Source organism: Kitasatospora sp. NPDC030952, from assembly GCF_055571335.1.
The window spans coordinates 159,292-215,635 of record NZ_JBVIFM010000008.1; the positions used below are offsets into that span (position 1 = coordinate 159,292).

At 73.9% G+C, this 56,344-nt stretch carries 49 protein-coding genes (1 of these 49 cut by a window edge); 18 read left to right on the plus strand and 31 right to left on the minus strand.

Annotation, left to right across the window (positions count from 1 at the left end; genetic code table 11):
* Window positions 1-42: 42 nt before the first annotated feature.
* Window positions 43-555 (plus strand): GNAT family N-acetyltransferase, encoded by a 513-nt coding sequence (locus ACZ47G_RS16750; RefSeq protein WP_465743269.1) that lies wholly within the window; start codon window positions 43-45, stop codon window positions 553-555.
* Here ACZ47G_RS16750 and ACZ47G_RS16755 read toward each other — a convergent pair.
* The gene (locus tag ACZ47G_RS16755) at window positions 528-761 is read right to left on the minus strand and encodes a hypothetical protein (protein ID WP_465743271.1); all 234 of its coding nucleotides are present in this window, start codon (window positions 759-761) and stop codon (window positions 528-530) included. The two genes, ACZ47G_RS16750 and ACZ47G_RS16755, sit on opposite strands and share 28 nt — an antisense overlap.
* Before the next feature lie 121 nt (window positions 762-882).
* Here ACZ47G_RS16755 and ACZ47G_RS16760 point away from each other — a divergent pair, with 121 nt between their 5' ends.
* Window positions 883-1,878, plus strand: a complete 996-nt coding sequence (locus ACZ47G_RS16760; protein WP_465743273.1) for a hypothetical protein — start codon at window positions 883-885, stop codon at window positions 1,876-1,878.
* Between the two features lie 57 nt (window positions 1,879-1,935).
* Here the strand turns inward: ACZ47G_RS16760 and ACZ47G_RS16765 are convergent, their stop codons facing one another.
* From ACZ47G_RS16765 to ACZ47G_RS16780, 4 genes are all read right to left on the minus strand, one after another.
* A complete protein-coding gene (locus ACZ47G_RS16765) occupies window positions 1,936-4,686 on the minus strand; it encodes an alkaline phosphatase family protein (protein ID WP_465743275.1) in 2,751 nt (916 codons plus the stop codon).
* Window positions 4,687-4,810: 124 nt separating this feature from the next.
* Window positions 4,811-6,184: an ABC transporter permease gene (locus ACZ47G_RS16770; protein ID WP_465743277.1), complete on the minus strand. Its 1,374-nt coding sequence runs from the start codon at window positions 6,182-6,184 to the stop codon at window positions 4,811-4,813.
* Window positions 6,181-7,128, minus strand: coding sequence for an ABC transporter ATP-binding protein (locus ACZ47G_RS16775; protein ID WP_465743279.1), 948 nt, complete (start codon window positions 7,126-7,128; stop codon window positions 6,181-6,183). Before ACZ47G_RS16775 ends, ACZ47G_RS16770 begins: the two co-directional genes overlap by 4 nt.
* Before the next feature lie 251 nt (window positions 7,129-7,379).
* Window positions 7,380-8,822 carry an aldehyde dehydrogenase gene (locus tag ACZ47G_RS16780; protein WP_465743281.1) on the minus strand — a complete coding sequence of 481 codons (1,443 nt, stop codon included), beginning with the start codon at window positions 8,820-8,822 and terminating at the stop codon, window positions 7,380-7,382.
* Window positions 8,823-9,064: 242 nt separating this feature from the next.
* Between ACZ47G_RS16780 and ACZ47G_RS16785 the strand changes: the two genes are divergently transcribed.
* Entirely contained in the window at window positions 9,065-9,496 is a 432-nt protein-coding gene (locus ACZ47G_RS16785) for an Ohr family peroxiredoxin (RefSeq protein ID WP_465743283.1), read from the plus strand.
* A 114-nt stretch (window positions 9,497-9,610) separates the two neighbouring features.
* Here the strand turns inward: ACZ47G_RS16785 and ACZ47G_RS16790 are convergent, their stop codons facing one another.
* A complete protein-coding gene (locus ACZ47G_RS16790; protein ID WP_465743511.1) occupies window positions 9,611-10,162 on the minus strand; it encodes a CGNR zinc finger domain-containing protein in 552 nt (183 codons plus the stop codon).
* A 164-nt stretch (window positions 10,163-10,326) separates the two neighbouring features.
* Here ACZ47G_RS16790 and ACZ47G_RS16795 point away from each other — a divergent pair, with 164 nt between their 5' ends.
* Together ACZ47G_RS16795 and ACZ47G_RS16800 are read left to right on the plus strand one after the other, a co-directional pair.
* Complete coding sequence (locus tag ACZ47G_RS16795) at window positions 10,327-11,391, plus strand: alpha/beta fold hydrolase (RefSeq protein ID WP_465743285.1); 1,065 nt, start codon at window positions 10,327-10,329, stop codon at window positions 11,389-11,391.
* Between the two features lie 290 nt (window positions 11,392-11,681).
* A complete protein-coding gene (locus ACZ47G_RS16800; protein WP_465743287.1) occupies window positions 11,682-13,325 on the plus strand; it encodes an ABC-F family ATP-binding cassette domain-containing protein in 1,644 nt (547 codons plus the stop codon).
* Between the two features lie 56 nt (window positions 13,326-13,381).
* Here ACZ47G_RS16800 and ACZ47G_RS16805 read toward each other — a convergent pair whose 3' ends face one another.
* The 8 genes from ACZ47G_RS16805 to ACZ47G_RS16840 form a co-directional block, all read right to left on the minus strand.
* Window positions 13,382-14,167: a MerR family transcriptional regulator gene (locus ACZ47G_RS16805; RefSeq protein ID WP_465743289.1), complete on the minus strand. Its 786-nt coding sequence runs from the start codon at window positions 14,165-14,167 to the stop codon at window positions 13,382-13,384.
* A gap of 109 nt (window positions 14,168-14,276) precedes the next feature.
* Complete coding sequence (locus ACZ47G_RS16810; RefSeq protein ID WP_465743291.1) at window positions 14,277-15,380, minus strand: serine hydrolase domain-containing protein; 1,104 nt, start codon at window positions 15,378-15,380, stop codon at window positions 14,277-14,279.
* Window positions 15,381-15,553: 173 nt separating this feature from the next.
* Entirely contained in the window at window positions 15,554-16,015 is a 462-nt protein-coding gene (locus ACZ47G_RS16815) for a hypothetical protein (protein ID WP_465743293.1), read from the minus strand.
* A 138-nt stretch (window positions 16,016-16,153) separates the two neighbouring features.
* Window positions 16,154-18,064 carry an Ig domain-containing protein gene (locus ACZ47G_RS16820; protein WP_465743295.1) on the minus strand — a complete coding sequence of 637 codons (1,911 nt, stop codon included), beginning with the start codon at window positions 18,062-18,064 and terminating at the stop codon, window positions 16,154-16,156.
* Window positions 18,065-18,432: 368 nt separating this feature from the next.
* Window positions 18,433-19,245, minus strand: a complete 813-nt coding sequence (locus tag ACZ47G_RS16825; protein ID WP_465743297.1) for an ABC transporter permease — start codon at window positions 19,243-19,245, stop codon at window positions 18,433-18,435.
* A 12-nt stretch (window positions 19,246-19,257) separates the two neighbouring features.
* Window positions 19,258-20,202: an ABC transporter permease gene (locus ACZ47G_RS16830; RefSeq protein ID WP_465743299.1), complete on the minus strand. Its 945-nt coding sequence runs from the start codon at window positions 20,200-20,202 to the stop codon at window positions 19,258-19,260.
* Window positions 20,202-21,398 carry an ABC transporter substrate-binding protein gene (locus tag ACZ47G_RS16835; RefSeq protein WP_465743302.1) on the minus strand — a complete coding sequence of 399 codons (1,197 nt, stop codon included), beginning with the start codon at window positions 21,396-21,398 and terminating at the stop codon, window positions 20,202-20,204. Before ACZ47G_RS16835 ends, ACZ47G_RS16830 begins: the two co-directional genes overlap by 1 nt.
* Window positions 21,399-21,521: 123 nt before the next feature.
* Window positions 21,522-22,595 (minus strand): ABC transporter ATP-binding protein, encoded by a 1,074-nt coding sequence (locus tag ACZ47G_RS16840; RefSeq protein WP_465743304.1) that lies wholly within the window; start codon window positions 22,593-22,595, stop codon window positions 21,522-21,524.
* 148 nt (window positions 22,596-22,743) lie between these two features.
* On the opposite strand from ACZ47G_RS16840, the gene ACZ47G_RS16845 reads away from it, so the two are divergent.
* From ACZ47G_RS16845 to ACZ47G_RS16870, 6 genes are all read left to right on the plus strand, one after another.
* Window positions 22,744-24,405, plus strand: a complete 1,662-nt coding sequence (locus ACZ47G_RS16845; protein WP_465743306.1) for a PucR family transcriptional regulator — start codon at window positions 22,744-22,746, stop codon at window positions 24,403-24,405.
* Window positions 24,406-24,579: 174 nt separating this feature from the next.
* On the plus strand, window positions 24,580-25,977 hold the full coding sequence (locus ACZ47G_RS16850; protein WP_465743308.1) for an NAD(P)/FAD-dependent oxidoreductase: 1,398 nt from the start codon (window positions 24,580-24,582) through the stop codon (window positions 25,975-25,977).
* A 92-nt stretch (window positions 25,978-26,069) separates the two neighbouring features.
* Complete coding sequence (locus ACZ47G_RS16855) at window positions 26,070-26,564, plus strand: nuclear transport factor 2 family protein (protein WP_465743310.1); 495 nt, start codon at window positions 26,070-26,072, stop codon at window positions 26,562-26,564.
* A 289-nt stretch (window positions 26,565-26,853) separates the two neighbouring features.
* The gene (locus ACZ47G_RS16860) at window positions 26,854-27,666 is read left to right on the plus strand and encodes an ABC transporter ATP-binding protein (protein ID WP_465743312.1); all 813 of its coding nucleotides are present in this window, start codon (window positions 26,854-26,856) and stop codon (window positions 27,664-27,666) included.
* Window positions 27,660-30,128, plus strand: a complete 2,469-nt coding sequence (locus ACZ47G_RS16865) for an ABC transporter permease (protein WP_465743314.1) — start codon at window positions 27,660-27,662, stop codon at window positions 30,126-30,128. Before ACZ47G_RS16860 ends, ACZ47G_RS16865 begins: the two co-directional genes overlap by 7 nt.
* Window positions 30,129-30,254: 126 nt before the next feature.
* Window positions 30,255-31,067: an SAM-dependent methyltransferase gene (locus ACZ47G_RS16870; RefSeq protein ID WP_465743316.1), complete on the plus strand. Its 813-nt coding sequence runs from the start codon at window positions 30,255-30,257 to the stop codon at window positions 31,065-31,067.
* Between the two features lie 203 nt (window positions 31,068-31,270).
* On the opposite strand, the gene ACZ47G_RS16875 is transcribed toward ACZ47G_RS16870, so the two are convergent.
* Entirely contained in the window at window positions 31,271-33,010 is a 1,740-nt protein-coding gene (locus tag ACZ47G_RS16875; protein ID WP_465743318.1) for a carbohydrate binding domain-containing protein, read from the minus strand.
* Window positions 33,011-33,215: 205 nt separating this feature from the next.
* Entirely contained in the window at window positions 33,216-34,109 is an 894-nt protein-coding gene (locus ACZ47G_RS16880) for a helix-turn-helix transcriptional regulator (protein ID WP_465743320.1), read from the minus strand.
* 177 nt (window positions 34,110-34,286) lie between these two features.
* Between ACZ47G_RS16880 and ACZ47G_RS16885 the strand changes: the two genes are divergently transcribed.
* Window positions 34,287-35,207: an alpha/beta hydrolase gene (locus tag ACZ47G_RS16885; protein ID WP_465743322.1), complete on the plus strand. Its 921-nt coding sequence runs from the start codon at window positions 34,287-34,289 to the stop codon at window positions 35,205-35,207.
* A 28-nt stretch (window positions 35,208-35,235) separates the two neighbouring features.
* Here the strand turns inward: ACZ47G_RS16885 and ACZ47G_RS16890 are convergent, their stop codons facing one another.
* A complete protein-coding gene (locus tag ACZ47G_RS16890) occupies window positions 35,236-36,117 on the minus strand; it encodes an SDR family oxidoreductase (RefSeq protein WP_465743324.1) in 882 nt (293 codons plus the stop codon).
* Between the two features lie 83 nt (window positions 36,118-36,200).
* On the opposite strand from ACZ47G_RS16890, the gene ACZ47G_RS16895 reads away from it, so the two are divergent.
* A complete protein-coding gene (locus tag ACZ47G_RS16895; RefSeq protein ID WP_465743326.1) occupies window positions 36,201-36,782 on the plus strand; it encodes a TetR/AcrR family transcriptional regulator in 582 nt (193 codons plus the stop codon).
* A gap of 103 nt (window positions 36,783-36,885) precedes the next feature.
* Here the strand turns inward: ACZ47G_RS16895 and ACZ47G_RS16900 are convergent, their stop codons facing one another.
* The gene (locus tag ACZ47G_RS16900; protein ID WP_465743328.1) at window positions 36,886-37,017 is read right to left on the minus strand and encodes a hypothetical protein; all 132 of its coding nucleotides are present in this window, start codon (window positions 37,015-37,017) and stop codon (window positions 36,886-36,888) included.
* 145 nt (window positions 37,018-37,162) lie between these two features.
* Here ACZ47G_RS16900 and ACZ47G_RS16905 point away from each other — a divergent pair, with 145 nt between their 5' ends.
* Together ACZ47G_RS16905 and ACZ47G_RS16910 are read left to right on the plus strand one after the other, a co-directional pair.
* Window positions 37,163-37,591, plus strand: coding sequence for an SRPBCC family protein (locus ACZ47G_RS16905; protein ID WP_465743330.1), 429 nt, complete (start codon window positions 37,163-37,165; stop codon window positions 37,589-37,591).
* A gap of 384 nt (window positions 37,592-37,975) precedes the next feature.
* Window positions 37,976-39,637, plus strand: a complete 1,662-nt coding sequence (locus tag ACZ47G_RS16910) for an ABC-F family ATP-binding cassette domain-containing protein (protein ID WP_465743332.1) — start codon at window positions 37,976-37,978, stop codon at window positions 39,635-39,637.
* A 228-nt stretch (window positions 39,638-39,865) separates the two neighbouring features.
* On the opposite strand, the gene ACZ47G_RS16915 is transcribed toward ACZ47G_RS16910, so the two are convergent.
* From ACZ47G_RS16915 to ACZ47G_RS16925, 3 genes are all read right to left on the minus strand, one after another.
* Window positions 39,866-40,237 carry a hypothetical protein gene (locus tag ACZ47G_RS16915; RefSeq protein ID WP_465743334.1) on the minus strand — a complete coding sequence of 124 codons (372 nt, stop codon included), beginning with the start codon at window positions 40,235-40,237 and terminating at the stop codon, window positions 39,866-39,868.
* A 141-nt stretch (window positions 40,238-40,378) separates the two neighbouring features.
* Window positions 40,379-41,158 (minus strand): alpha/beta hydrolase, encoded by a 780-nt coding sequence (locus ACZ47G_RS16920; RefSeq protein WP_465743335.1) that lies wholly within the window; start codon window positions 41,156-41,158, stop codon window positions 40,379-40,381.
* Window positions 41,159-41,348: 190 nt separating this feature from the next.
* Window positions 41,349-41,909 carry a TetR/AcrR family transcriptional regulator gene (locus ACZ47G_RS16925; RefSeq protein WP_465743337.1) on the minus strand — a complete coding sequence of 187 codons (561 nt, stop codon included), beginning with the start codon at window positions 41,907-41,909 and terminating at the stop codon, window positions 41,349-41,351.
* A gap of 179 nt (window positions 41,910-42,088) precedes the next feature.
* On the opposite strand from ACZ47G_RS16925, the gene ACZ47G_RS16930 reads away from it, so the two are divergent.
* The 3 genes from ACZ47G_RS16930 to ACZ47G_RS16940 all read left to right on the plus strand — a co-directional run bounded on the left by ACZ47G_RS16930 (window position 42,089) and on the right by ACZ47G_RS16940 (window position 45,958).
* A complete protein-coding gene (locus tag ACZ47G_RS16930; protein WP_465743339.1) occupies window positions 42,089-44,932 on the plus strand; it encodes a helix-turn-helix transcriptional regulator in 2,844 nt (947 codons plus the stop codon).
* A 94-nt stretch (window positions 44,933-45,026) separates the two neighbouring features.
* Window positions 45,027-45,191, plus strand: coding sequence for a hypothetical protein (locus ACZ47G_RS16935; RefSeq protein WP_465743341.1), 165 nt, complete (start codon window positions 45,027-45,029; stop codon window positions 45,189-45,191).
* A gap of 137 nt (window positions 45,192-45,328) precedes the next feature.
* On the plus strand, window positions 45,329-45,958 hold the full coding sequence (locus tag ACZ47G_RS16940) for a phosphatase PAP2 family protein (protein ID WP_465743343.1): 630 nt from the start codon (window positions 45,329-45,331) through the stop codon (window positions 45,956-45,958).
* 7 nt (window positions 45,959-45,965) lie between these two features.
* Here ACZ47G_RS16940 and ACZ47G_RS16945 read toward each other — a convergent pair whose 3' ends face one another.
* The 10 genes in view from ACZ47G_RS16945 to ACZ47G_RS16990 are tightly spaced (at most 7 nt apart) and all read right to left on the minus strand, a layout consistent with a single transcriptional unit that may run on beyond the window.
* A complete protein-coding gene (locus ACZ47G_RS16945; RefSeq protein ID WP_465743345.1) occupies window positions 45,966-47,300 on the minus strand; it encodes a glutamate-1-semialdehyde 2,1-aminomutase in 1,335 nt (444 codons plus the stop codon).
* Between the two features lie 7 nt (window positions 47,301-47,307).
* A complete protein-coding gene (locus ACZ47G_RS16950) occupies window positions 47,308-47,859 on the minus strand; it encodes a dTDP-4-dehydrorhamnose 3,5-epimerase family protein (protein ID WP_465743346.1) in 552 nt (183 codons plus the stop codon).
* On the minus strand, window positions 47,856-49,106 hold the full coding sequence (locus tag ACZ47G_RS16955; protein WP_465743348.1) for a polysaccharide pyruvyl transferase family protein: 1,251 nt from the start codon (window positions 49,104-49,106) through the stop codon (window positions 47,856-47,858). The genes ACZ47G_RS16950 and ACZ47G_RS16955 overlap by 4 nt, the downstream gene beginning before the upstream one ends.
* Window positions 49,103-50,050, minus strand: coding sequence for a glycosyltransferase family 2 protein (locus ACZ47G_RS16960; protein ID WP_465743350.1), 948 nt, complete (start codon window positions 50,048-50,050; stop codon window positions 49,103-49,105). Before ACZ47G_RS16960 ends, ACZ47G_RS16955 begins: the two co-directional genes overlap by 4 nt.
* Entirely contained in the window at window positions 50,047-51,369 is a 1,323-nt protein-coding gene (locus tag ACZ47G_RS16965; protein ID WP_465743352.1) for a hypothetical protein, read from the minus strand. Before ACZ47G_RS16965 ends, ACZ47G_RS16960 begins: the two co-directional genes overlap by 4 nt.
* A gap of 5 nt (window positions 51,370-51,374) precedes the next feature.
* Window positions 51,375-52,658, minus strand: a complete 1,284-nt coding sequence (locus ACZ47G_RS16970) for a DUF4910 domain-containing protein (protein ID WP_465743354.1) — start codon at window positions 52,656-52,658, stop codon at window positions 51,375-51,377.
* The gene (locus ACZ47G_RS16975; protein WP_465743356.1) at window positions 52,646-53,671 is read right to left on the minus strand and encodes an NAD-dependent epimerase/dehydratase family protein; all 1,026 of its coding nucleotides are present in this window, start codon (window positions 53,669-53,671) and stop codon (window positions 52,646-52,648) included. The genes ACZ47G_RS16970 and ACZ47G_RS16975 overlap by 13 nt, the downstream gene beginning before the upstream one ends.
* Before the next feature lie 3 nt (window positions 53,672-53,674).
* Entirely contained in the window at window positions 53,675-54,322 is a 648-nt protein-coding gene (locus tag ACZ47G_RS16980) for a PIG-L deacetylase family protein (RefSeq protein WP_465743358.1), read from the minus strand.
* Window positions 54,319-55,116, minus strand: coding sequence for a glycosyltransferase family protein (locus ACZ47G_RS16985; RefSeq protein ID WP_380455545.1), 798 nt, complete (start codon window positions 55,114-55,116; stop codon window positions 54,319-54,321). Before ACZ47G_RS16985 ends, ACZ47G_RS16980 begins: the two co-directional genes overlap by 4 nt.
* Window positions 55,113-56,344 carry the 3' portion of a methyltransferase domain-containing protein gene (locus ACZ47G_RS16990; RefSeq protein WP_465743361.1) on the minus strand. Its footprint extends 4 nt past the window's final position, so 1,232 of the gene's 1,236 nt are visible here — the last part of the coding sequence; its start codon lies beyond the right edge, outside the window; it ends in the stop codon at window positions 55,113-55,115. The genes ACZ47G_RS16985 and ACZ47G_RS16990 overlap by 4 nt, the downstream gene beginning before the upstream one ends.

The following is a 56,344-nucleotide window of genomic DNA, read 5'->3' on the forward strand; positions in this document are numbered from 1 at the left end:
GGTAAACGACTTGCCCTCCCTTTGTTGGGGCCCTCCTTGGTCGTGGCAACCCCCCCCTTGGGGGGGGGCCCCCCCCCCCCCCCCCCCACGCCGACCGACCTGCCCGCGCTCGCCCGCCTGTGCGCCGCCCACGCCGCCTTCGAACGCGCCGACGCAGAAGCCGTACCCGCCGACCTCGCCGTCCGTCTGGAACCCGCGCTGTTCTCGGCCGAGCCCCGAGCCTGGTGCCTGGTGGTCGACCACGACGGCGAACTGACCGGCTACGCCAGCTACTCCCGGGAGTTCTCCACCTGGCAGGCCGCCGACTACGTCCACCTGGACTGCCTCTTCGTCACCGAAGCCCACCGGGGCGGGGGCTGGGGGCGCGCCCTGCTCGACGCCGTGACGGACGCGGCAGCAGCCCTGGGCGCCGCAGAGGTGCAGTGGCAGACGCCCGACTGGAACGCCGACGCCATCCGCTTCTACCACCGTGTGGGAGCCCAGGCCCGCCCCAAGGTCAGGTTCTCGCTCGCCACCCGCCCGACGGCTCAGCCGCCCAGCTCGTACCGGACGTAGTCCGGGTGGGCCGCGCCGAGCTCGATGTGGTGCTCGTCGAGCCCGTTCACGATCCGCAGGCGGTCCCCGCCGAACCCGGACTCCACCGCCTCGGACCACATGACGCCGCAGTCCGGCGCCCCGACCCGGACGGCCCCGCTGTCCGTGTTCCCGGCGCAGGTGCAGGGGTACACGCTGGTGTCGGCCGTGGCGCGGCCGAACTGCACTGCGCAGTCAAATGACTGATGCTCCGCGTGCGTCGGACCGGGGACAGTGGGCGTCGACGGCCGGAGGGCGCTTCGCCCCGGCCGTCCGTCCCCCCATGGTTCTCTCTTCCAAGGAATCCCCATGTCTTCCATCCGCGCCAAGTGGCGCATGGCCGCCGTCACCGCGACGACCGCACTCGCCGTGATGATGTTCTCCACTTCCCCGGCGTCCGCCGCGGTGTTCGGCGAAAGCACCACGTGGGCCAGTGAGATCGAGGACAACGTCCCCGTCCGGGCGAACGGCTTCATGGACGAGGCCCGCGCCGACAACGGCGATCTCCTCCAGGTGTGGCGCGGCTACGACAACCCCGGCATGTACATCGCGCTGGACCACGGCCGCCCGATCCGCATGGCCGGCGAGACCAATGCCAGCCCGCAGATCGTCTACATGGGCGGGGCCCAGTTCGTGCTGTTCCACACCGGCACGAACGGGTTCATCTTCTACATGGTCCTCACCGTGAACCAGGCCAACAACGGCCAGCGCTACCTGCGGTTCGGCGCCTGGCAGCAGGTCCCGAACAACGCCCAGACCAACAACGGCCGCCCCGTGGCCATCGCCGCCCTGCCCCACAACAACGTCGCACTGGCGTTCCACGGCGCCAACAGCGATGAGATCTGGAGCATGACCTACTACGTCCCGAGCAACCTCTGGGGCGACCCGACCCGCGTCCCCGGCGCCACCAGCCAGTCCTCCCCGGCGCTGGCCTACAGCCCCGCCAACGGCCTGCTGCTGATGGCCTACCGGGGGCTGGACAACCGGGTGAACGTCATCCGCACGTACTTCCCCTTCGCCAACTGGTTCGGGCGGTCGATCCTCGACGGCGTCCAGACCGACTCGGAGCCGGCCATCGCCATGGCGCCGGCCGGCTGGGGTCAGGTCGCCGTCCGGCAGCAGGGGTCGGGCATCCTGTACCTGGAGGACGTCCAGGACACCGGCGGGCACGGCGACTGGAGCCGCGAGGCCATCGGCTTCGCCTCGGCGTACGGCCCGCGGCTCATCATGGACGCCTTCCGGGCCTACCTGGTCGCGACGAACTTCAACGGTTACGTCCAGTGGAAGCAGTCCCGCCAGTACTGAGCCCGATCGGCGGCCCGTGGCCGACGCCCGGGGCGTCGACTACGGGCCGGCCGGGTGTCAGCCGTCGTTCTCGGCGGAGGGGATGTAGGCGCCGGGGACGTCGGCGGGGGCGTGGATGGCGTTCTCGCCCGGGTAGGGCTCGGTCCAGTTGTGGGTCTGGTACCAGGTCAGGTGGTTCATCTGGGCCGGATTGGCGCGGTCGGGCGCGGCGTTCGGGCCGGTCAGGTGCTGCTGGGACCTCCAGGTGTCCCACTGGGCGGCGACGCCCTGCTCGGCGGCCGGCGGGGCGGCGGTGACGGGCGCGGCGGCCGCGGTGCGGTCCTGGGCGCCGGGGACGTCCACGCCGCAGGAGGGCGGGGTCTTCAGACCGTCGGTCAGCGAGGTGCGGTTGGGCACCGCGGTGAACGGGGTGTAGTCAGGCTTGTCGGTGAAGGCGGTGGCCATCGGGGTGGCCGCGCTGTCCTTCTGGTTCATCGGGTGGATCCCGAGGATCTGCTCGATGGTGCGGACCATGGTGATCTGCGAGTAGTACCGGCTGTCGACGGCGCCGTGCTGAGCCCAGGGGCTGATGATCTGGATCGGGGCGCGGTGGCCGTCGACGTGGTCCAGGCCGGCCTGGGAGTCGTCCTCGACCACGAAGATCGCGGAGTCCTTCCAGTACTCGCTGTGCGAGATCTCCTGGACGATCCTGCCGACCGCCAGGTCGTTGTCGGCGACCTGCGCGGCCGGGGCGGCCGGGCCGCCGGTGTGGTCGCTGGACAGCCACAGCATGTTGAGGTTCGCCGGGCCGTTCTGCTCGAAGTCCTGCTTCCAGATCTGGTAGCGGTACTGGTCCGGGACGTCGAGGTCGAACTTGGGGAAGCCGGGCACCGACGCGTCGTTGAGCGAGGGGATCGGCGAGGAGGAGTTGAGCGGGTAGGCGGTGTCGTCGCCGGTCGCGTCCATGTTCTTGGCGTCGCAGTACAGGTTCTGCCAGTTCGCGCCGTCGGGCTTGGTCAGGAACTGGTGGAACTCGCCGAAGTCGCGCACGTCCTGGCCGACCGCCTGGGCGCCGGTCCACAGGAAGCCCGAGCGCTGGTGGCCCAGGGCGTCGTCCTCGGTGTCGTAGCTGCGCTCGTACTCGCCGGCCGAGGACTCGGTGTACTCCGGATTGTCGGCCTGCATCAGCCAGTTGTGGCCCTCGGCGGAGTTGGTGCCGATGTCGTAGGTGTTGTCGTAGAGCCCGAACTGCTTGGCCAGCGCCTGCTGGTTGGGCGTCACGTTGGCGCCGAACTGGGCGAGCTTCGGGTCGCCGTTGCCCTTGCCGATGTCGCCGAAGACCTGGTCGTACGTCCGGTTCTCCTTGACGATCATGAAGACGTGCTTGATCGTCGACGGGTCGCCGATCCGGGCCGGCACCGCGACCGGCTTCGCCTTGCGCCGGTCGGCGGTCTGGACGGCGCCCTTGGTCCAGCCGTTCTGCCGGAAGACCTTGTCGGTCTGGGAGCGGATCTCCTTGTCGCCCGGGAGGGTGAACCAGGTCAGGCTGGAGGTGGTGTCGTGGGTGTTGTGGGCGCCGGTGGAGTTGGGGCGGCGGGCGTCGATGCCGCGGGTGTTGGAGACGACCACCTTGTTGCCGACGGTGGTGACCTCCGCCGGGAAGTAGTCGGTGGGCAGCAGGCCGACGTAGCTCACCGGCTCCTGGGCGCCGGCGAAGCGGTACACCGCGACGGCGTTGGCACGGCCGAGGGTGACCAGCAGGCGTCCGTCGTCGGTGAGGGTCACGGCGGTGGGCTCGTAGCCCACCGAGGCCTCCGGCCAGGGCTTGGTGGAGATCCGCTGCACCACCTTGTCCCGGGCGGCGTCGATCACGGACACCTGGTCGGAGGAGGTGTCCGCGACGAAGACCGTCCCGTTCTTGGCGTACACGGCCGTCGGGTGCAGGCCGACGTCGATGCTCCCGACAGCGGCGGACGGGTTCGAGAGGTCGATCACGCTGACGGTGCCGGAGGTCGCCGCGCCGGTGTCCGGGTCGGCCGGCACCTGGGTGCCGTAGGAGTTGAGGGTGTCGTCGTCGGGGGTGGCGGCGCGCCCGCCCTCGTTGCTGACGTACAGCTTGTGGCCGACCTGGGCGATGCCGCGCGGCGCGGTGCCGGTCGTCCAGCTCTGGCCGAGCTTGCCGGTCGCCGCGTCGATCGCGACCACCCGGTTCTGGCCGTTGACCGCCGCGTAGACGGTCGAGCCGTCGGCGGAGAACACCGCGCCGGAGGCCAGCGCGTGCTTGTCCCCGTCGGCCGGGATGGCGATCTTCACCGGGTCGGCCAGCGAGCCGTCGGCGTTCACGGTGAACCTGGTGTAGCCGTCGAGCTGGCCCAGCCACAGCTGCTTGCCGTCGGGCGAGTAGACCGGGGCCTCCTGGCCGACCGAGCCGTCGGTCAGGTGGAGGTCGGCGGTCTTGGCCTTGCCGGCGCGCTGCTGCACCTTGTTGGTCCTGAGGTCCACCACGACCAGCGAGGCGTCGCCGTCGGCCAGCGAGGCGGCCAGGTGGGTGCCGTCCGGGCTGACCCGGGAGCCCATGATCTTGCCGTTGTCGATGACCAGCCGGTCGCCGTACGGGGCGATGTACTGGTCGCTGGATATCACCTGGCCGTCGGCGGTGACCTGGCCGACCTGGTCGGTGCCGAACTGGTGGGTGGCCGCGAAGGCCGTGCCGGTGGCCACGGCCACCGCCGTGATGCACGCCGTGGCCAGGGTGGCCCGGCGGCCGGCCCGGCGGCCGAGGAGCGCCGGGTGCTCCTTCTGGTCACGTCGACGACGCGTTACCTGCATGGCGTCAGCCCTTCGTTGTGATCGGTTGCGCGGAGTGGGTGCGTTGCGGTGCAGTGCGTTGCGTTGCAGTGCGTTGCGTTGCGGTGCGGTGCGGCGGGAGCCAGGTGCGGGCCGGCCGGTGCGGTCAGTCCGTCGAGGAGTCGAGCAGGTCGATCCGGCCGTCGAACTGCCACAGCGGGTTCGGGGCGTCGCCGGTCGCGGTGTGCACCAGGAAGTAGCCGTTCACTTCCTTGGGCCCGTCTCCGTCGGCCATCACCCGCCCGTCCGAGGCGACGTCCAGCTGGTAGATCGCGGTCCCGGGGGCGGTCGTGCCGGGCAGGTGCCAGGTGACCACGCAGCGCCAGTCGTTGCCCGGGCCCTCCGGATCGACCTGGCCGTCACCGCGGTTGCAGTCCGCGCTGACCCGCAGGTCGGCCTCGGTGACGGCGGGGCGGTGCAACTGCTCGGTCTGCAGCCGGTAGAGGTGCGCGAACACGGTGGCCACCGACCGCTGCACCTTCGCCTGGGTGATCCCCGACCCGGTCGAGGGCGCGGCCACCGCGACCGCGCCGGTGCCCAGCGCGAGCAGCCCGGCCAGCGGCAGCACCCCGAAGGTGAGCGCGCGGCGCTTCTCGCCGTCCTCGCTGCCGGTGGTGAAGTCCCGCCGGACGAACAGCCGGTAGGCCGCCGCGGTCGCCACCGCGGCCCACACCAGGCTCACCGCGACGGCGATCAGCAGCTCCGCCGGCCGGTTCGGGTCGGCGAACAGCCCGTTCCAGGAGACGAAGACGTAGCCGGGCAGCGCCAGCCGCAGCGCCACCGGCAGCGGCAGCGTCTGGGCGAGCTGCATGGCGACGGCGGACAGTGCGGGGACGAGCAGGCCCATCGGGGAGCGGCCCAGGACGACGGAGCCGAGCAGTCCGAGCGCCGCCAGCGCCAGCGTGGGCGCCAGCGCGGCCGCCCAGGCCAGCAGGACGCTCGTGGCGGCGTCGGACGGTGCCAGCTGGTGCCCGTCGACGCCGACCAGCGGCTGGTTGCCGACCGCCGCCAGCCCGCCCGCCGTGCCGGAGGCCACCAGCCCGGCGACCAGCAGCACGATCACGGTGGCGCTCGCCAGGGTCTTGGCGAGGAAGATCCGCCGCGGCGAGCGGACCGCCACCAGCAGGTGCCGCCAGGTGCCGAGCCGGTCCTCGGCGGCAAACACGTCGCCCGCGACCACGGAGGTCAGCAGCGGCAGCGCCCAGGAGCCGGCGAAGCCCAGCACCACCAGCGGGCCGGCCCAGCCGGTGGCGTGCATCCAGCGGCCGAACAGGGTGTCGGAGGGCAGCGTCCCCTGCTGGGCGACCGCGGCCACGAACAGCCCGGGCAGCGCCCAACAGGCCAGTACCAGCAGCCGGATCCGCCACTGCGAGACCAGCTTGACCAGCTCGAAGCGGTACACCCGGCCCACCGGGACCCGACCCGCCCCGGGCGCGGCGGCGGCACCGGCCACCGCCTCCCCGGCCATGACCGTGCTCATCGCCCACCCTCCTGCTGCTGCTCGGTGAGGGCGAGGTACGCGGCCTCCAGCGGCGACACCACGGGCGCCACCTCGCGCACCCGTACGCCCTCCTGCACCATCGCGGCCACCAACTGCTCGACGGCCGGCCCGGCGGCGCGCACCACCAGCGCCTCCGTGCCGCGCCACGCTCCCGCGTCGTCCACCACCCGCACGCCCGCGGTGCCGTCGGCCACCCGCCGGGCGGTCCGCAGGTCGGAGGTGAGCAGCCGGTGCTCCAGCTCCCGGGTCCCGGCCGCCAGCTTGCCCAGCGGGCCGGAGAAGCGGACCCGGCCGGTCGCGAGGATGGTCACCTCGGAGCAGAGCGCCTCCAGGTCGTCCATCCGGTGGCTGGACAGCACGATGGTGACGCCGCTGTCGGCGAGTCGGCGCAGCGCGCCGTGGACGTGCTGCTTGCCCGCCGGGTCGAGGCCGTTGGAGGGCTCGTCGAGCACCAGCAGCCGGGGTTCGGTGAGCAGGGCGGCGGCCAGGCCGAGCCGCTGGCGCATGCCCAGCGAGAAGCCGCGCACCCGGTCGTCGGCGACGTCCGTCAGCCCGACCTCGGCGAGCACCTCGTCGATCCGGCCGGGCCCGGTCCGCAGGCCGCGCAGCGCCGCCAGTGCCGCCAGGTTCTTCCGTGCGGTCAGCGAGGGGTACAGGCCCGGCCCGTCGACGAACCCGGCCACGCCGTCCGGCGCCGCCAGCGCCCGGCCGACCGGTCTGCCCAGTACCTCCAGCTCGCCGTCGTCGGCGACGGCCAGCCCGAGCAGCAGCCCGAGCAGGGTGGTCTTGCCAGCACCGTTCGGCCCGGCCAGGCCGTGGATCCGGCCGGGCGGCAGCTCCAGGCCGACGCCGTCCAGCGCCACGACGTCACCGAAGCACTTCGTCAATCCGCTTGCCCGTACGGCAGGTTGCGTGTCTTCCATGGCTCCTTCTCGCAGTCCCCCAGGGAAAGTAGGGGCTTGACGGGGCGGAGTCAGGAGCGGGCGGTTGAACACCGGTGGAACAGCGGAGGGCCGGCCCTCCGGAGGTCGCCGGAGGCCTCCGGCGGCCTCCGGACGGGCGGAGGCCGCGTGCGACGGCGGGTGCGGGAGGTGCCAAGGGCCTTGCAGGTACGGAGAGTTCGACCCGCTCGGACGGCTCGGACGGCTCAGACGGCTCAGACGGCTCAGACGGCTCAGACCGTGATGGTCTGGTACTCGGTGTAGGTGCCGAGGCCGACCGCGCCGTACTCGCGGCCGATGCCGCTGGCCTTGAAACCGCCGAACGGGCCGTCGAAGCCGATCGAGGCGCCGTTGACGGTGACGGTGCCGGTGCGCAGGCGGCGGGCGACCGCCAGCGCGTGCTCCTCGTCGGCGGACCAGACCCCGCCGGAGAGGCCGTACTCGGAGTCGTTGGCGATCCGGACGGCGTCGTCCTCGTCCTCGTAGGGGATGACCACCAGGACCGGGCCGAAGACCTCCTCCTGGGCGATCCGCATCGAGTTGTCGACGTCGGCGAAGAGCGTCGGGGTGACGTAGTTGCCGCGTTCCAGGCCGGCCGGGACGTGCGGGCCGCCGGTGACCAGGCGGGCGCCCTCCTCCACGCCGAGGGCGATGTAGCGGCGGACCTGCTCCTGCTGGTCCCGGCGGATCATCGGACCGATGAAGGTCTCCGGGTCGGCCGGGTCGCCGACCTTCAGGGAGTCGATCAGGTCCTTGAGCCGGGTCACCACCTCCTCGTAGCGGCTGCGAGGGGCCAGGATCCGGGTCTGGGCGATGCAGGACTCGCCGTTGTTGAGCAGCGAGGAGAACTTCAGCCCCGGCACCGCCCGGTCCAGGTCGGCGTCGGGAAGGATCACCGCCGCGGACTTGCCGCCCAGCTCCAGGCTGACGCGCTTGAGCTGCTCCCCGGCGATGGCGGCGATGCGCCGGCCGGCCCGGGTGGAGCCGGTGAAGGCGATCTTGTCCACCTGGGGGTGGGACACCAGGTACTCGCTGGTCTCCCGGTCGGCGGGCAGGACGCTGACCACGCCCTCGGGCAGCCCCACCTGCTCCAGCAGTTCGGCGAGGAAGCCCATGCTGAGCGAGTTCTCCGGGGAGACCTTCAGCACCACCGAGTTGCCCGCGAGCAGGGCCGGCAGGATCTTCGAAGTCGCCGAGGAGAAGGGCGAGTTCCACGGGATCACCGCGGCCACCACGCCGATCGCCTCGCGGCGCACCACGCTGCGCACCGGCGAGGCCGGGTCGGAGGGGACGAGCGTCTGTTCCCAGCCGAATTCCTCGGCGGCCTTCAGGTAGGCGTTGGCCTGGCGGGTCAGGCCGGGCTGGCCGGCCCGGGTGAACCAGCCGGCCGAGCCGTTCTCGATGGAGATCAGTTCGGCGATCCGCTCCGCGTTCTCCTCGCGCAGCGCGTTGAAGCGGCGCAGCACGGCCACCCGCTCCAGCGGAGGGGTCTCCCGCCAGGTGCCCCGGTCGAACGAGGCCCGGGCGGCGGCCACCGCGCGGTCCACGTCCGCCGGACGGGCCTGGGCGGCCCGGCCGAGCAGCGTCCCGTCGTGCGGGGAGCGGATGTCGAGCAGGTCGGCCCTGCTCGGAGTGGTCCAGGCGCCCGCGATGAACAGCCGGTCGTAGATGATCACGTGCTTCTCCTTCGGATCCTTCTTCCCCGAACGAGTGTGACGCCCCCTCAGCTAACCTGTCAAGCAGGTTATGTAGCGAGGTGCACGGGACGGCTCCCTGGGCGCGAACCCCCGACAAAACCAGCATGGTTGCGCGCCAACGCCTTGACATGCCCGAAAGCCCCGCCCGATACTCGTCACCAGTTAAACCGGTGACACCGACAGCGGGCTCACCGGACGATCACTCATGAGGGGACAGCACCATGGCAGTCAGCTACACCGGAACGGTCGTCGTGACGGGCGAGGGCCGCAACGGCGGGCGGGTCGCCTCCAGCGACGGCAACCTCACCACCTCGCTGGCCATCCCGAAGGAGCTGGGCGGGGCCGGCGGCGCCACCAACCCGGAGCAGCTGTTCGCCGCCGGGTGGGGGGCCTGCTTCCTGGGGGCCGTCCGCCGCGCCGCCGCCGACCGCAAGGTGCGGCTCACCAGCACCTCCGTCGCGGTCGAGACGACCCTCACCCACGGCGACGACGGGGAGTTCGGCCTCAGCGCCGTCCTCAACCTCGAACTCGGCGGCGTGGACCAGGAGACGGCCGCCGAACTCGGCCGGGCCGCGCACCGGATCTGCCCGTACTCCAAGGCGACCCGGGGCAACATCCCGGTGACCGTCAACGCCACCGCGGTCACCGGCTGACGCCACCGCCCGCCCCCGCTGACGCCATTGCCGTCGCTGCCGCCGTCGCTGCCGTCGCCGGAAACACCGAATCCCCCGCCCTGGGGCGGGGGTGCACGGTCGGCGCGCCGGTTCTCAGTCTTCGGCGGCGCCGTGCTGGCGCGCCCGGTAGCTGGCAGCCTTGACCCGGTTGCCGCAGGTCCGCATGGCGCACCACTCGCGCCGGTGGCCGCGCGAGCGGTCCAGGTAGACCTGGGTGCACTCCGGCCGGGCGCACTCGCGCAGCAGGTCGGCGTCGTCGCCGCCGAGGATCTCGACGGCCTCCCGGGCCAGGGCCGCGAGGCCCTGGGAGACGGAGCCGGTCCTGGTCGCACCGGTGGCCTGCAGGCGCAGCGTCACCGGAAGTCCGGCCGCGTGCCGGTTCAGCTCGGCGATCGCCCGGGCCGGCATCGGCTGCCCGTCCAGCCGGGCGGCGACCAGCGCGTAGATCGCCTCGCGCAGGTCCACCGCGATGTCGAGGTCGGTCTCATCGGCTTCGGGGCCGCCGTCGAGCATCCCGGACTCCACGAACCAGGCGTCCAGCTGCTCGGGGGAGGCCAGCTTCTCCATCGGCGCGGCGTTGCGGCGGGCGCGCAGCGTGCCGACGAAGTCGAGGGGGAGGGTCCCGCAGGGGAAGGCGTGCATCACGTCACCATACTGACCAGTCACCCCGCCAAGTGCAATGCCCGGGTCCCCCGGAGTCTCTTTCGCCGTCGGCGCACCGTGTCGCCGCCGCCATCACTGCCCAGACCAGTAACGTCCAGCCCGGCTCGGCTCCCCGAACCGGTCCCCGCACCTCCGGAAGGAAACTCATGATCGACAGGCGCAGCTTCCACAGGACCCTGGGGCTCGGCGCCGGGGCGGCCGCCCTCTCGCTGACCGGGCTGCCGGGCGTCGCCGGCGCCGCGCCCGTCCCGGCCGGCTCCGGCCCGGCGCCGGTCGTGCCCGCCCTCACCCCCGGCACCCACACCGCGTTCCCGGTGCTCAAGCAGGTCACCGCCGGACTGCTCGACGTCGGCTACGCGGAACTCGGCCCCACCGACGGGCCGGTGGTGCTCTGCCTGCACGGCTGGCCGTACGACATCCACAGCTTCGTGGACGTCGCCCCGCTGCTCGCCGACCTCGGCTACCGGGTGATCGTCCCCTACCTGCGCGGCCACGGCAGCACCCGCTTCCTCTCCTCGCGGACCGTCCGCAACGGGCAGCAGTCGGCCATCGCCCGGGACATCATCGCCCTGCTGGACGCCCTGCGGATCGAGCGCGCCGTGGTCGCCGGCTTCGACTGGGGCGCGCGGACCGGTGACATCCTGGCCGCCCTGTGGCCCGAGCGGGTCAAGGCCCTGGTGTCGGCGACGGGCTACCTGATCACCAACCGCGACGCCCAGCGGAACCCGATCGCGCCGGTCACCGAGCGTGCCTTCTGGTACCAGTTCTACTTCGCCACCGACCGCGGCGAACGGGCCATGCACGACCCGAAGCTGCGGCACGACCTCGCCCGGGTCGTCTGGCAGACCGCCTCCCCCACCTGGAACTTCGACGACGCCACCTTCGAACGCAGCGCGGCGGCCTTCGAGAACCCCGACTACGCCGCGATCGTGATCCACAACTACCGCTGGCGGCTGGGCCTCGCCGACGGCGAGCGCCGCTACGACCACGACGAGCACCTGCTGGCCCGCAAGCCCACCATCGGCGTGCCGACCATCACCCTCGACCCGGCGTTGGATCCGTTCACCCCGGCGCCCGGCGACGGCTCCTCCTACCGGGCCATGTTCACCGGCCGGTACGAGCACCGGGCGCTGCCGGGCGTCGGCCACAACCTGCCGCAGGAGGCCCCAACGGCCTTCGCCCAGGCCGTCGTCGACGCCGACCGGCTCTGACCACGACGGGTCGACGGACGCCGACGGCCCCCGCCGGCCGCCCGTACGCCTCGCGCCGGAAAAGAACGGCGCGAGGCGAAGCGGACTGCTACGCTGGCGAACGACCTACCCCCTTCCGAGGAGTGCAGCAGACATGGCGGGTGACGACGACATCTCCGGGTGAGTCCCGGGCTTGACGGCCGTTGCGGGCGCAGGGCGCCCAGTGCAGCGGTCGGATTCGTCGCACCCAGTCCCCCTGTCTCATCCGGGCCGGACTCGTCTCCGCCCATTCACTTCCAGGTAGTTCACCCATGTCTTCTGCGTCTTCCGCGTCCATCGTCGCCTCCCAGCTGTCCTTCTCCTGGCCCGACGACACCCCCGTCTTCCAGGACCTCTCCTTCGCCGTCGGCACCGGCCGCACCGGTCTGGTCGCCCCCAACGGCTCCGGCAAGAGCACGCTGCTCAAGCTGATCGCCGGTCAACTGCGCCCGAACGCCGGATCGGTGACGGTCAGCGGCACCGCCGCCTACCTCGCCCAGGACCTCCCGCTCACGGCGGGCCTCAGCGTCGCCGAGGTGCTCGGCGTGGCCCAGGTGATCCGCGCCATCGACGCGGTGGAGTCCGGGGACGTCGCCGAGGAGCACTTCACCACCATCGGCGACGACTGGGACATCGAGGAGCGCAGCCTCACCCAGCTCGACCGCCTCGGCCTCGGCGGACTGGGGCTCGACCGCGGACTGGGCACCCTGAGCGGCGGCCAGATCGTCCAACTGGGCCTCGCCGCCCAGCTGCTCAAGCGGCCCGACGTGCTGCTGCTCGACGAACCCACCAACAACCTCGACCTCGGCGCCCGCCACCGGCTCCACGACGCCCTGGCGGACTTCAACGGCTGCCTGCTGCTGGTCAGCCACGACCGCGCCCTGCTCGACCGGATGGACCGCATCGCCGAACTCGACTCGCACGACCTGCGCCTCTACGGCGGCGACTTCACCGCCTACGAGCAGGCCGTGCAGGCCGAGCGGGAGGTCGCGGAGAAGAACGTCCGCAACGCCGAGCAGGACCTCAAGCGGGAGAAGCGGGAGATGCAGCAGGCCCGCGAGCGCGCCGAGCGCCGGGCCGGCAACGCCGCCCGCAACCTCAAGAACGCCGGGCTGCCCCGGATCTTCGCCGGGAACATGAAGCGCGGCGCCCAGGAGTCCGCCGGCCGCTCCGGCCAGGTGCACGCCGCCCGGGTCGACGAGGCCAGGACCCGGCTCGACGAAGCCGGGCGCGCGGTGCGCGACGAACAGCGGCTCACCCTGGACCTCTCCGAGACCAGGGTGCCCAGCGGGCGCGACCTCTTCATCGGCGAACAGCTCCAGGTGGTGCGCGACGGCCGCCCGCTGTTCGCCGAGGGCGGCGTCGACCTCACCATCCGGGGCCCCGAGCGCATCGCCCTGCACGGCGGCAACGGGGCCGGGAAGACGACCCTGCTGCGCCTGCTGGTCGGAGACCTCACCCCGGACGACGGACAGGTCAAGCGCGCCGACGGCCGGGTCGCCTACCTCTCCCAGCGGCTCGACCTGCTGGACCAGGACCGCACCGTGGCGGAGAACTTCGCCGCGGCCGCCCCGGAACGCCCGGAGGCCGAGCGGATGAACCTGCTCGCCCGCTTCCTGTTCCGCGGCGCCCGCGCCCACCTGCCCGTCCGGGCGCTCTCCGGCGGCGAACGGCTGCGCGCCACCCTGGCCTGCGTGCTGTGCGCCGAGCCCGCGCCCCAACTGCTGCTCCTGGACGAGCCGACGAACAACCTCGACCTGGTCAGCGTCGGGCAGCTCGAAGGCGCCCTGAACTCCTACCAGGGCGCGTTCCTCGTGGTCAGCCACGACGAACGCTTCCTGTCCGGCATCGGCGTCGACCGCTGGCTGCACCTGGCCGACGGCAGGCTGCTGGAGACCGGGGCCCCGGCCTCCTGAGCCGAGCGGCGCTCACCCGCCCCCGGACTGCGCCGGACGGCACCGGACCGCGCCGTTCAGCGGCGTGGCAGCCGGGGGGCGGGGGCGCCGGCGGAGCGGAGCCTGGCCTCGGTGAGGGCGGTCAGCCGGGCCGCGGCCGGGGCCTGATCCTCGCGGTGGTGGTCGATCAGCCGGTACTGGGTGGCGGCCCGGCTCCAGGCCCGCAGGCTGTCGGCGTCCCCCAGGAGCGCCGGACTGGCGAGCAGCCGGTCGGCCATGGCGGTGGCGAGTTCCTCGATCCTCGGATCGTCCGGCTCCCAGCTCCCGGCCTCCCAGGCGCGCATCGACAGCTCGACGAACTCCGGGTCGGCCAGCCGGTGTTCGAGCTGGGCCAGGAAGCCGTCGAAGCCGACCGGCACCAGCACCCGGGCCAGGACCAGCGCCTCGCGCTGCGCGGCCACGTACGCGGGGGCGAAGCCCAGTTCGGCCATCCGCTCCAGGACGGCGCAGGCGCGGTCGGGCAGCAGGGCCCGGTCGCCCTCGGCGAGCCGGCGCAGGGTGTCGAGGCGGGCCGACAGCTCGGCGATCCGCTCGGCCAGCCGCCGTTCGACGTCGGCCAGGGCGGCGGCGAACGGCTCGGCCTCGGCGTCCAGCAGCGGCCCGACCTCGGCCAGCGGCACCCCGGCGCCCGCCAGGGTCCGGACCTGCACCAGCCGCAGCAGGTCGTCCGAGCCGTACCGCCGGTAGCCGGAGGCGTCGCGCCGTGGTTCGGCGAGCAGCCCGTGCTCGTGGTAGTGCCGCACCGTCTTCACCGAGACGCCGACGAAAGCCGCCGCCTGACCGATCGTGACTCCGTTCATCATCCGATCAGCTTCTCGTGTGCTCGGCTCCGACCGCTACCCGCCCCCGGCCGGAGTTCACCGGTCAGTTCGCCGGTCAGTTCACCGGCCAGCTCGCCGGTCAGCTGGCCGGTCAGCTGGAGAACACCGCGGCCACCAGGCGCTGCTGGGCCTCCTGGAAGGCGGGCGCGAGGGACATCTCCGGGTCGTCCACGTGGTTCATGGCGGCCGTCAGGATCCGGCTGCCGTCGGCCGAGCCGTACATCAGCGCCGCCGAGCCGATGGTGGCGCCGTTGTGGTGGTAGACGGTGCCGCCGGCCGGGCCGAGGTCCTGGGCGAACAGCCCGAGGCCGTAGCCGACCCGCTCCTCCGGCCTGCGCATCTCGGCCAGCAGCTCGGCGGGCAGCAGCCGGCCGCCCATCAGCGCGGAGAAGTAGCGGTGCAGGTCCCGGGTGGTCGAGATGAGGTCCCCGCCGGCCGCGACCCAGGACGGGTCGTGCCGGGTGACGTCGACGATCCGCTCCCGCTCGCCGTCCTGGTAACGGTAGTAGCCGTGGTGGTGGGGTTCGGGGACCGCCGGGGAGAAGCCCGGCGCCACCGTGCCGGTCATCCCCAGCGGTGCCAGGACCAGCCGCCGCAGCTCCTCGGCGAAGGAGCGGCCGGTGACCCGCTCGATCACCAGCCGGGCCAGCACGTAGTTGGTGTTGGAGTAGCTCCAGCCCTCCCCCGGCGCGAACCGCAGCGGCTTGGACAGCGACAGCCGCACCAGCTCCTCGGGCGGGTAGCTGTGGAAGCGGTCGTCCACCCAGGCCTTGCCCTGCCACGGGATGCCGGGCACGACCGTCCCGTCGTCCAGGAGTTCGCCGGTGTGGCTGAAGATCCCGCTGGTGTGCTGGAGCAGCATTCGCACCGTGATCCGCCGGTCCAGGCCGAACTCGGGCAGGTGGTCGGCGACCGGGGCGTCCAGGGCGGTCCTGCCCTCGGCCACCAGCAGCAGCACCGTGCTCGCGATCAGGCTCTTGGTGCTGCTGCCGATCCGGAAGTGCCCGTCGGTCAGCGGCTCGGCGGCGGAGCCCAGTTCGCGGGCACCGGCGCTGCCGGCCCACTCGCCCCGTTCGTCGCTCACCCGCAGCTGCACCCCGAGGAAGCCGGCCTCGACGAGCTCCTCGATCGTCCGGCGCAGCTCCGGCCGGTCCTGCGCCTGGCCCGAACGCTCCGTGTGGGTGGTGGTGGTCATGATGCTCCTCGGTGATCCGTCGTCCCCGGACCGCTGTCCGGCTGCTGAGACGAATCTCCACCCTGCCCCTGGGGCGGGCTCAAGCGTGATCCAGCTCACAGAGGTGGGCGCCTCACATGGGTGGGCGCCGCCCCCGCGAACCGCGGCGACGGCGCCCGTCGGCACCGGACGGATCAGCCGGTGACCTCGATCGTCACGTCGTAACTGCGCTGGTCCGGCGAGCAGTTGAGGGCCTCGCCGCAGGCCGTCCGGGAGGCGGTCAGGTGTGCCGTGCCGGCCGCGCGGGCGGCGAAGGAGGTGGTGACGGTGCCGCAGCCGCCGCCCGGACGGCAGGAGGGGGACGGCGAGGTGGTCGGGGCGCCCGCCGGGGAGACCACGCCGGGGGCGGAGCTGGCGGCGGCGGACCAGTAGGTGCCCTGCAGGACGACCGAGACGGTCGCACCGACGGCGACCTTCACGGTGGTGTGGTTGGCGTGCTCGTCGGCGGTCACGGCGGCCGTCGTGGTGGTCACGGCCGTGGTGGTGGGCGCCGGGCCGGAGGCGGCCGTGGAGGCGCTGGTGGAGCCGCAGCCCGCCAGGGCCAGCAGCGCGGCGGCGCAGGTCAGGGCGAGGGCGGCGGGTCTTCTCGGAGTCACGGTGGTTCCTTCGTGCCGGGGTGGGAAAGCGGTACCGGTTCGACGCACCGGGCGCCGGATCGGATCCCCCCGAATCCGGAGAAAAACACACCGGGGCGGGCGCGAGGCCCACCCCGGTGCGTTTCGGCGAGGCGATCGTCAGGAGACGGTCACGTCGTCGTAGTAGGTGTAGGTCGGGTCACCCGCGTAGTTGTCGTCGTGGTTGCTCAGGGTGAGCGTGTACGAGTGGCCCGGGGTGACGGTGGCCGTCTTGTTGGTCCAGGTCCCGGTGGTGGTGCAGGTCTTGGCGAGGACCGTGGTGGTCGTGCCGGTGGTGTTGTCCTTCAGCGTGGCGGTCGCCCAGTCGTAGGTCACGGTGTCGTCGCAGATGTTGCTGTACCAGAAGGACAGCTTGCTGGAGCCGGACGGCGCGGTGAAGGTCTGGGCGACCGAGGAGTCCCCGGTCGGGTTGGTGGAGCCGACCATCGCGCCGTAGCTGCCGCTGTGCGCGGCGCCCGTGGTGGCGGAGGTGGAGCCGGCCGTGGTCCAGCTGCTCAGGTTGCCGGCCTCGAAGCCGCCGTTGACGACGGCGTTGCCGCCGCCCGAACCACCGGACTCGGTCCAGCTGAAGGTGGTGCTGCCCGCGGCGCCGGTGGTGTCGGTCGCGGTGACCGTCACGTTGGCGGTGCCGGCGGCGGTCGGGGTGCCGGAGATCAGGCCGGTCGAGGAGTTGATCGACAGGCCGGCGGGCAGGCCGGTGGCCGAGTAGGTCAGGGTCTGGCCGGTGGCCGAGTCACTGGCGTGGATCTGCAGGCTGGCCGCGGTGCCGACGGTGCCGGACTGGTTGCCCGGGTTCGTCACCGTGACGGTGTTGGTGCTGCCGCCGCCGTGGTTGAGGATGGCGTGCGTGATCGCGCAGGAGTTGGTGTCGTTCGACCAGCTGGCCTGCTCGGCGAAGGTGCCGTAGGAGCCGAAGGAGACGTTCGCGGCGCCGCCGGCCGAGCCGGGCTGGATCCAGGCGCACTCGTCGGAGTTCTCCTGGCCGTTGTACGAGCTGCCGGACACGTGGTTCGTCCAGCCGCCGGCCGGGTTCTGGTCCGACATCATCTCGTGCCACTCGTGGCCGAGGGTCATCGTGAAGCCGTCCAGCGTGCCGGGCGAGTTGACGAAGCCGACGCCGCAGCTGCTGCCCTGGTCGATGTTGTACGGCTGGTTGGAGAAGGCGATGTCGCCGTACGGCGAGTTGGCCGCGCCACCGTTGAGGGTGGTGTCACCGTTCCAGTCGTGCCAGGCGCAGTACCCGGTGCTGGGGTTCTGGTAGTCGTCCGGGTTGGTGCCGTGCGGCGACAGGACGATGTAGTACGCGTCGCGGTTGGCGGCGGCAGTGGTGTTGCCGAAGTGGCCGGCGGCCTTGACGGCCTCCTGGGCCAGCTGGTTGCCGGTGGCCTGGGCGGGCGAGGCGGCCGCGTTGTCGTACCAGACGCCGGAGAGGACGCCGCCGCTCTGGTACGGGATGAAGTTGGCGTTGGACGGGCAGCTGACCGCGCCGGAGGCGACGTTGGGGCCGTCGCACCACTGGGTCAGGTCGGCCGACCAGGTCTCACCGTTGGTGCCGATGCCCTTGAACATCTGCTGGGTGGCACCGGCGGCGCCGGCCGAGTCGCCGGAGAACTTGGCGTTGCCGTTGGCGTCGGTGCTCTGGGTGCCCCACTGGGTGCCGTAGAAGATCAGGTAGACCTTGGAGTGGCCGCTCTGCACGCCGATGCCGTCGACACCGCCGCCGTAGGACAGCGTCTCCTGGCCGGTGGCCGCCGCCTGGTTGTGCTGGGCGAGCCACTCCTTGTACTTCTTCTGCTGCTCCTTGCCCAGCACCGCGCCGTGGCGGTACGGGTGGCCGGTCTGCGGGCTCCAGGGGTTGAACTCGTTGTTGACGCTGCCCGAGGAGCTGGATATGGACTGCGCGGAGGCCGGCGCGGCCGCACCGGCGAGGCCGGCCGCGGCGAGCGCGAGGGACGCCACGCCGGTGAGCGCCGCGTACTTCGCGCGCCGCATTCTGTGGGAGTGACCCATGGGGTGAGGGTGCCTCTCTCGATACCGATCGTCCGTACGGCTGGGGGGCCACGAACGATCCCTTTGTGGGGAAGGACCAGACAGCGCATTCCACCGAACGCCGATTCCGTTCTTTCTTCCGGACAACCGGAATTGACGGTCTCTCGGTGGGGTGTCTGCTTGGGGATGAAGGAAAGCAGGTTTGATGAACGCAGGTCAACGGCCTAGGGTAAGGAAAGATTAAGAACGGCATCCGGGCAGCTGAAGGGCCTGATCGACGCTCTCTCCGAGACCCTCGGCATTCACTGAATGCCACTCAGAAGACTGTTTCCGCATTCAGTGAAACGTCACCAATTCAACATTCCGTTACGGCCCTTCCCGGACTGCCGCTACAGTCGGCCCCCGGCGCTGTCCGAGGACAGCCGCTGCGCCAGGTACACCGGGACCACGGACAGCAGCACCAGCACCGCGGCCACCACATTGACCACCGGCGCCTGGTTGGGCCGCGCCAGGTTGGCGTAGATCCACACGGGCAGGGTCTGGACGCCCGGCCCGGCGGTGAAGGTGGTCACCACGATCTCGTCGAAGGACAGCGCGAACGCCAGCAACCCGCCCGCCAGCAGCGCCGACCGCACGGCCGGGAAGGTGACGTGGCGGAAGGTCTGGAAGGTGTGGGCGCCGAGGTCCGCCGAGGCCTCCTCGGCCGAGGGCGACGTCCGGCGCAGCCTGGCGACCACGTTGTTGAAGACCACCACGATGCAGAAGGTGGCGTGCCCGATGATCACGGTGAGCAGGCCCAGGCCGATGCCCGCCGGGCCGAGCACCGTACGGAACGCGGCGTTGAGCGCGATGCCCGTGACGATGCCGGGCAGCGCGATCGGCAGGATCACCAGGAAGGACACCGCCTGCCGGCCGAAGAACCGGTGGCGCTGGACGGCGAAGGCCGTCAGGGTGCCCAGGACCAGCGCCACCAGGGTGGCCCCGGCCCCCGCCCGCACCGAGGTGAGCAGGGCGCTGCGGGCGCCCTCCGACTGCCAGGCCCGTACCCACCACTCGGTGGTCAGTCCGGTCGGCGGCCAGGCGAAGGAGCGGTCCCGGTTCAGCGAGTTGAGCAGCACCAGCAGCAGCGGCAGGTACACCACGGCGAGGCCGGCCACCATGGCCGCGCGCAGCGCGATCCGGGCACGGCGGGAGAGGATCACGGGGGCCTCCTCCTAGAGGGAGTCCAGGGCGCCGGTGCGGCGCACGGCGAGCAGGTAGCCGACGATCAGCACCACCGGCACGCAGGACAGCGCGGCGGCCAGCGGCAGGTTGAGCGTCACGTTGTCGGCGATCGCGGTGCCCAGCACCTGGGTCTTCCCGCCGACGATCCGCACCGTGATGTAGTCGCCCAGGCTCAGCGAGAAGGTGAACACCGACCCGGCGAACACCGAGGGCAGGACCTGCGGGAGGACCACCGAACGGAAGGTCCGCCCGGCGGAGGCGCCCAGGTCGGCCGAGGCGTCCAGCAGGTTGGCCGGCAGGTTCTCCAGCCCGGCGTAGACCGGCAGGATCATGTACGGCAGCCACAGGTAGGCGAGCACGACGATGACCGCCGTCGTACCGTACCCCGGGCTGGACACCCCGAACGGGCGGCCCAGCCAGTCGAGTACGCCGCCCTGGCTGAGGATGACCCGCCAGGCGTAGGCCTTCACCAGGTAGCTGGCCCACAGCGGGGTCAGCACCGCGACCACCAGCAGCTTGCGGGTGCGCGGCCGGGCGATCCGGGCCAGGTAGAAGGCCATCGGGAAGGCCACCACGGCGTCGATCACGGTGACGGCGGCGGCGATGCCGAGCGTGCGCAGGGCGATCGTCCGGTAGACCGGCTCGGTGAGCACGGTGTGGAAGTTGGCGGTGTTCCAGACCCGGACGACGTCGTAGGTGAAGTCGTCGACCGCCCAGAACGCGGACAGCAGCAGGACGGCGAGCGAGCCCAGGTAGGCCAGCACCAGCCAGGCCATCGGCGCCGACAGCAGCAGCGCCAGCCGCAGCCCGGACCGCCGGTGCAGGACGGAGGCCACCCGCCGTACACCGCCCCGCCGTTGCGGCGGGGCGGCGGTGTCGGAGAGGTCGGTGGTGTCGGAGGGGTCGGAGGGGTCGGAAGTATCGGTGGCCGTCATCAGCCCTTGATCTCGGTCCAGGCGGACGTCCAGGCGGCGTAGTCGGTGCAGGCCACCGTGCGGCCGTCCAGGCAGCTCTTGACCGGGGTGGTCCAGTAGTAGACGTCCTTCCAGTAGGCCTCGTCGGCGGCGTGGAAGGTGGCGCAGAAGCCCTTGTCCGTCGTGAGGTCGCAGGCCTTGGCGTTGGCCGGGGCCTCGCCGAACCACTGGGCGACCTGGGCGTTGGCGGTCGGCGAGACGATCCAGTTCATCCACTGGTAGGCGCAGTTGGGGTGGGCGGCCTTGGCCGAGACCATCCAGGTGTCCGACCAGCCGGTGGCGCCCTCCTTCGGCAGCACCGCCTTGACCGGCGCCTTGTCGGCCTGCGCCATGTTGGCGATCACCTGCCAGCTGGTGCCGACCACGGTGTCCCCGGTCTTGAAGGAGTTCTCCGCCTTCTGGAAGTCGCTCCAGTACTCGCCGATCGCCTTGTGCTGGGTCTTCAACAGGTCGACGGCCGCCCTGAGTTGGGCCTGGTCCAGGGCGTAGGGGTTCTTGATGCCCAGCTCCGGCCTGGTCTTCATCAGGTACAGCGCGGCGTCGGCGATGTAGATCGGCGAGTCGTAGGCGGTGACGTGGCCGGAGTGGTCCGAGGCGCCGTCGAAGACCACCCGCCAGGAGTCCGGTGCCGGGGTGACCTTGTCGGTGCGGTACATCAGCAGGTTGGCCCCGCGGCCGTGCGGGATGCCGTACATCTGGCCGTTCACCGAGTTCCACGGCTGGTTCTTCAGGCCTTCGAAGACGTCCGGGTAGTTCTGCACCAGCGCGGTGTTGACGGGGGCGACGTCGCCGGCCGCGATCAGCCGCAGCGTCGCGTCGCCGGAGGCCGAGACGGCGTCGTACTGGCCGGTCTTCATCAGCGAGACCATCTCGTCCGAGGTGCCGGCGATCTTCGCGTTGACCTTGCAGCCGGTCTGCTGCTCGAAGGGGTGGACCCAGTCGACGCTCTTGTCGTCCGAGCCGTCCTCGGCGTAGCCGGCCCAGGCGACCAGGTTGACCTGGCCCTCACCGGCGCCCAGGGACTGGAGCATCGGCAGCTTCGGCGGGTTCAGGCCGTGCGAGCCGGTCGTGCTGCCGGAGCTGCCGCCGCTGCCGCACCCGGCGAGCAGCAGGGCGGCGGCGGCGGCCGCGGTGCGGGCGATCAGGGGGAGGCGCATACGAGGTGCTCCGATCTTCGGGGAGGGGGCGGGATGCCCGGTCTTCGGGGAGGGGGCGGGATGCCCGGTCGTCGGGGAGGGGGCGGGATGCCCGGTCGTCGGGGAGGGCCGGGCGCCGTGGGGTCAGGAGCCGACGCGGACGGTGTGCTTGCGCTGCCAGGCCAGGACGACGTCGGTGCCCCGGTGGCGCAGCACGTCGGCCGAGCCCTCGTCGAGGTTCTGCCGGACGGCGGTCAGCCGCCCGCCCGCCTCCAGGTCCACCAGGAAGCGGGTGTGGCCGCCCGCGTAGACCACCTCGGCCACCCGGCCGGGCGCCGACAGCTCGTCGGGGCCGGCCGGGTCGTCCGGGTGCGCTATCCGGATCTTCTCCGGCCGGACGCTGAACAGCCCGGCCTCGCCGACCACTTGCTCGGCCGCCGCGCCGTCCAGCAGGTTGGAGGTGCCGACGAAGCCGGCCACGAAGGCGGTGGCCGGGTGCTCGTACACCTCGGCGGGCGAGCCGACCTGTTCGATCCGCCCCGCGTTGAACACCGCCACGCGGTCGCTCATCGTCAGGGCCTCGTCCTGGTCGTGGGTGACGAACACGAAGGTGATGCCGACCTCGCGCTGGATCCGCTTGAGCTCCACCTGCATCTCGTGCCGGAGCTTGAGGTCGAGCGCGCCGAGGGGTTCGTCGAGCAGCAGCACCTTGGGGCGGTTCACCAGCGCCCGGGCCAGCGCCACCCGCTGGCGCTGGCCGCCGGACAGCTGCGCCGGGCGCCGCCGGTCGAAGCCGTCCAGCCGGACCATCGCCAGCGCCGCGCGCACCCGCTCGGCCCGTTCGGCCTTGGGCACCCGGCGGACCATCAGGCCGTAGCCGACGTTCTGTTCGACCGTCATGTGCGGGAACAGCGCGTAGTCCTGGAACACCGTGTTGACGTCCCGGTCGAACGGCGGCAGGCCGGTGACGTCGGCGCCGCCCAGCAGGACCCTCCCGGCGGTCGGCGCCTCGAAGCCCGCGATCATGCGCAGCACGGTGGTCTTGCCGGAGCCGGACGGGCCGAGCATCGCGAAGAACTCGCCCCCGCCGATCTCCAGGTCCACGCCGTCGACCGCGCGGACCCGGCCGCCGTCGAAGGTCTTGGCCAGCCCCTCCAGCCGGACGGTGCCGGGGGCCGGGGCCGGTCGGGGCGGACGGTCGTGGCTGCTCAACTCCATTGGCCCTTCTGGATTGTGTGACAAGCGGGAGGCCGGACGGGTCGTCCCGGCCGGTTCGCTCGGAACCCTAGGGAGGGATCACCCCATCCGGCTATGGACGCCCGCACGGTCTTCCGCCGCCGCGTTGTGCGGCGCTACAGTCCGGCGCATGCCGGTGACGCTGCGCGATCTGCTTCGGGAAGAGGGCCTCGGCCTGCGACTGTGCACCGGCACGGCCGGGGTCGAACGCGTCGTGCGCTGGGTCGCGGTGACCGAACTCGCCGACCCCTCGGAGTGGGTGACGGGCGGCGAGCTGCTCCTCACCACCGGTCTGCGGCAGCGCACCGCCGCCGCCCAGACCGCCTTCGTCCAGCGGGTGGCGGACGCCGGCGTCGCGGGGATCGGCTTCGGCACCGGGCTGAGCCACCCCAGCGTCCCGCGGGCGACGGTGGCGGAGGCCGAACGGCTGGGCCTGGCGGTGCTGGAGGTCCCGTACGAGACGCCGTTCATCGCGGTGAACCGGCTGGTCGCCGAGCGGATCACGGCCGAGGCCCACAGTGCGCAGCGGCGGCTGGTCGACCAGCACGACCTCCTCGTCCAGGCCCTGGTGAGCGGCGAGGGGTTGGGCGCCCTGCTGCGGGTGCTGCGCCGGGCCTGCGGCTCCGGGGTCGCGGTGGTGGACCGCCACGGGGTGGTGCTCGCGGCATCGCCGGAGCGGGCCGGGGCGCTGCTCGGACCGCCGGTCGGGGAGCCGGTCGGATCGCCGCTCGGGCAGGGGGTCGGGCAGGGGGTCGGGCAGGGGGTCGGGGCGCCCCGAGCGGTCGGGGCCGCGGCCGTGGACGGGCCCGGCGGCGGGGTGCTGCGGCTGCCGGTGCGGGTCGACGGGGTGGTCTCGGCGTTCCTCTGCCTGCGCTCGGCCGGCCCGGCGGCGGACGTGCTCCCGTACGCGGCGCGGCTGATCGGCCTGGAGCTGGCCCGCCGTCAGGCGTACCTGGCCGGGCGGCGGGAGCTGGTCGGCCAGGTCGTCGAGGACATCGTGCGGGACGTGATCACCCCGACCGTCGCCGAGCGCAGGCTGGCCGCGTTCGGGCTGGACGCCAAGGGTGCCCACCGGGTCGTCCTGGGCCGGCTGGCACCGGAGGACGAGCGTGCCGGGGACGGCTCCGGGGAGTGTGCCGGGGAGCGTTCCGGAGGCGGGCGGCCGGACGGCGGCCCGGAGGCGGAGCGGCGCCTGGCCCGGCTGTCCTGGCAGTCCGCGGGCCGCCCGGACTCCCCCGAGCCGGTGCTCACCGCCGTCGTCAACCGGTACCTGGTGGCGGTGATCCCGGCGGCCACCCCGGTGGAGGAGCCGGCCCGGCGGTTCGGCGCCGCGCTGTCCGGCCTGGACGCCCGCGCCTCGGTCGGCATCGGCGGCTGCTACCGGGGCGTCGACGGGCTGCGCCGGAGCTGGTTCGAGGCGCGGGCGGCCCTCACCAAGGGCCCCGGGGTGCACGGCGGCGACCCGCTCAACCTGCCGCGCCTGCTGCTGTCCACCCCCGACCTCCCGCTGAAGGAGCTGGCCGCCGAGGTACTGCGCCCGCTCACCCGGTTCGACGAGGCCAACCGCGCCGACCTGGTCGCGACCCTGCACGCCTACCTGGCCGCGGACTGCTCGGTCCAGGCGGTCGCCGACCGGCTGTACGTCCACCGCAACACCGTCCGCTACCGGCTGGACCAGATCGAGCGCCTCACCGGCCGTTCGCTGCAGTCCATGCAGGACCGCTTCCAGCTCTGGCTGGCCCTGCTCGCCGCCCACCCGGAGCGCCAACCGGCCGTCCGGCAGCCCGACTGACGGCCGATCGGGTGACCGGCTTCCCGCCGGTCTCCAGCCGGTCACCTACCGCGTTCCCGCCGGCTTCCCGCTGGGTTCACCCGGAAGGGTGAGCGCTCGGTGGTGTCGGCCGGGAGCCGGATGGGAGGGTGGGACGCCCGCCCGACAGCAGGCAGCGAGCGATCGGAGCCGACCGTGAAGCCAGCGCGAAGCCGCAGTCGCGGTCGCGGTCGCGCCGGAACGGGCCACGCGCTCGTGCTCGGTGCGGGCATCGGCGGCCTGTGCGCCGCCCGGGCGCTCTCCGGGGTCTTCGAGCAGGTCACCGTCATCGAGCGGGACACCCTCCCGGCGACCTCCGGCGTCCGCCGCGGGGTTCCGCAGGGGGCGCACGTGCATTCGCTGACGCCGGGCGGCGCGGTGGTCCTGGAGGAGTTCTTCCCGGGGTTCGTCGCCGAGTTGGCGGCCGGGGGCGGCACCCTGGCCGGGGCGCTGGACGAGCTGGACATCGTGTTCTTCGGCTCGCGCCTGCGGCAGGAGCCGCTCGGCCGGGTGCTCCAGGTGAGTCGCCCCTTCCTGGAGGACCGGCTGCGCGAGCGGGTCTGCGCACTGCCCGGCGTCAGCCTGCGGTCGGGGCTGGAGGCCATCGCCCCGATCGCCACCGGCGCCGCCGGGGTGGGCGGCGCGGCCGAGGTGGGCGGGGCCCGGCTGGCCCGCCCGGGGGAGCCCGACTCCGTCGAGGCCGTCGAGGCGGACCTCGTCGTGGACGCGATGGGCCGCGCGGGCCGGGGCGCGGCCTGGCTGAGGGCCCTGGGCTACCAGGAGCCGCCCGCCGCACGCCTCGTCGTCGGCGTCGGCTACGCCAGTTGCCGCTACCGGGTGGCCCCGGGCGCGCTGGGGCCGGCCAAGGGCGTGCTGATCGGCGCGACCCAGGCCCGCCCGCGCGGCGCCGTCCTCACCCAGCAGGAGCACGACGCCTGGGTGCTCTCCCTCTACGGATTCGGCAAGGACAACCACCCGCCGGGTTCGCCGGAGCGGTTCCTCGACTTCGCCGAGGACCTGCTCCCCGCCGCGGCGTGGGCCGGACTCCGGGCCGCCGAGCCGATCACCGGGATCTCCTCCTTCGGCTACCCGGCCTCCGTCCGCCGGGACTTCCACCGGCTGCGCCGGCTCCCCGACGGCCTGATCTCCACCGGGGACGCGCTGTGCAGCCTCAACCCGATCTACGGGGCGGGCATGACGGTCGCCGCTCTGGAGGCGAAGGCGCTCCGGAGGTGCCTCCGCGACGGCGTGGCGGGCCTGCCCCGGCGGTTCTACCGGGAGGCCGCGCGGGCCGTACGGCTCCCGTGGCTGTTCTCCACCATGGCCGACCGGTCCATGCCGCAGGTCCCCGGTACCCACGCCGCCGTCGCCGGCCTGCTGGCGAAGTCCTTCCGGGCCACCATGCGCGCGGCGGCCGAGGACGCCCGGGTCGCCACCGCCGTCTGGAACGCCGTCAGCCTGACCGGCTCCCCGGCGGAACTGGCCCGGCCACGGGTGATGGCCGCCGTGCTGCGGCACTGGTCCCCCGGCGCCGCCGCCCGTACCGGCGCCTGACGCCGCACCCCGCACCCCGCGCCCCGAACCCGCACCCGCACCCGCACCCGCACCCGCACCGTCGGCGTCATTCACGGAAAGGACCGATTCTCATGCCGGACTTCGACGAGAGCGAGCGGAGGGCGTTCGTCGAACGCTGGATCACCATGTGGAACTCCCCGACGGCCCCCAGCGACGCCATGGCGTACTACACCGAGGACTCCGTGATCGAGGACAAGGCCTTCGATCACACCTACCGGGGCCACCAGGAGCTGCACGAGTACTTCAGCCGGGCCGGACAGCTCTTCTCCGACATCCGCTCCGTCAGCCTGGGCGTGCTGGTCGGCCCCGCGCACGCGGTGGCCCACGTGCGGTACAGCGCCACCATCCGGGAGCCGTTCCTCTGCCTGCCGGAATCCAGCCGCGGACAGCGGTTCTCGCTCTACCTGATGAGCCTGCTGGAGTTCGCCGAGGACGGCCGGATCGCCCGGACGGTGGACGCGTACGACCGCACCTCGGTCCTGCAGCAGCTCGGCGTCCTGCCCGCCACCGCCCTCTCGCAAGCCCCCTCCGACACACCCTTCTCCGCCACGCCGTCGTCCGGCTGAACCCTCCCGCGCGCGACCGATCCGACCCGCCCCGACCCGCCCCGACCCGGCTCACCGCGCCCGCCCGCGACGCCCCCGACCCAGCTCAGGGGCGTCTCAGGGGCAAGGTCAGGGGCGGTCCCGCTGGCGCCCGACCGGCATTCGGCCCTAGCTTTCGGTGCGGCGCGGGTGATCAACACCCCCGCCCGACTCCACCGAACGAACAGGCGAGCGAGTGTTCCGCAACAGAGCTCTACCGGTACGGGCTGCCCGCCCGGCCTCCGACAGCGCGACGGCGAGCGGAGGTGACGTGGTCCGGCTGATCGACGTGCGCAAGACGTACCTCCGCGGCGACCACCGGGTGCGGGCGCTCGACGGGGTCGACGCCGGCTTCGCCGCGGGCACCTTCACCGCCATCATGGGCCCCTCCGGCTCGGGCAAGTCGACGCTGCTGCAGTGCGCGGCGGGCCTCGACCGGGTCGACGCGGGCGAGGTCCTGCTCGACGGCGCGCCGGTGCACCGCCTCTCCGAGCGCGCACTGACCGAGCTGCGCCGCGAGCAGATGGGCTTCGTCTTCCAGTCCTTCAACCTGATACCGGCGCTGACCGCCCGCCAGAACGTCGAGCTGCCGCTGCGGTTCTCCGGGCGGCCGCTGGACCACGCGGCGATCGACCGGGGGCTGGCCGAGGTCGGCCTCGCCGAACGCGGCGAGCACCGGCCCGCCGAGCTCTCCGGCGGCCAGCAGCAGCGGGTCGCCATCGCCCGGGCGCTGGTGACCAGGCCCAAGGTGGTCTTCGCGGACGAGCCGACCGGCGCACTGGACTCGACCACCGCACGGGAGGTGCTGGCGCTGCTGCGCGGCGTCGTCGAGGAGCACGGACAGACAGTGATCATGGTCACCCACGATCCGGTGGCCGCCTCGTACGCCCACCGGGTGGTGTTCCTCGCCGACGGCCGGGTGACCGGCGAGCTGCTCGAGCCGACGGCCGAGACGGTGGCGCTGCGGATGGCCGCACTGGAGCCCGGCGGCAACGGTACGGACCGGCTCGGCGCCACGGACCGGCTCGGCGCCACGGACCGGCGCAACGGTGCCGACGAGCTCGGCGGTACCCGCCCGTGCTGAAGATCGCCGTAGCCACCCTGCGCCACCGCCTGACCGGCTTCCTGGGCGCCTTCCTCGCCCTCGCCCTCGGCACCACGATGGTCGGCATGATGACGCTGACCCTGGCGGCCACCTTCGGCACGCCGCACCCCGGGCCGCAGCGCTTCAGGGAGGCCCGGGTCGTGGTGGCGCCGCTGGGCTTCGAGGGGAACCCGATGAAGGCCCCGGCCGTCCTGCCGCCGGAGGTCGTGGCGAAGCTGACCGCCGCCGGGGGCGCCACGGCCGACCGCAGCTTCCCCGTCCGACTGAGCCCCGGTTCCGCGGACACCACCGGGCACCCGTGGTCCTCCGCCGCCTTCGCGGGGTACCGGCTGACGGCCGGGCGCGCGCCGCAGGCCGCCGACGAGATCGCGGTCGGCGGCGGCGACCGCTCCCTGATCGGGCGCCAGGCCGAGTCCGTCACGGCCGACGGCGCCGGCCACTACCGGGTGGTCGGGGTCACCGACGCCCGCTGGTTCGAGGACGCCGTGTTCTTCACCGACTCCGAGGCGCAGCGCCTCTCCCCCGGTGTCAACGCCCTGGTCACCGACCGCGGCCCGGAGCAGCTGTCGGCCCTGTTGCCCGGCGAGCGGGCCGTCGTCCTCACCGGCCGGGACCTGACCGGGATCGACCCGGACTCCAGCGGCGGCGCCGAGGCCCTGGCCAACGCCCAGGCGATGGCGGGCAGTACGACCGGACTCGCGCTGTGCGTGGCGGTCTTCGTGGTGATCGCGACCTTCGCCTTCGCCACCGAGCAGCGCCGCCGCGAACTCGCGCTGATGCGGCTGGTCGGCGCCTCGCCCCGGCAGGTGCGGCGGATGGTGCTGGGCGAGGCGCTGCTGATCGGCCTGGCGGCCGCGTTCGTCGGCTGTCTCCTCGCCCCGCTGGGCGCCGTGCCGCTGCACTCCTGGATGCTCGACCACCACGTGGCACCCGGCTGGTTCACCATCCCCCTCAACCCGCTGCCGCTGCTGGCCTCCTTCGTCGTCGGCGTGGCCGCGGCGCTGGCCGGCTCGGCCGCCACCCTGGTCCGGGTCTCGCTGATCCGGCCGGTGGAGGTGCTGCGGGAGAGCGCGGTGGAGCACCGCGGGATGACGCCGGTGCGCTGGCTGCTGGGCGCCGCCATGCTGGTCGGCGCGGTCGTCGCGGGAGTGGTCATCGCCCGCACCGAGCCGTACCTGGCGGCCAGCGCCCGCAAGTACGAGACCGTCCCGGTGCTGTACGTCGGCGCGGTCGCCCTGCTGGCGCCCGTTCTGCTGCGGCCGGTCACCCGGCTGCTGACCCGTCCGCTGCGCGCCTCGGCGAAGGCGGGCCCGCTGCTGGTGCGCGAGAACATCCTCACCTCCCGGCGGCGTACGGCCGCCACGGTGGCACCGATCGTGGTGGCGGTCGGGCTGGTCGGCACCCTGCTGACGATGCAGAAGTCCGGTGACGCCTCGGCGCTGGCCCGACAGCGGCTGGAGGTGCACGCGAGCGGCGTGGTCGTCCCCGGCTCCGGCCCCGGCTCGGGGATCGACGCCCGGACGATGGAGCGGCTGGCGGCCGTCCCCGGGATCAGGGTCACCCCGGTCACCACGATGAACGTCCGGATCGGCACCGCCACCGACGAGCAGCTCGACTCGCTGACCACCAACGTCGTCCCGGCCGCCGCGCTGGGCGGCGCCTTCACCCCGCCCGTCCGCTCCGGCTCGCTCGCCGCGCCGCCGGAGGACTTCCTGGTCATCGACGAGCACGCGGCCCAGTCCGACGGCCTGTCGGCCGGGGACCGGGTGGTCGCCCTGCTGCCCAGCGGCGCCCGAGCCCCCGTCGTCATCGCGGCCGTGGTCGCCCGCGGCCTGAACGGCGACGACGCCTACCTCTCCTCGGCCCTGACCGGCGCCCTGGCGCCCACCCGGGTCTACCTCGACTCCCGGACGGGCCCGGGCCGCCCGCTCGACGAGCAACAGACGGCCGCGGTGGACCAGGCGCTGGCGGGCTCCGGCGCGCGCGTGCTGACCTACGAGGCCTACCTGGCCGCCCAACGCGACCACGCCGCCGAGCAGACCGACAACGCCGCCGTGGTCGTCCTGGGGATCGCCCTGGCCTACGCGCTGATCGCGGTCGCCAACACCCTGGTGATGGCGATGGCCGGGCGGCGCCGGGAGTTCGCCCTGCTCGGCCTGGCCAGCGCGGCGCGCGGCCAGATCGTGAAGGTGGCCGCGGCCGAGTCCGCCGTCGCGGTGGCCGTCGGCACCGTGCTCGCCGCCCTGGCGACCGGCCTCGCCGCGGTCACCCAACACGCCTCGCTGGACCGCCTGGTGGCCGGGGCGCCGACGGTGATCCCGTGGCCGCAGATCCTCGCCACCATCGCCCTCTGCGCCCTGGTCACCCTGGTCACCGCCGCGGGCGCGACCGGCCGGGAGACCCGGCACCGGGCCGTCGAGGCCGCGGGCGTCAGGGAGTAAGCCCGGGCCCGACCGGTACCACGTCACGGCGAATCCCGCGACATCCCCCGTCGATCGGCCTCCCGGCCCCGGTCGTTCTCCTACGATCGGGGCCACAACGGACGCCAGAGACGGGGTTGGTTCGCCATGACCGATCAGAGCAGCGGGATCGACGAGTCGAAGCCGAGCATCGCCCGGGTCTACGACTACCTCCTCGGCGGCAGGGACAACTTCGCCGTCGACCGGGCGATCGGCGACTACTTCCTCCGCGATCTGCCCGGGTCGGTGGAGATCGCCCTCGCCAACCGCCGGGCCCTGGTCCGCGCGGTCGGCGCGATGGCCGACGCCGGTGTCCGCCAGTTCATCGACATGGGCAGCGGGCTGCCGACCGCCGACAACGTGCACCAGGTCGCCCAGCGGCACGACCCCACCGCCCGGGTCGCCTACGTCGACCAGGACCCGACCGTACTCGCCCATGGCCGGGCCCTGTTGGCCACCGACGACCGCACCGCCCTGGTCCAGGCGGACCTGCGCGAACCGGAGTCGGTCCACGACCACCCCGAGGTGCGGCGCCTGATCGACTTCGAGCAGCCGGTGGGCGTCGTCTTCAGCGCCGTCCTGCACCACCTCAACGACTCCGAGCGGCCCGCCGAGCTGGTGCGCTGGTGGGCGGAGCGGGTACCACCGGGCAGCCTGGTCTACGTCTCCCACTTCCGCTCCGGCGCGAACGAGGAGACCAGGCTCTCGGAACGGAAGCTCCAGGACAGCTTCGGCCGCGGCCGCTGGCGCACCGACGAGGAGATCCTCGGCCTGTTCGGCGACCTCGACCTGCTCCAACCGGGCCTGGTCCCCTGCCGGTTGTGGCGTCCGGAACCTGCCGATGGCGAAGTGACCTCCGACGAGAGCGACTTGACGGTGTGGGAGCGGCTGATCTGCTGCGGACTGGCCCGTCGGCCCTGACGCCGCTCCGGGCCCTGACGCCGCTCCGGGCCCGCCGCCTCTGCGGGCGGTCGATCCGTCCGGCGGGAGGCGGGCGCCGGACGGCCCGCGCCCCGGGCTCGTAGCGAGGCACCGGGGCGCGGGCGATCGGCGGAGGATCGGCGGGCGATCGGCGGGCGATCGGCGGGCGGTCGGCGGACGGTCGGCGGATGATCAGCGGGCGGTCAACGGCGCTGCAGGGACTTGACGTTGTCGCCGAAGGTCCAGCCCTTGGAGCCGTCCCAGTTGAGCGACCAGGTCATCAGGCCCTTCAGCCCGCCGCCGAAGGCGTTCCAGGCCTGGCCTACGGAGCCCGGGTCCAGGTAGCCGCCGCCCGCGCCGGGCTGGGCCGGCAGGCCGGGCACCTGCTTGTCGTAGGGGACCTTGACTGTGGTGCCCTGGATGGTCAGGCCGTTGTTCAGGCAGGTGGTCTGGACGGTGAAGCCCTGCACGGTACCGGCCTGGTAGGAGTCGCCGGAGCAGCCGTACATGCTGCCGTTGTAGTACTGCATGTTCAGCCACCACAGCTGCCCGTTGTCGGCGTACTTCTTGATGATCGGCAGGTAGGCGCCCCAGATGGAGCCGTAGGTGACGCTGCCGCCGGTGACGTACGCGGTCTCGGGGGCCATGGTCAGGCCGAAGCCCGCGGGCATCTGGGCGAGCACGCCGTCGATGATGCGCATCAGGTTGGCCTGGGAGGGGGACGGCGTCCTGATGTCGCCGCCGCCGGAGAGGCCGGTCTCGATGTCGATGTCGATCCCGTCGAAGTTGTACTTCTTGAGGATCGGGACGACGGTCGCCACGAAGCGGTCGGCGACGGTGCTGGAGCTGAGGTCGATGCCGGCCGCGGCGCCGCCGATCGACATCAGGATCGTCGCGCCGGCGGCCTTGGCCTGGCACATCTCGGCGGGGGTGGCGACCTTGACGTTGCTGTCCATGCCGTCCTGCCACAGGACGGTGCCGTCGGAGAGGATCACCGGGAAGGCGGCGTTGATGACGTTGTAGCCGTGGGCGGCGATCCGGCTGTCCGTGATGGGCACCCAGCCCAGGCCGGGGTGCACGCCGTTCGAGGCGCCGTCCCAGTTCTCCCAGTAGCCCTGGAGGACCTTGCCGGACGGCCGGGGCTTGGTGGGGCAGGTGTCACCGGACGGCGGGGTGGTGGGCGGCGTCGTCGGCGGGGTCGTGGGAGGCGTGGTGGGCGGGGTCGTGGGCGGGGTCGTGGGAGGCGTGGTCGGTGGGGTGCTGGTCGGGGTGGCGGTCGGCGTGGGGCTGCTGCCGCCGGGGCCGGTGAGCGAGACGTCGTCCGCGTAGTACCCGGGCTGCCCGTACCAGCCGTGCAGGTAGACCGTCACCGAGGTGGTGCCGGGCCCAGTGGTGAAGCCCACGCTGAGCTGGCCGTAGGAGGCGTTGCCGGGCGCCCAGGTGGACGGGTCGCTGCCGCCCCCGGTGCCGGTGGCGCCCAGGTAGACGTAGCTGCCCTGGACGTAGGCGCTCAGCGTGTACTGGGAGTTGGGCTGCACGCTGACCGTCTGGCTGCACTGGGCGGTGTCCTGGCCGGTCGGGGTGGCCTGGAGCGCGGCGGCGCCGGAGTGCACCGGGCTGCCGACGACGGCGGCGGTGCCGCCGGAGCAGGTCCAGCCGGCGAGCCCGCTCTCGAAGCCGGGGTCGGCCACCAGGTTGGGGGTGGCGGCGCCGGCCGTGACGGAGCCGGTCACCGCGAGGCCGGCGCCGATCAGGGCGACGGTGCTCAGCCCGGCGAGGGAGCGGGCCAGGACGGTCGAGCCGGGCCGGGCGCGATGGGCCGGCTGCGCCTGCGACGCGCGTTCCAGGCCCACCCGGCGCGGTTCGCCGCCGGGGCGGCCGGGTTCCGGGCTCGGGTGGAAACCGCCCGACGGGCGTGGGGTGCGCGACCTCCGACGGAACATGCTGTGCTCCCTTCCCGCCGGGCGCCAGGGACTTGACCGACGCGTGGGGGCGTGCCGCCCGGCCGTGGGTGAGGTGGGGACATGTGGGGCTGTGCCGGACGGGATCGTAGGAGGGTGGGCCGGGTCGGTCAATAGGTCTGGACCATTTAAGGTCTGGACCACTTGCGAAGAACGCCCCCGGGCACCACCGACGCCGCGGTGCGGCTCACGCCCGGTGCGGCTCGGCCGGTGTTCCGGCTCCGGCCACCGCCCACTGCAGCAGGAAGCGCAGGCCCTCGCCGGTGGGCGAGTCGGGATCGGCGGTGTAGGCGACGAGTTGCTGGTCGGGCTGGGTGTCGACGGTGAACTGCTGGACGTCGAGGGTGAGAGCGCCGGCCAGCGGGTGGCGGTAGGTCTTGGTGAGCTGGTGCGGCCCGCGTACCCGGTGGTCGGCCCACCAGGTGCGGAAGTCGGCGTCCCGCGCGGTCAGTTCGGCGATCATCGCGGCGAGTTCGCCGTCCTCGGGGTGGCGCCCGGCCTCCATCCGCAGCACCGCGACGCAGTCCTGGGCGGCGAGTCGCCAGTCGGCGTACAGCGCGCGGTAGGCCTCGTCGAGGAAGGTGAGGCGGATCAGGTTCCGCTCGTGGGCGGCGAGGGCGCCGAAGTCGGTGAGCAGGGCCGCGGCGCCGCGGTTCCACGCCAGCACGTCCATCCGCCGGTTGAGGACCATCGCGGGGACGTCGTGCATGGCCGCGAGCAGCCGCCGCAGCTGCGGGTCGACCTCCGGCTGCCCGGGCCGGACGGCGGTCGGGGCCGGGGTGGTGTCGGCGAGGGCGAAGAGGTGGGCGCGCTCGTCCGGGGCCAGCCGTAGCGCGTCGGCGAGCGCGCCGAGGACGGGCCGGGAGACCCGGCGGGTGCGGCCCTGTTCGAGCCGGACCACGTAGTCGACGCTGACGTGGGCGAGTTGGGCCAGTTCCTCGCGGCGCAGCCCGGGCACCCGGCGCAGCCGGCCGTCGTCCGGGAGGCCCGCCCGGCCGGGGTCGAGGGCGGCGCGGCGGGCGCGCAGGAAGGCACCCAGCTCGGTGCCGCCGTCGGTGGCCTGGGTGTTCTGGGATCGCATGCCCCCAGTCTCCCCCGGCGGGCGGGTGCCGTGCCTGGTACTGGCGTGCATAGGCAGCGCTGTCCCTGGTCCGGCGCCACCCGACGGGGCGACGGTGGTGGGGCGGCCGAGACCCGGTGCCGCCGGTCCGCCACCGTCACCGTGCGGGCCGCCCCCATCCTCACCCCGGAGCGTGCGATGCGTACCGAAGTCACCTTCCCCAGTGCCGGCCTGACCCTCGCCGGTCACCTGTACACCCCGGATGCCGGGCCCGCCGGCCCGCGCCCGGCGATCGTCGTCGGGCACCCCGGCACCGGCGTGAAGGAGCAGGCCGCGGGGTTGTACGCCCGCCGGCTGGCCGCGCGGGGCTTCACGGCCCTCGCCTTCGACGCCGCCTTCCAGGGCGAGAGTGAGGGTCTGCCCCGGGGCCTGGAGGATCCGGCGCACCGGGTCGAGGACCTGAAGGCGGCGGTCTCCTTCCTCACCACCCGCCCCGAGGTCGACCCCGAGCGGATCGGCGCCCTCGGCATCTGCGCCTCCGGCGGCTACGCGCTGGCCGCCGCCCCGACCGACCGGCGGATCAAGGCGGTGGCCACCGTCAGCGCCGTGGACATCGCCCGTCAGTTCCGGCACGGCGCGGACGGCGGCCAGCCGCCCGCCGTCCTGGAGGAGTTGCTGGCCGCGGCGGCCGCGGCCCGTACCGAGGAGGCCCGCAGCGGAGTCGCCGCGACCTTCCCGGTCTTCCCGGCGAGCGAGGAGGAGGCCCGGCTGGGCGGTCCGCACGTGCACGCGGGCTGGGAGTACTACCGCACCTCCCGCGGTGAACACCCGCGCTCCGCGAAGGAGTTCACCTGGTCCAGTGTCGACCGGATCGCCGGCTTCGACGCCTTCGCCGCGCTGCGGCTGCTGGCACCGCGCCCGCTGCTGATGGTGGTCGGCCGCGAGGCGGTGACCGGGTGGATGAGCGTGGCGGCCCTCCGGGAGGCGTCCGGCCCCGCGCGGCTGCACTGGATCGACGGCGCGACCCACACCGACCTCTACGACCGGGACGAGTACGTCACCCCGGCCGTGACGGCCGTCGCCGACTTCTTCGACACCCAGCTGGCCGTGGCCGGCTGAGCTGCCGCCGGGCGGGGCGGGGACCGGCTCAGGCCTCGATGTTCTCCAGGTCGGCGAGCAGGCCCGGGTGCGTCGGCTGCCAGCCGAGCACGGCGCGGGTGCGGGCGGCGGAGGCGGGCTGGTCGGCGGCGAAGATCGGTCCGAGGGGGCCGTACTCCTCCTGCGGCACCGACGTGACGGGCAGGCCGAGCCGCCGACCGATCACCCCGGCGATGTCGCGCACCGCGTCGCCCTCGTCGGCGACGGCGTGCCAGGCGCTTCCGGCCGGTGCCTTCTCCAGGGCGAGCCGGAACAGCACGGCCGCGTCCCGCGCGTGGACGGCCGGCCAGCGCTGCGCGCCGTCCCCCGGGTAGCCGGCGACGCCGGTGCGGCGGGCGATGTCGGTGAGCAGTCCGGCGAACCCGCCCCGACCCTCGTCGTGGACGGTGCGCGGCAGCCGGACCGCCGAGCTGCGCACACCCTGCGGGGCGAGGTCGAGCACCCGGGTCACCGAGCGGCTGCGTCCGCCGACCGGCCCGTCCAGCGGCAGCGGGTCGTCCTCGGTGGCTGCGCGCCCGGCCACGTGGGGCGTGCCGGACGCGGTGACGAGCGGCTTGCCCGTGCCGGCGAGGGCGTCCCCCAGGGCGGCGAGCGCGGCGCCCTCCTCCGCGATGCCGCGGGCCAGGGCCTCGGGCGAGCTGAAGTCGTTGCTGAAGGCGAGGTGGATGACCCCGTCCGCCTGCTCCGCTCCGGTGCGCAGCACCGCGAGGTCGGTGAGCCCGCCGCGGAGCACGGCGGCGCCGGCGGCCTCGGCCTGCGCCGCCGAGGCGTCGGAGCGGGCGAGGGCGGTGACCGAGTGGCCGGCGGAGAGCAGTTCGGCGACGACGGCCGAGCCGATCAGGCCGGTACCGCCGGTGATGAAGACGCGCATGACGACCTCCAGGGAGTGATGCGACAACCGTCCCATCACTGTACCCATGATGCGACCCTTGTCGCATCACCTAGGATGGTCGCATGCCTAGATGGAAGCCGGACGCACGACAGCGCCTGGTCGCGGCCGCGCTCGGCCTCTTCGCCGAGCAGGGCTACGACGAGACGACGGTCGCCCAGATCGCCGAGCGCGCGGGGCTCACCCGGAGCACCTTCTTCCGCCACTTCGGGGACAAGCGCGAGGTCCTGACCGCGGGCCAGGAGACGCTGAGCCGGCTGCTCGCCGAGGGCATCGACACCGCACCCCCGGACGCGACACCGCTGACCGCCGTCGCGGCCGGCCTGCAGCGCGCAGCGGGCGGGATGACCGCGTTCAACCGCTCGCTCGGCCCACTGCTGTCCGCGGCGGTCGAGGCCAACGAGGAGCTGCGCAGCCGCGAGGCCCTGAAGCACGTCGGCATGGCCGCCGCGATGGCCGAAGCGCTCCGGCGCCGGGGCGTCCCGGACGCCGCGGCCCAGGTGGCGGCCGAACTCGGCCTGCTCGCCTTCAAGCACGGCTACACCCGCTGGGCGGACCCGGCCCGCGACGAGGCCCCCGGCGAACTGGCCGACCTCACCCGGGCCGCGTTCGACGAACTCCGCGCGGCCGCCGCGGAGCTGCGCTAGCGGGCTGGCGGGCTGGCAGGCTGGGCCCGGGTCGGTCGCCGGGGTCGTCGGCGCGGTGGCCCCGCGGGCGGACCAGGGCGGTCCCGGTCCCGCCCGGGCGCCCTCAGAGCAGCGCCGCTCCCGCCACCGCCGTCGCCGCGAGCACCACGGCGATCAGCACGTGAACCAGCAGGCCTCGACCCTCCGAGCGCCGCTCGGCCGCCGGATCGAGGGTGACGATCCCGCGCGTGGTCATGGGGCCGATTGTGCACGTCCTGGGCGACGGCCGACAGGCCTGTGACCCACACCTCCTCCGGCGTCACCGGCTTGACGGGTGACGATGCGTCATGGAACTCTGGCGTCACCGGTCAGAACAGTTACTTCGTGATGAGGACACCACCATGGCAGTCGTACGGTTCCAGCTCGTCTCCACCCTCGACCCGGCCGGCGTCCTGGCGGTGCTGACCGACTTCGGCCCCGCCCGCGCCGGAACCTGGCCGACCATCGACGCCGAGCACTTCGAGGTGCACGCCCTCGGCGACACCTGGGCCGAGGTCACCGAGGGGACCGCCACCGCCTGGGAGCGCGCCCGCTACGACTGGGAGCCGGGCGGCGACACCGTCACCGTCACCACCCTCGACTCCAAGCTCTTCGGCCCCGGCGGCGGTTGGGTCTTCCGGATGACCCCCGAGGGGGACGGCACCCGGGTCGACGTCCAGCTCACCCGCGAGCCCCGGCACCTCAAGGGCCGGATGCTCGCCGCCCTGCTCCCGGTCGCCGGGCCCGGCGCCCTGCGCAAGTCCTTCGCCGGGCCACTGAAGACCAGGTGAGCCGCCGCCCGGCCCGCGCCGCCCGACCCCGGGCCGGGCGGCGCGGACACCCACGCACCGACATCACCTGCCCAGCAGGTGACGCAGGCGGCGTTCCGCGCCTGCTACAGTCGCCGTGACCCTTCATCACATTCATCGAGGAGCGGCAGACATGGCGGGTGACGACGACATCTCCGGGTGAGTCCCGGACCTGACGGCCACCGGCCGGCGCTTGAGCAGCGCCGCCGAAGTGGTCCGCCTCGTCGTCCCCCTTTCCCCCCGTCTGCCCACGGCACCCCGCCGGAGAGCGCCGCGCCCACGGCGTGAGCCTCCGGCCCGCCACCGGCCCGTGCCCGGAGGCCCGCGCCCCGCGGCCCGGACACCGCCCACCTCGGAAGGACCCCCGTGCTCCAGCACGCCCTGCTCGCCCATGACGTCGTCCGCAACCTCGGCGGCCGGCGCGTCCTCGACGGCATCAGCCTCACCGCCTCCCCCGGGCGGCGGATCGGCCTGATCGGCGAGAACGGCGCCGGCAAGTCCACCCTGCTACGGGTGCTCGCCGGCACCGACGAACCCGACGCCGGCACCGTCTCCCGGCCCGCGGACCTCGGCTTCCTCCACCAGGAACTGCCCTTCCACGCCTCCGCGACCATCGCCTCCGTGCTGGCCGACGCGCTGCGCGAAGCCCGCCAGGACCTCGCCGAACTCGACCGGCTCGGCGCCGAGATCGCCCGCACCCCGGAGACCGACCCCGGCCACCCGGCACTCCTGGACGCCTATGGCAGGCGGCTGGACCAGGCCGCGTTCCGGGAGTCCTGGGACGCCGACCGCCGCGCCGGCCTCGTCCTGGACGGACTGGAGCTCGCCGCTCTCGGACCCGACCGTCCGCTCGGCTCGCTGTCCGGCGGCCAGCGCGGCCGGCTCGCCCTGGCCGCGCTGCTGGTCCGACGGCCGTCCGCACTGCTGCTGGACGAACCCACCAACCACCTCGACGACTCCGCCGCCGAGTTCCTGGAAGCACAACTCCGCGCCCTCCCCGGCACCGTGGTGGTCGCCGCCCACGACCGGGCCTTCCTCGACGCCGTCTGCACCCACTTGATCGACCTCGACCCGGCGGTGGACGGGCCGGTCCGCCACGGCGGCGGCTACAGCTCCTACCTGGCCGAGCAGCGCGCCGAGCGGGACCGCTGGGAGCGCCGCTACACCGAGGAGCAGCAGGAGTTGGCACAGCTGCGGCAGTCCGCCGGGGTGACCGCGCACCTGGTCGCACCGGACCGCGGGCCGCGCGACCACGAGAAGATGGGCTACGGCCACCGGGCCGGCCGGGTGCAGAACCAGGTCGCCCGCCGCGTGCGCAACGCCACCCGGCGGCTGGCGGAGCTGGAGCGCGCCCAAGTCCCCGCACCGCCCCGCCCGTTGTGGTTCGCCCCCGGCGCCCTGGCGGTCGCGACCACCGAGGAGCACCGGCGGCCCCTGGTGTCGCTCCGGGACGTCCGGGTGCCCGGCCGGCTAGCGCTGGGCGACCTCGACGTGTCGGCGTCCGACCGGCTGCTCGTCACCGGCGGCAACGGTACGGGCAAGTCGACCCTGCTCGCCGTGCTCGCCGGGCACCTCCCCGCCGAAGGCTCCGTGCACCGGCACCCCGGGCTGACGGTCGGACTGCTCACCCAGGACACCGCGTTCGACCGCGCCGACCGCACCGCCCACGACACCTACCGGCTGGCGCTCGGTCCGGCACGCGCCGAGGCGGTGCCGCTGGAGTCCCTCGGTCTGCTGCCCGCGACGGCCCTCGACCAGCCCGTCGGCCGGCTGTCCGTCGGCCAGCGCCGCCGACTCGCGCTGGCCCTGCTGGTCGCCTCCCCGCCCCGGCTGCTGCTCCTCGACGAGCCCACCAACCACCTCTCCCCGCGGCTGTGCGACGAACTGGAGGAGGCCCTGGGCCCCGGCCCGGGCGCGATCGTCCTCGCCAGCCACGACCGCTGGCTGCGCCGCCGCTGGCAGGGCCGCGAACTGCGGCTGGCGCCCGCACCGGTAGTAGCGGACGGGTACTCCGTCACCGGGCGCTGACGCCGACGGATGGACGAGCGCGACGCTCGCCGGGCATCGACCCGGCATTCCGTGCGTACCGTGCCGGAGTTCCCGTCGGCCGGGGCGGCCGCCACCGCCCCGGCCGACGAACCGGCACCCGACCGAGATTGGGCGACCATGTCTGCCACACCCCGAGCACTCAGGCCGGAGGACGCCGCTACCCGGGGTGCGGGGCCAACCCGCCTCCGCACCCCCGGGTACCGTCGGTCAGGCCTGGACGACCCGGTAACTCCCCATGGCCCAGGGGGTGTTCGACTGCGCCAGCGAGCCGGTGCCCCACGGGACCGCACCCGTACAGCCGGGGCCCGGGTACAGCACCACGGACGCCGAGCCGTTGGCGACCTGGACGGAGCGGACGGGCGCCGCCAGGGTGTGGCAGGTGCCGAGGTCGCCGAGGTCGACGGCGGTGACCGTCCCACCGCCACCGGTGCCCGTGTACAGGTGGGCGCCCGGCTGCAGCGGCGGCCATCCGGCGGCCTGGGCGGATCCGGCGCCCAGACCGATGCCCAGACCGATCAGGGCCGCGGCCACCGCCGCGGCAGCGGCCGAGCCGCGGAGCATCGCCTTCGAGGTGAACATGTGTGAACCACCTTCCGTGGGTGTGCCGATGGTGCCGGTACGGCGGCCGGCGACGGGGGACCGGACATGTCCACCGCCCCTACCGCATGACTCCACTGTCCCGCCGCAGTCGTGCCGGCGGCATCGGTCGAATGACTGCGATCAGTGGTGCGCACCGGTGGGACGGACGCCCCGAGCGGCCAGCCAGCCGAGCACGTGGTCGGCCACGGCCCGCCAACCGCTGTCCACGACGAGGGAGTGGCCCCGGTCCGCGAACTGCTTGAGGTCCGTGGGCGCCGTGCAGTCGCCGTACAGCCGGTACACGGCACGGGTCACCGAGTCGGGCACCAGCCGGTCCTCCTGGCCGGACACCAGCAGCAGCGGGCCGCGCCGCGCGTTGGCGGTGTCCACCAGCGCGCTCGGGCTCCGCGGGGCGCCGTCGCGGTCGGCGAGGTCGGTGAGCAGGCGGCGCGGGGCGGGCACCGCGAACCGCTCGTACAGCCGCTCGGCCTCCTCGGCGCTGACGGCGTTGGCGAGGAACTCCCGGAAGCGCGCCCGGGAGAGCGGCGCCGGGGTGCCGCCCGGCCCGGTGGCGGGCAGCGGGACGCCGTTGACCGGCGCCGGCGCCAGCGCCACCGCGGCCCGGCCCAGGCCGGCCCCGAGCAGGTGCTGGGCGACCAGCCCGCCGACCGCGTGCCCGACCAGCACCGGCGGGCGCGCCAGCGAGCGGACGACCTCGGCGTGGTGCTCGGTCAGCTCGTCCAGGCCGGTGTCGGGTACCCCGTCCGGGTGTTCCCGCGCCCGCCGGGCGGTGGCCGCCTCGCCCGGCCAGCGCGCGGTCCGGGTGGGGTACCCGTGCCTGGCGAAGCGTTCCGCCCAGGCGTCCCACGACAACGCGTGCAGGTCCGCGCCGTGGATGAACACGACGGGGGTACGGTCCACGGCTGGTCCTCCGAGCAGGGTGAGGGGGCGGCTCCGGCCCGCCCGGTCTCCGGTCCCGTGCCGGGCGCCGGGGGCTGGGCCGACCCGACTGTGCGGCCGGGGGGCGGGTGCGGGGATCGGTCGGATGACGCTGCCCGCCGTGGCCGCGGGGGCATGGCGTTCAGTCATCCGACCGTCGGACGGGGCGGGTTCAGCGCACCAGCGCGGCGACCACGTCCCGGACGACCTCGCGGCGTTTCGCCCGGTCGTCGAGGTCCACCACGGCGAGCAGTTCGGGGGCGGTGGACGGCCACAGCATGGCCAGGTGGATGATCACCGCGAACAGGACCCGGGGCTCGAACCGGTCCGTCAGCACGCCCCTGACCTGGGCGTCGGCGAGCACGGCGATACGCCGGCGGACGTCCTCGACCCCGAGCGCGTTGGGCGGTGCGCTACCGTACTCCATGCGCTGCCAGGTGATCAGCCGGGGCAGTTCCGGGTGCTCGGCGTAGATGTCGCCGAGCCGGGCCGCGACCTCGGGGAGATCGGTCCAGTCGGACGGCAGGCTCGTGATGATCTGTTCGACCGCGCCCTGCCAGACCGCTTCGAACAGGCCCGCCTTGCTCTTGAAGTAGTGGTAGATCTGCGCCTTGTTGCTCCGCGCCGCCTCGGCGATCCGGTCGACCCGGGCTCCGTTCAACCCATGGGCGGCGAACTCGGCCCGCCCGGCCGCGATGAGTCTCTGTCTGGTGGCTTCGGCGTCGCGCTGCATGCGCCGACCCTAGCTCAGAGCTGACTAACCACTTGGTTGACAGTCTGATCATCGTCCGGGTCTAATCAACCAACCAGGTAGTTGAAAGACGTACAGCCGTGCCGGGTGCGGTCTCCCCCGGCGGACCGAAGGCTGCGGCGATCCGCTGACCTGCAGATCAATGGGGAGGGAGCAGGGTCATGGGCACAGCCATGCCGATGCTCGGTCGGGACGGCGAGCGCGCTCGGCTGTCCGAGTTCGTCCACGCCGCAGGAGGGCAGACCCTGCTCCTCCGGGGCGAGACCGGGGTGGGCAAGAGCGCCCTCCTCGACTTCGCCGCCGAGCTGGCCGCCCGGGAGGGCCTGCGCGCGATCCGGGCCACCGGGGTCGAGGCGGAGACGGAGCTGCCGTACGCGGGACTGCACCAGCTGCTCTACCCGCTGCTGCCGCACGCCACCGCGCTGGACGACGGCGCCCGCGCCGCCCTCGACGCCGTGTGCGGGCAGGCCGGGGGCACCCCGCCCTCCGTCATGACGCTCGGCATCGCGGTGCTCGGCCTGCTGTCCGCGGCCGCCGCGCAGCAGCCGCTGCTGCTGGTCGTGGACGACGCCCAGTGGCTGGACGACTCCAGCGCGGCGGTCTGCGGATTCGTCGGCCGCCGGCTGACCGGCAGCCGGCTGAAGCTGCTGCTCGCCGTCCGCGCCGACCTCACCTCGTGCTTCGACACCGCCGCACTCCCGGAACTGGCCGTCGGCCCCCTCACCGACGGCGACGCCGCCCTCCTGCTGGACGGTCACCACCCCTCGCTCGGCGAGCAGCAGCGCCGCGCCGTCCTGGCACAGGCCCAGGGCAACCCGCTGGCCCTGCTGGAACTGCCCGCCCACACCGCCCTCCGGTCCGGCGAGCCGGCCACGGCCGATCCGCACGCCCTGCGCGGCGCCTCGGCGCCCCACCGTCTCCAGCACCTCTACGGCACCCGGCTGGCCGACCTGGACGACACCGTCCGGTCCGAGTTGCTGAAGGGCGCCCTCGACGGCGTCGCGGCCGGCCGGGGCGACGGCACCACCCCCTGCACCCGGTACCGGATGCGCGACGCCGAGGCGGCCGTCGCCCGCGGCCTGCTGGTGATCGAACCCGCCACCGGCGACTTCGCCTTCCGCCACCCCCTGGTGCGCTCCAGCGTCGTCCAGCTGGCCACCCCCAACCAGCGCCGCGAAGCCCACCTGGCGCTGGCCCACCTCCACCGGAGCGACCTCGAACGCCGCGCCGCCCACCTCGCCGAGGCCACCCTGGACCCGGACGAGGAGGTGGCCGCCGTCCTGGAGGCCGCCGCCGAGTCCGCGACCCGGCGCGGCGGCGCGCTCACCGCCGTCAACTGGCTCACCCGCGCGGCCGAGCTGAGCGAACACCGGACCGACCGCTCCCGGCGGCTCGGTGACGCCGCGTTCATCGCGGCCCACGCCGCCCGGCTCGGCCACGCCCGCAGCCTCGTCCTGGCCGACCCCGCCCCCGACGCCCACCACTCCCCCGCCTCCGTGCTGGCCTCCGGCTACCAGGCGCTCTACCACGACGGCGATGTGCGCTCCACCCACCGGCTGCTCGCCGCCGCGATCCAGCGGGCGGGCGCCGCCGGGGCCGGGGCCGGGGCCGACCGCGCGGTGCTCGACCGGCTGGTCACCCTGCTGCTCGCCACCAGCCAGTACGCCGCCGACCGCACCCTGTGGGAACGCACCCACGCGCTGCTCGCCTCGCTCGGCGAGCGGGTCAGCGAACGGGCCTGCCTCTACAGCTCCACCTGGAGCGACGTCGTCCGGCACGGCGCCGGCTGGGCCGGGCCGGTGGAACTCGCCGCGGCCGGCCTGCCGGGCCAGGAGCCCTGGGACGTCGCCCGCCTGGCCGTCTCCGCCTACCACCTCGACGTCCTCAGCCCGCTCCGCCCCCACCTGCAGCGCACCGTCCACCGCGAGCTGGACACCGGCGCCGTGTCCACCGGCATGGTGATGCTGCACCTGATCATGCTCGACCAGACGGCCGTCGGGGACTGGGAGGCCGCCGAGCGGACCGGAGAGCAGGCGCTGCGCCAGTCCGAGGAGCACGGACACGAGCTGTTCGCCCAGCAGACCCGCGGCTACCTCGCCCAACTCGCCGCACTGCGTGGACGGACGGACTCCGCGCGCGAACTCCAGGCGGTGGTCGACTCCTGGGCCCGCCCGCGCGGCATCGGCTTCCTCACCCAGCTCGCCGACGCGGTCGGCACCACGGCCGCGCTCAGCGACGGCGACTACGAGAGCGCCTACCTCCAGGCCATCGGCATCACCGCGCCCGGCACCTTCCAGCCCTACGCCCACCAGGCCTCCCGCACCCTGCTCGACCTCGTCGAGGCCGCCGTGCACACCGGCCGCACCGAACAGGCCCGCGCGCACGCACTCGCCGCCCGGGACGCCGGACTGCCCGCCGTCTCGCCCCGGCTCGCCCTGCTCACCAACGGGGCCCTGGCCATCACCGCCGAGGACGACACCGAGGCCACCGAGGCGTACCGGCGCGCCGAGTCCCACCCGGCCGCGAACCGGTTCCCCTTCGAGCTGGCCCGGATCCGGCTGGCCCACGGCAGCCGACTCCGCCGCGCCCGGGGCGCCACGGCAGCCCGGCCGTTCCTCGCCACCGCCGCCGACGCCTTCGAACGGCTCGGCGCGGTCGCCTGGGCCGCGCGGGCCCGGGACGAACTGCGGGTCAGCGGGGTCCCGTCCCGGACGCCGACGCGCACCGCACCCCCGCTCACCTGGCAGGAGCGCCGCATCGCCGACCTGGCCGCGGGCGGCCTGACGAACAAGGAGATCGGCGAGCAGACCCGGTTGTCGCCCCGTACGGTCAGCGCCCACCTGTACCGGATCTTCCCCAAGCTGGGCATCACCACCAGGGCCGCCCTGCGCGACGCCCTGATCAGGCTGGACTCGGCCTCCCCCGGCGGCCCCGGCATCCCCGCGCAACCGTCCCGGCGGGGCCGGGCGGCGGCGGGCCGACTGAACCCGGTCGGGGGCGGGTAGATCACCGGCCGTCCACCAGGGAGGGAGTCCGGATGTCGCTGACGCTGACGGGTACCACGGTGATCGCGCTGGAACAGCGGACACCGAACTCCCGATGTCCGCCGTCCCCGCCCTCGGCGCCCACACCGACTCCGCCCTCCGCACCCTCGGCTACTCCGACGACCGCATCGCCGCCCTCCGCACGAGCGGAGCCCTGGGCGCCCAGGGTCTGACCGGCGCGGGCCATCGGGCCATGTGGCGTACAGACAAGGTCAATTGACTGCCAGTCAACTATCCTGCGTGACCGGATACCTGGATACGACGGGGGCTCGCATGGGATCGGCCGGGCAGGGTGGAACGGGAAGTGGCCCCGGCCCGAGCCGAGTTCAGGGCGACCGGAGACGCGCCGGGCCGCTCGTGGTGCTGCGCGGGTGGCTCGGGCTGGTCTCGGCTCTCGCGGGGCTGGTGGTGGTCGTGCTCGGGGTCCGGTACGCCGGGGAAGGCGCCCCCGGCGGGGTGGACGCCCGGGTCCAGGACGCGCTGTACGGGGTGGAGCCGCCGTGGCGGTCCCTCGCCCGGACGCTGGACGCACTGGGGGAACCGGCGGGCGCCGGGTCTCTGGGGTTCGCCGCCGTGTCCTGCTGCCTGCTGTTCCGGCGGCCACGTGACGCGGTGTTCGCCGCGGTCGGCATCGGCCTGCCGGTGGTGGCGGCGACGCTGCTCAAGCACGTGGTGGGGCGCACCGTCCACGGCGCCGAGAACCTGTCCTACCCGAGCGGGCACACCGCCTTCCTCACCGCCGTCGCCCTCGTGGTGGCGCTGCTCGTGCGCGGCCCCCGCGCCCTGCCGGTGCTGGCCGCGGCGGTGGTGGCCGGGGCCGCGATGGGCTGGGCGCAGGTCGCCCTGGGCGCGCACTACCCGACCGACACCCTCGCCGGCTGGTGCACCGCACTGGCACTGGTGCCGCCGGCCGGGTGGCTGGTGGACCGGGCGGCCGACCGACTGGCGGGCCGGTCGGCCGATGACGTTCGGCCCGAGCGGAGTTGACGTCACGTCAGACGTACTGCCGGAACACCGGTTTCACCGGCCGTCCGCCCAGCCAGGGGGTGGGGTCGCCGGCGTCCAGGGCCTTCCGGTAGACGGCGCAGGCCCGGCCCACCACGTCGACGGTGTGGTCGATGTCGTCCTCGTCGAGCGCGCTGCTCACCACGAAGGACGGCGCCAGCACCCCGCCCGCGAGCAACTGGCGCAGGAACAGGGTGCGGTACCGCTGGGACGGCCGGCCCAGCTCGTCCAGGGTGGCGAAGACCAGGTTGCTGGCCCGGCCCCGGACCACGACGTGGTCGGCGACGCCCATGCCGGCGGCGGCCGCGCGGACGCCGGCGGCCAGGCGCTCGCCGAGGGCGTGCAGGCGGGCGGTGACGCCCTCCTCGACGTAGGTGGTCTGCACGGCCATCGCGGCGGCCAGCGCGTGGGTCTCCGCGCCGTGGGTGGTGGAGAGCAGGAACACCCGGTCGCCGGAGTGGCGCAGCCCGCCGTGCTCCATCAGGTCGCGGCGCCCGGCCAGTGCGGAGACGGCGAAGCCGTTGCCGAGCGCCTTGCCGAAGGTGGAGAGGTCGGGGGCGACGCCGTAGAGGCCCTGGGCGCCGGCCGGGGACCAGCGCAGGCCGGTGATCATCTCGTCGAAGACCAGCAGGCAGCCGTGCCGGTCGGCCAGTTCGCGCAGGCCGGCGAGGTAGCCGGGCGGCGGCTCGCGGTGGCCGGCGGGTTCGAGGACCAGGCAGGCGATCTCGCCCCGGTGCTGGGTGAGCAGTTCCTCGGTGCCGGCGAGGTCCCCGTAGCGGAAGGCCGCGGTGAGTTCGGTGGTGGCGGCCGGGATGCCGGCGGACATCGGGGTGGTGCCGATGAACCAGTCGTCGACGGAGAAGAACGGCTGGTCGCCGCAGACGGCCACCCGCGGGCGCCCGGTCACGGCGCGGGCGAGCCGCACCGCGGCGGTGGTGACGTCGGAGCCGTTCTTGGCGAACTTCACCATCTCGGCGGTGGGCACCGTCTCCAGGAAGCGTTCCGCGGCCTCGACCTCCACGATGGACGGCCGGACGAAGTTGCCGCCGCGGTCGATCTCCCGCCGCACCGCCTCCAGCACCCGCGGGTGGGCGTGGCCGAGGCTGACCGACCGCAGGCCGGAGCCGTACTCGAGGTAGCGGTTGCCGTCGACGTCCCACACGTGGGCGCCGCGGCCGTGGCTGATCACCGGGGCCAGGTGCTCGGGGTACTGGTCGTCGCCCTTGGCGTAGGTGTGGGCGCCGCCGGGGATCAGGGCGTGCAGCCGCTCGTTGGCCGCCCGGGAGCGGGGCAGCCGGAGCTCGTCGCGGTCTTCGGGGTTCATGTCGGCCTCACCGCTCCTGGTGGCGCAGGGCCTCGGCGAGGCTCGGCGCCTCGCGGTCCCGCTCGGACATCGAGGTGGCCGGCAGCGGCCAGGGGACGGCGAGTTCCGGGTCGTCGAAGGCGATCGTGACGTCCTCGGCCGGGTCGTGCGGGCGGTCGATCCGGTACGAGACGTCGGCGGTGTCGGTCAGCGCCTGGAAGCCGTGCGCGCAGCCGCCCGGGACGTACACGCTGGCCTGGGTGTCGCCGGAGAGCTCGAAGTGGGCCTGGCCGCGGTGGGTGGGCGAGTCCGGCCGCAGGTCCACGACGACGTCGAAGACCCGCCCGTACGAGCAGCGCACCAGCTTGGCCTCCCCGGCGCCGGAGCGCAGGTGCAGTCCGCGCAGCACGCCCCGGACGGAGCGGGAGAGGCTGTGCTGGACGAAGGCGTCCGGGTCCAGGCCGACCGAGCGGAGCACCTCGGCGTCGAAGGTGCGGCAGAAGAAGCCGCGCTCGTCGGCGTACGGGGTCGGCTCGAAGAGGTACGCGCCGGCGATCGCCGGGACTTCGGTCACCTTCATGAAGTCTCCTGGGAGGCGGGGACGGGGGCGGGGTCGGAGGTCGGGAAGACGGCCGCGGTCAGGGCGGCGAACTGCCGGTCCAGGAGCCGGGTGGCGGCCCGGTTCCGTTCGGCGAGGGTGTGCCGGGCCTCGGCCGAGCGCCGCTCCAGGGCCCGGAACTGCTCGATCAGCCGGTCGGCGTCGACCTCGCGGGCCGGGTGGCAGTGCTCCCCCAGGCCCATCCGGTCCATCAGGGCGTCGCTCTTGGCCGCGTAGCTCAGGGCGAGCGTGGGGGTGCCGGTCTTCAGCGCGCAGACCAGGTTGTGGTAGCGGGTCGCCACCACGGTGTCGGCGGCGGCGGTCTCCCGCATCAGGTCGGCCAGGGAGGCCGGTTCGGCGGCGGTGACCAGCGGTGAGCCGACCGCTGCGCGGATCGCGGCGACCACCGGCAGGTCGACGTCGTCGCCGATGAGCAGCCGGACCGGCCGGCCGTCCTCGACCAGCGCCCGGACGAAGCGGGTGGTGCCGTCGAGGTAGCGCCGGTGGATCCGCTCGGCGCGGGCCCGGTCGTCGTTGCCGCCGTGGAAGGCCATCACGCCGACGCAGACCGTGCCGGGGACGGCCGGGGAGGCGCTCGCGGCCGGGGTGGGCAGGGCGAAGGCGAGGTCCGGGTAGACCTCGTCCCGTGCGGTGTCCACGCCCATCTCCCGCATCGCCTCGCGGGACAGCGCGTCCCGGTACGAGCGGTACCCGGCCAGCCGCGCCGACCCGCGCACCAGGGCCCGGACGGCCCGGTCGCGGATCGGGGCGGCGCCGACGCCGACCAGCGCCACCCGGGTGCCGAACAGCCGGCCGGAGGCGCAGAGCAGGAACAGCGCGTACGGGAAGCCCCAGGGCCGCAGCGGCAGGGTGGCCTCCAGGACGCCCATGCCGGGCACGATCACCACGTCGTGCCGGCGCACCCAGGCGGCGGTGCGGACGGCGTCGACGAGTTTGCCGAAGCCCTTGCCCGCGATCGCGCCCGCCCGCGAGGCGGTGCGGTACTCCCCCCGGTACCAGTGCAGCCGGGTCGCGGGGATCCGGTACCGGGCGGTGACGGCCGCCGGTCCGCCGCAGAACGCGTCCACCCGCGCCTCGGGGTGCTCGCTGCGCAGGTAGCCGAGGACGGCCTCCAGCGAGCCGTCGTTGCCCAGGTTACCGGCCCCGAGCAGCCCGAACACCCCGACCCGCGGCGGGACTTGAGCCGGGGCTCGGTCCGGGAACGTCATCCCCGCCTCCGCTCGCGCCCGGCCACCAGGGCGTCGACGGAGACGGTGGTCCGGCCGGGCTCGACCGGGGCGCGGTCCTCGACCCGCTCCCCGGCGCCCGGCCGCGCCCGGCTGGTCATCCAGGCGGCCAGGTGGCGGTAGCAGGCGCGCCGGTCCGCCGGGGAGAGCGGCGCCCGGCGGATCGCCGAGGCGAAGCCCCAGGCGTACTCGGCGAGCAGCCGGGGCGTCGGGTGCAGCGGGCCGGCCCGGCGCGGGTCCAGGTTGACGCAGCGGGAGCGCTTGGAGGGGTTGGCCCGCTCGGCGCGGGTGGGGTGGTCGCGGCGGAAGTAGAGCAGCTCCGGCACCTGGTGGAAGGGCCCGTGCAGGGTGATCTCGGCGACGAAGGTGCGGTCCGCGTGGTGGTAGCTGTCGTGCGGCTTGACCCGGCGCAGCACGTCGGCGCGCATCACCCCGTAGAAGTCGTCCCCGCCGGGCTCGAACAGCAGGCTGCGGAAGCGTTCGGGGGCGGACGGCGAGTCGGTGGTGAGCCCGTACTCGTAGGGGACCTTCAGCTGTCCGTGCTCGTCGATGACGGCCTGGCCGGAGTGGGCGAGGACGACGTCCGGCCGTTCGTCCAGCGCCGCCACGCAGCGCTGCAGGAGGTCCCGGGCGTAGAGGTCGTCGTGCGACGCCCACTTGAAGAGTTCGCCGCGGCACTGGGTGAAGGCGTAGTTGTGGTTGGGCGCGGCGCCGATGTTCCGGGGCAGCCGGAGGTAGCGGATCCGGGAGTCCCGGGCGGCGTACGCCCGGCAGATGGACTCGGTCGTGTCGGTCGAGGCGTTGTCGGTGATGACCAGCTCGAAGTCCTCGTAGGTCTGGCCGAGCAGGGCGTCGAGCGACTCGGCGAGGTACTCCTCGCCGTTGAAGACCGGCAGGCCGATGCTCAGCCGGGGAACGGTGGTCACGGTGTCCTCACTTCGGGGATGGGGGCGCTCGTTTCGGGGCCGCGGTGGCGTTCGCGCAGGGCGGCGCGCAGTTGGAGCCACCAGACGGCCGAGCCGCAGCCGGTGGCGGCGGCGACGCCCCAGGCCGAGCCGACCGTGCCGGCCGCGGCGGCCCCGCCGAGCCCGCCGGCCAGGTAGCAGGCGGAGGCGAACAGCTGGCAGCGCACGCTGCGCCGGGCGGCGGCGAGCGCGCGCAGCCCGGCCGCGGCGCCGCTGCCGAGGCCGGCGCCGGCGACGCCGAGGGTGGCCGGCACGATGAGCGGGGCGGCGGAGTGCCAGACGTCGCCGAGGACGAGCGGGCCGGCCTGGTCCGGCAACAGCAGCAGGGCGGCGCCCCAGAGCAGGGCGGCGCCGGCCTGCCCGCCGCCCAGCAGGAGGCAGAACCGGCCGAGCCGCTGCGGTGCCTGCCGCAGCACCCGGGCCGCCTCGGCCACGGTGACCAGCGACAGCCCCATCAGCAGGGCCAGGAACGGGCCTTGCAGCAGTTCGGCGCCCCGCACCGCGCCCACCGCGCCGACCCCGGCGATCGCGCCGAGCCCGTACGCCCGCAGCTGGCCGGCTCCGCTGAGGCTGACGTTCTCGACCAGGTAGCGGCTGCCGAGGTCGCGCTGTTCGCGCAGCCAGCCGCGGGCCTGGGTCACCCGGGGCCGGATGCCGGACTGGAGGAAGCCGTACCCGGCGGCGGCCGCGGCGGCCGCGCCCCAGGCCAGCAGGAAGGCGGCCACGGTGCCCACCCGGGCCGCCACGACCATGGCCGGGACGAGCGCGACGCCCTGCACCAGGTCGTTGGCGAAGGCCTTCTGCCCGGCGCCGGCCGCGAAGAAGGCGAACCGCCGGGAGTCCTGCAGCAGCAGGGCGGGCAGGGCGAGGCCGAGGCAGGCGAAGGCGGGGCCGACGTCGCCGCCGAGGCCGAGCCCGACCAGCAGGCACACCGCCCCGAGGGTGCCGCCGACGGCGAGCGCGGCGCCCGAGGAGCGGGCCGCGGCCGCCCGCCAGACGGCCTCCGGCACACCGCTGAACCGCACCACCAGCGGGTCGGTGGCCAGGCCGCGGGAGACGTTGAGCACCACGCCGTAGGTCAGCCAGGCGAGGCTGAACACGCCGAAGGCGTGGACGCCCAGTGAGCGGGCGACGTAGATGCCCACCGCGAAGTTGATCATGCTGGAGACCGCCTGGTCGGCCAGCCCCCAGGACAGTCGGCCGAGGACACCCCGCTCGGCGGGCCGGGCCCGCTCCGCCGCGTCGGTCGACTCCTCCGTCCGCACCCCCTCGGTGGTCATCGGCGTCACGCCTTGATCAGCCCGGCGCCCCGGAGGGCGTCGGCCGCGACGGCGACAGTGTCGAAGGGCAGTCCGGAGCGCTCGGCGACGTCCAGCAGACCGTGCTCGCCGTCGGAGAGGCTGAGCACCCAGAGCATCGCCAGCTGCGCCTGCTTGGCGTCGCTGCGCCCGCCGAGCGAGTCGTACAGCCCACGCCGGCCCAACTGCGGTTCACCGTAAGGGCTGAGGTTGAGGTAGCGCCGGTTGCGGTCGAGCACCGCGAAGGCCTCCCGGCAGACGGCGAGGGTGTCCGCCATCGCCTCCGGCGTGACGAAGTCCGGGTTGTCCGCCGAGGTGTGGTACTCGGGGTACCCGGCGTACGGGGTGCGGCTGAGCGAGCCGACGCCGAGGTCGAAGCCGGGCGAGCAGAACTGCCGCTCGTCGTAGCCGTACGGGGTGAACTCGGTGATGCGGTGCGGGCGTTCGGAGGTGGACAGGACGTGCCGCAGCACCCGGTCGATCTCCGCGTCGCCGCGCCGGCTCCGCTTGTACGTCAGGTCGCCCCGGTCCCCGGCGCAGGCCAGCACCAGGCCGTGCTTGACCCGGTCCACCCGCTCGGCGTTGCGGGCCAGCCAGGTGATCGCCCCGATGGTGCCGGGGGCGAACAGGAACCGGTAGGTGTAGTACGGCGAGCGCTGCGCCAACTCCCGTGCCAGGAAGACCGCCACCGCGATGCCGGCCAGGTTGTCGTTGGCCAGCGAGGGGTGGCAGACGTGGCAGGAGACGATCACCTCGTCGGCGACCTGCCCGGGGACGACGTGCTCCGCGTAGGTCAGGTGGCCGTCGGCGAGGGTGGAGTCGATCCGCACCTCGTAGTCGCCGTCCGGCATGGCGTCCAGGGTCTCCTGGGCGAGGCAGAAGCCCCACGTGGGCGTGTAGTAGCTGGTGCGGTACGGCACCCAGCCCGGGTGCTCCGGCAGGGTGTGGAGGTGCTCGCGCAGCTCGGCCAGCGGCAGGGTCGCCGCCACCGGCACGCTGTAGCCGAGCACGTGCAGGCTGGACGCGGCGAAGTCGACCACGCGCCGGCCGGTGCCGTCGGCGATGTAGGCGTCCCGGATGTTCCACTCCTGGGGCACCGTCCAGTCCAGCACCCGCGTCCCGGTCGGCACCTCGTGCACCTGGAGCGGCAGGTACTCGCCGACGATCTCCAGGGTGGCCCGCACCCCGTCGCCGGTGATGCTCCGGCAGAGCGGGTACAGCCGCTCCACCAGGGCGTGCATCTCCTCGCCGTCCGTGGTCACCGGCGCCACCGCAGGGTCTCGTCCACGGCGCCCGCCCCGGTGGCCTCGCGCAGCACCGCCAGCCGGGTGAAGCGCCGCTCGAAGCCCTCCCGGGTGAGCCCGAACGCCCGGTAGGCGTCGGCGAGTTCGACGGCGCCCTGCTTCACCGTCCACGCGCAGTCGAAGCCGGGCAGCGCGGCGCGGACGCGGGAGAAGTCCACCCGGTAGGAGCGCGGGTCGGCGCCGTGCTCCCCGGTGATCACCACCTTGGCGCCGTCCACCGCCTCGGCGACCTGCTCGGCGATCTCGGCGACCGTGACGTTGTTGACCTCGCTGCCGATGTTGAACGCCCGGTCGTGCACCGCCTCCCGGGGCGCCTCCAGCGCGGCCGTGAAGGCCCGGGCGATGTCGGCGGCGTGCACCAGCGGGCGCCAGGGGGTGCCGTCGGAGAGCACCAGCACCTCGCCGGAGAGCAGCGCGTGGCCCACCAGGTTGTTGAGCACGATGTCGGCGCGCAGCCGGGGCGAGTAGCCGAAGGCGGTGGCGTTGCGCAGGTAGGTGGGGCTGAAGTCGCCGTCGGCCAGCGCGTGCAGGTCGTCCTCCACCCGCACCTTGGACTCCGCGTACGGCGTCACCGGGCGCAGCGGGGCGTCCTCGGTGACCAGTTCGTCGCCGCCGGCGGCGCCGTACACGGAGCAGGTCGACGCGTACAGGAAGCGCCGCACCCCGGCGTCGCGGGCCAGCTCGGCCAGCCGGACCGAGGCGTGGTGGTTGATGTCGTAGGTGAGGTCCGGCGCCAGCGAGCCGAGCGGGTCGTTGGAGAGGGCGGCCAGGTGGATCACGGCGTCCACGCCGGCCACGTGCTCGGCGGTGACGTCGCGCAGGTCCACCCGGTGGCCCGGCGGGTCGGCGGGCGCCGGGCCGAGGACGCAGTCGGCGAACAGGCCGGCGTCCAGGCCGACGACCTCGTGTCCGGCGGCGGCGAGGACCGGGGCCATCACGGTGCCCAGGTAGCCCTGGTGTCCGGTCAGCAATACGCGCATGGTTCAACCCCCCAGGTTGAGAGTGATCTTGGTGACGTCGAAGGCCTCGGCGTAGCGCGCGTGGCACTCGATGCCGCGGATCCGGGCCAGCCCGAGAAAGGCCTCCCGGTCGTACCAGGGCCGGTGCCGCTGCGAGGGGTAGTGCTCCTGCAGCAGCCGCGCCTTCCGCTCGGCCGTCTCCGGGGAGAGCGGCTGGTAGGCGGTCGGGCGGCCGAGGTCGGCGTCCCACTTGACGATCTCGTAGCCGAGCACCAGGTGGTCGCGGAAGGCGGTGGTCACCAGACCGGCCAGGCCGCGGTGGTCCTGGTGGGCGTCCGCGGTGCGCGGGGCGAGCAGCAGGTCCGGCTCGGTCCGGGCGCGCAGCTCCTCGACGGCGGCCTTGGCCTCGTCCCAGTGCGCGGGCAGTCGGCCGTCGGGCAGCTTGAGGACGGTCAGCCGCAGGTCTGCGCCCGGGCAGAAGGCGGCGAGGGCGGCCCGCTCCTCCTGTTCGCGCTCGCTGCCGCCGCCGGAGAGCACCAGGGCGTCGACCCGCAGGCCGGGCCGGGCGAGGCACAGCGTCAGCAGGGTGCCGCCGGCGCCGATGGCGATGTCGTCGCAGTGCGCCCCCAGCGCGGCGATCCGGTCCGGGCGGCCGGCGCCGAGCCGGATCACGAGGTCCTCACCCCGGCCCCGTCCCGCTCCCAGACGGCCCACGGGCGGTCGCCCTGGGCGTAGGCGGCGTCCAGCGCGGCCCGCTCCTTGACGGTGTCGGTGGGCTTCCAGAAGCCCCGGTGCCGGTGGGCCACCAGCCGGCCGCGCTTGGCCAGTTCGGTGCAGCCGTCGGCGACCAGGTCCCCGTTCTCCGGGATGTGGTCGAAGACCTCCTGGCGGAGCACGAAGTAGCCGCCGTTCTCCCACAGCGGCAGTTCGCTGACCGCGGTGATCCCGCCGACCAGGCCGTCCTCACCGAGGTCCACGCAGTGGAAGGAGGACTGCGGCGGCACCACCATCATCGAGGCGCCGGCGTCCCGCTCGGCGAAGCGGTCGATCATCTCCGGCAGCGGGGCGTCGGTGAGCACGTCGGCGTAGTTGGCGAGGAACATCTCGTCGCCGTCCAGGTGGTGGCGCACCCGGCGCAGCCGCTCGCCGATCGGCGACTCGATGCCGGTCTGCGCGAAGGTGATCGTCCAGGAGGAGATGTCGGTGGACAGCAGCTCGGTCCGGCCGCCGCGCAGCACGAAGTCGTTGGAGGTGGTCTCCTCGTAGTTGAGGAAGAAGTCCTTGATGTGGTGGGCGCCGTAGCCGAGGCAGAGGATGAACTCGGTGTGCCCGAAGTAGGCGTAGTAGCGCATGACGTGCCAGATCAGCGGGCGCGGGCCGACCATCGCCATCGGCTTGGGCACGTCGTCGGCGGCTCCGCTGCGCATCCGCAGCCCGTAACCGCCGCAGAACAGGACGACCTTCACGGCTTCACCTCGACGATGCTGAGTTCCGGGATGGGGAAGACCAGACGGCCGCCCCACTCGTGCACGAAGGACAGCTGCTCGGTCAGTTCGGCCCGCAGGTTCCACGGCAGGACCAGCACGTAGTCCGGCCGGTCGGCGGCGATCCGCTCGGGCGGCAGGATCGGGATGCGGGTGCCCGGGGTGAACCGGCCGTGCTTGTAGGGGTTGCGGTCGACGGTGTACGGGAGCAGGTCGGGCCGGATGCCGCAGTGGTTGAGCAGGGTGTTGCCCTTGCCGGGGGCGCCGTAGCCGACCACGGACTCGCCGCGCTCGGCCGCCTCGACGAGGAAGCGCAGGAGGTCCCGGCGGACCTTGGCCACCCGGGCGGAGAACTCGGTGTACCCGGACAGCTCCTGGAGCCCGGCGGCCTTCTCCCGGTCCAGCACCTCGGCGACCCGCCGGCCCGGCTCGCCGGCCGCCTCGGCCGGGCGGGCCCACAGCCGGATGGAGCCGCCGTGGGTGGGCAGCAGCTCGACGTCCACCAGGGTGAGTCCGCCGCTGGCCAGGGCCCGGGCCGCGGAGGCGACCGTGTAGTACTGGAAGTGCTCGTGGTAGATGGTGTCGTACTGGTTCTCCTCGATCAGGGTCAGCAGGTGCTGCACCTCGACGGAGACCCAGCCGTCGTCGGCGACCAGGGCGCGCAGGCCCCGGGTGAAGCCGACCACGTCGGGGATGTGGGCGTACACGTTGTTGGCCACCACCAGGTCCGCCGGGCCGTGTTCGGCGCGGACGTCCGCGCCGGTGGCCGGGTCCAGGAAGGCGGTGCGGGTGGGCACGCCCGCCTCGCGCGCGGCGGCGCCCACGTTCACCGAGGGTTCGATGCCGAGGCAGCGGATCCCCCGGTCCACCACGTGCCGCAGCAGGTACCCGTCGTTGCTGGCGACCTCGACCACGAAGGCGTCCGGGCCCAGGCCCAGCCGCTGGACGGCCCCGGTGACGAAGGTGCGGGCGTGCTCCACCCAGGAGGTCGAGTAGGAGGAGAAGTAGGCGTACTGGGTGAAGGTCTCCTCCGGTGTGATCAGCGGCGGGATCTGCGCCAGCCAGCAGTCGGTGCAGACCCGCAGGTGCAGCGGGTACGCCGGCTCCGGCCGGTCCAGTTCGTCCGCGGCGAGGAAGCTCTCGCACGGCGGGGTCGCCCCCAGGTCGACGACGCTCCCCAGCGCCGTCGAGCCGCAGAGTCGGCATCGTG

What these genes read in the sequence shown, in the direction of transcription:
- ACZ47G_RS16900 (WP_465743328.1), bottom strand. Translation starts at nt 37,017, where the DNA reads ATGACCACGCGCGGGATCGTCACCCTCGATCCGGCGGCCGAGCGGCGC.
- ACZ47G_RS16950 (WP_465743346.1), bottom strand. Translation starts at nt 47,859, where the DNA reads ATGAAGGTGACCGAAGTCCCGGCGATCGCCGGCGCGTACCTCTTCGAG.
- ACZ47G_RS16890 (WP_465743324.1), bottom strand. Translation starts at nt 36,117, where the DNA reads ATGCGCGTCTTCATCACCGGCGGTACCGGCCTGATCGGCTCGGCCGTC.
- ACZ47G_RS16800 (WP_465743287.1), top strand. Translation starts at nt 11,682, where the DNA reads ATGTCTTCTGCGTCTTCCGCGTCCATCGTCGCCTCCCAGCTGTCCTTC.
- ACZ47G_RS16805 (WP_465743289.1), bottom strand. Translation starts at nt 14,167, where the DNA reads ATGATGAACGGAGTCACGATCGGTCAGGCGGCGGCTTTCGTCGGCGTC.
- ACZ47G_RS16955 (WP_465743348.1), bottom strand. Translation starts at nt 49,106, where the DNA reads ATGACGTTCCCGGACCGAGCCCCGGCTCAAGTCCCGCCGCGGGTCGGG.
- ACZ47G_RS16760 (WP_465743273.1), top strand. Translation starts at nt 883, where the DNA reads ATGTCTTCCATCCGCGCCAAGTGGCGCATGGCCGCCGTCACCGCGACG.
- ACZ47G_RS16820 (WP_465743295.1), bottom strand. Translation starts at nt 18,064, where the DNA reads ATGGGTCACTCCCACAGAATGCGGCGCGCGAAGTACGCGGCGCTCACC.
- ACZ47G_RS16855 (WP_465743310.1), top strand. Translation starts at nt 26,070, where the DNA reads ATGCCGGACTTCGACGAGAGCGAGCGGAGGGCGTTCGTCGAACGCTGG.
- ACZ47G_RS16795 (WP_465743285.1), top strand. Translation starts at nt 10,327, where the DNA reads ATGATCGACAGGCGCAGCTTCCACAGGACCCTGGGGCTCGGCGCCGGG.
- ACZ47G_RS16810 (WP_465743291.1), bottom strand. Translation starts at nt 15,380, where the DNA reads ATGACCACCACCACCCACACGGAGCGTTCGGGCCAGGCGCAGGACCGG.
- ACZ47G_RS16945 (WP_465743345.1), bottom strand. Translation starts at nt 47,300, where the DNA reads ATGAACCCCGAAGACCGCGACGAGCTCCGGCTGCCCCGCTCCCGGGCG.
- ACZ47G_RS16930 (WP_465743339.1), top strand. Translation starts at nt 42,089, where the DNA reads ATGGGCACAGCCATGCCGATGCTCGGTCGGGACGGCGAGCGCGCTCGG.
- ACZ47G_RS16925 (WP_465743337.1), bottom strand. Translation starts at nt 41,909, where the DNA reads ATGCAGCGCGACGCCGAAGCCACCAGACAGAGACTCATCGCGGCCGGG.
- ACZ47G_RS16880 (WP_465743320.1), bottom strand. Translation starts at nt 34,109, where the DNA reads ATGCGATCCCAGAACACCCAGGCCACCGACGGCGGCACCGAGCTGGGT.
- ACZ47G_RS16765 (WP_465743275.1), bottom strand. Translation starts at nt 4,686, where the DNA reads ATGCAGGTAACGCGTCGTCGACGTGACCAGAAGGAGCACCCGGCGCTC.
- ACZ47G_RS16875 (WP_465743318.1), bottom strand. Translation starts at nt 33,010, where the DNA reads ATGTTCCGTCGGAGGTCGCGCACCCCACGCCCGTCGGGCGGTTTCCAC.
- ACZ47G_RS16835 (WP_465743302.1), bottom strand. Translation starts at nt 21,398, where the DNA reads ATGCGCCTCCCCCTGATCGCCCGCACCGCGGCCGCCGCCGCCGCCCTG.
- ACZ47G_RS16845 (WP_465743306.1), top strand. Translation starts at nt 22,744, where the DNA reads ATGCCGGTGACGCTGCGCGATCTGCTTCGGGAAGAGGGCCTCGGCCTG.
- ACZ47G_RS16770 (WP_465743277.1), bottom strand. Translation starts at nt 6,184, where the DNA reads ATGAGCACGGTCATGGCCGGGGAGGCGGTGGCCGGTGCCGCCGCCGCG.
- ACZ47G_RS16975 (WP_465743356.1), bottom strand. Translation starts at nt 53,671, where the DNA reads ATGCGCGTATTGCTGACCGGACACCAGGGCTACCTGGGCACCGTGATG.
- ACZ47G_RS16935 (WP_465743341.1), top strand. Translation starts at nt 45,027, where the DNA reads ATGTCCGCCGTCCCCGCCCTCGGCGCCCACACCGACTCCGCCCTCCGC.
- ACZ47G_RS16840 (WP_465743304.1), bottom strand. Translation starts at nt 22,595, where the DNA reads ATGGAGTTGAGCAGCCACGACCGTCCGCCCCGACCGGCCCCGGCCCCC.
- ACZ47G_RS16785 (WP_465743283.1), top strand. Translation starts at nt 9,065, where the DNA reads ATGGCAGTCAGCTACACCGGAACGGTCGTCGTGACGGGCGAGGGCCGC.
- ACZ47G_RS16885 (WP_465743322.1), top strand. Translation starts at nt 34,287, where the DNA reads ATGCGTACCGAAGTCACCTTCCCCAGTGCCGGCCTGACCCTCGCCGGT.
- ACZ47G_RS16870 (WP_465743316.1), top strand. Translation starts at nt 30,255, where the DNA reads ATGACCGATCAGAGCAGCGGGATCGACGAGTCGAAGCCGAGCATCGCC.
- ACZ47G_RS16895 (WP_465743326.1), top strand. Translation starts at nt 36,201, where the DNA reads ATGCCTAGATGGAAGCCGGACGCACGACAGCGCCTGGTCGCGGCCGCG.
- ACZ47G_RS16775 (WP_465743279.1), bottom strand. Translation starts at nt 7,128, where the DNA reads ATGGAAGACACGCAACCTGCCGTACGGGCAAGCGGATTGACGAAGTGC.
- ACZ47G_RS16830 (WP_465743299.1), bottom strand. Translation starts at nt 20,202, where the DNA reads ATGACGGCCACCGATACTTCCGACCCCTCCGACCCCTCCGACACCACC.
- ACZ47G_RS16905 (WP_465743330.1), top strand. Translation starts at nt 37,163, where the DNA reads ATGGCAGTCGTACGGTTCCAGCTCGTCTCCACCCTCGACCCGGCCGGC.
- ACZ47G_RS16915 (WP_465743334.1), bottom strand. Translation starts at nt 40,237, where the DNA reads ATGTTCACCTCGAAGGCGATGCTCCGCGGCTCGGCCGCTGCCGCGGCG.
- ACZ47G_RS16965 (WP_465743352.1), bottom strand. Translation starts at nt 51,369, where the DNA reads ATGACCACCGAGGGGGTGCGGACGGAGGAGTCGACCGACGCGGCGGAG.